The 57,671-nt window shown below is 72.4% G+C and carries 45 protein-coding genes and 1 pseudogene (1 of these 46 running past the window's edge); 32 read left to right on the top strand and 14 right to left on the bottom strand.

The window, feature by feature from the left end:
* From mmsA to AC1C2V_RS05010, 3 genes are all read left to right on the top strand, one after another.
* Positions 1-630 carry the final stretch of a multiple monosaccharide ABC transporter ATP-binding protein gene (gene mmsA / locus AC1C2V_RS05020; protein ID WP_495388498.1) on the top strand. It extends 918 nt beyond the left edge of the window, so 630 of the gene's 1,548 nt are visible here — the last part of the coding sequence; its start codon lies off the left edge, out of view; the stop codon is at positions 628-630.
* A 32-nt stretch (positions 631-662) separates the two neighbouring features.
* Positions 663-1,952: a multiple monosaccharide ABC transporter permease gene (gene mmsB, locus AC1C2V_RS05015; RefSeq protein WP_495388497.1), complete on the top strand. Its 1,290-nt coding sequence runs from the start codon at positions 663-665 to the stop codon at positions 1,950-1,952.
* 106 nt (positions 1,953-2,058) lie between these two features.
* Positions 2,059-3,165, top strand: a complete 1,107-nt coding sequence (locus tag AC1C2V_RS05010) for a substrate-binding domain-containing protein (protein ID WP_495388496.1) — start codon at positions 2,059-2,061, stop codon at positions 3,163-3,165.
* Between the two features lie 94 nt (positions 3,166-3,259).
* Here the strand turns inward: AC1C2V_RS05010 and AC1C2V_RS05005 are convergent, their stop codons facing one another.
* Together AC1C2V_RS05005 and AC1C2V_RS05000 are read right to left on the bottom strand one after the other, a co-directional pair.
* Positions 3,260-3,748 carry a MarR family winged helix-turn-helix transcriptional regulator gene (locus AC1C2V_RS05005; RefSeq protein ID WP_495388495.1) on the bottom strand — a complete coding sequence of 163 codons (489 nt, stop codon included), beginning with the start codon at positions 3,746-3,748 and terminating at the stop codon, positions 3,260-3,262.
* A gap of 30 nt (positions 3,749-3,778) precedes the next feature.
* Positions 3,779-4,906 (bottom strand): FAD-dependent monooxygenase, encoded by a 1,128-nt coding sequence (locus AC1C2V_RS05000; RefSeq protein WP_495388494.1) that lies wholly within the window; start codon positions 4,904-4,906, stop codon positions 3,779-3,781.
* 265 nt (positions 4,907-5,171) lie between these two features.
* Between AC1C2V_RS05000 and AC1C2V_RS04995 the strand changes: the two genes are divergently transcribed.
* The 3 genes from AC1C2V_RS04995 to AC1C2V_RS04985 all read left to right on the top strand — a co-directional run bounded on the left by AC1C2V_RS04995 (position 5,172) and on the right by AC1C2V_RS04985 (position 8,678).
* Positions 5,172-6,653, top strand: a complete 1,482-nt coding sequence (locus AC1C2V_RS04995) for a sugar ABC transporter ATP-binding protein (protein WP_495388493.1) — start codon at positions 5,172-5,174, stop codon at positions 6,651-6,653.
* Complete coding sequence (locus tag AC1C2V_RS04990) at positions 6,634-7,632, top strand: ABC transporter permease (protein WP_495388492.1); 999 nt, start codon at positions 6,634-6,636, stop codon at positions 7,630-7,632. Before AC1C2V_RS04995 ends, AC1C2V_RS04990 begins: the two co-directional genes overlap by 20 nt.
* Before the next feature lie 68 nt (positions 7,633-7,700).
* Positions 7,701-8,678 carry a sugar ABC transporter substrate-binding protein gene (locus tag AC1C2V_RS04985; protein ID WP_495388491.1) on the top strand — a complete coding sequence of 326 codons (978 nt, stop codon included), beginning with the start codon at positions 7,701-7,703 and terminating at the stop codon, positions 8,676-8,678.
* 79 nt (positions 8,679-8,757) lie between these two features.
* On the opposite strand, the gene AC1C2V_RS04980 is transcribed toward AC1C2V_RS04985, so the two are convergent.
* Positions 8,758-9,258, bottom strand: a complete 501-nt coding sequence (locus tag AC1C2V_RS04980; RefSeq protein WP_495388490.1) for a MarR family winged helix-turn-helix transcriptional regulator — start codon at positions 9,256-9,258, stop codon at positions 8,758-8,760.
* Between the two features lie 133 nt (positions 9,259-9,391).
* Here AC1C2V_RS04980 and AC1C2V_RS04975 point away from each other — a divergent pair, with 133 nt between their 5' ends.
* A complete protein-coding gene (locus AC1C2V_RS04975) occupies positions 9,392-10,006 on the top strand; it encodes an NADPH-dependent F420 reductase (RefSeq protein ID WP_495388489.1) in 615 nt (204 codons plus the stop codon).
* A 52-nt stretch (positions 10,007-10,058) separates the two neighbouring features.
* Positions 10,059-10,937, top strand: a complete 879-nt coding sequence (locus AC1C2V_RS04970; RefSeq protein ID WP_495388488.1) for a VOC family protein — start codon at positions 10,059-10,061, stop codon at positions 10,935-10,937.
* A 106-nt stretch (positions 10,938-11,043) separates the two neighbouring features.
* Here AC1C2V_RS04970 and purU read toward each other — a convergent pair whose 3' ends face one another.
* Complete coding sequence (gene purU, locus AC1C2V_RS04965; protein ID WP_495388487.1) at positions 11,044-11,889, bottom strand: formyltetrahydrofolate deformylase; 846 nt, start codon at positions 11,887-11,889, stop codon at positions 11,044-11,046.
* Positions 11,890-12,069: 180 nt separating this feature from the next.
* On the opposite strand from purU, the gene AC1C2V_RS04960 reads away from it, so the two are divergent.
* The 4 genes and pseudogenes from AC1C2V_RS04960 (at position 12,070) to AC1C2V_RS04945 (ending at position 23,226) form a co-directional block, all read left to right on the top strand.
* The gene (locus AC1C2V_RS04960; RefSeq protein ID WP_495388486.1) at positions 12,070-14,973 is read left to right on the top strand and encodes a LamG-like jellyroll fold domain-containing protein; all 2,904 of its coding nucleotides are present in this window, start codon (positions 12,070-12,072) and stop codon (positions 14,971-14,973) included.
* A 179-nt stretch (positions 14,974-15,152) separates the two neighbouring features.
* A complete protein-coding gene (locus tag AC1C2V_RS04955) occupies positions 15,153-21,356 on the top strand; it encodes an RHS repeat-associated core domain-containing protein (protein WP_495388485.1) in 6,204 nt (2,067 codons plus the stop codon).
* On the top strand, positions 21,356-21,727 hold the full coding sequence (locus tag AC1C2V_RS04950; RefSeq protein ID WP_495388484.1) for a hypothetical protein: 372 nt from the start codon (positions 21,356-21,358) through the stop codon (positions 21,725-21,727). The genes AC1C2V_RS04955 and AC1C2V_RS04950 overlap by 1 nt, the downstream gene beginning before the upstream one ends.
* 183 nt (positions 21,728-21,910) lie before the next feature.
* Positions 21,911-23,226 (top strand): annotated as a pseudogene (locus AC1C2V_RS04945) (ISL3 family transposase).
* Here the strand turns inward: AC1C2V_RS04945 and AC1C2V_RS04940 are convergent.
* A complete protein-coding gene (locus AC1C2V_RS04940) occupies positions 23,206-23,565 on the bottom strand; it encodes a helix-turn-helix domain-containing protein (protein WP_495389117.1) in 360 nt (119 codons plus the stop codon). The pseudogene AC1C2V_RS04945 and the gene AC1C2V_RS04940 overlap by 21 nt on opposite strands.
* A 273-nt stretch (positions 23,566-23,838) precedes the next feature.
* Here AC1C2V_RS04940 and AC1C2V_RS04935 point away from each other — a divergent pair, with 273 nt between their 5' ends.
* Genes AC1C2V_RS04935 through mnmA form a run of 4 tightly spaced genes read left to right on the top strand, consistent with a single transcriptional unit; the run spans position 23,839 to position 27,998 of the window.
* A complete protein-coding gene (locus tag AC1C2V_RS04935; RefSeq protein ID WP_495388483.1) occupies positions 23,839-24,393 on the top strand; it encodes a GNAT family N-acetyltransferase in 555 nt (184 codons plus the stop codon).
* Positions 24,390-25,550, top strand: coding sequence for a LacI family DNA-binding transcriptional regulator (locus AC1C2V_RS04930; protein WP_495388482.1), 1,161 nt, complete (start codon positions 24,390-24,392; stop codon positions 25,548-25,550). Before AC1C2V_RS04935 ends, AC1C2V_RS04930 begins: the two co-directional genes overlap by 4 nt.
* Positions 25,551-25,596: 46 nt before the next feature.
* Positions 25,597-26,862, top strand: a complete 1,266-nt coding sequence (locus AC1C2V_RS04925) for a cysteine desulfurase family protein (RefSeq protein WP_495388481.1) — start codon at positions 25,597-25,599, stop codon at positions 26,860-26,862.
* The gene (mnmA, locus tag AC1C2V_RS04920; RefSeq protein ID WP_495388480.1) at positions 26,859-27,998 is read left to right on the top strand and encodes a tRNA 2-thiouridine(34) synthase MnmA; all 1,140 of its coding nucleotides are present in this window, start codon (positions 26,859-26,861) and stop codon (positions 27,996-27,998) included. The genes AC1C2V_RS04925 and mnmA overlap by 4 nt, the downstream gene beginning before the upstream one ends.
* Here the strand turns inward: mnmA and AC1C2V_RS04915 are convergent.
* Complete coding sequence (locus tag AC1C2V_RS04915) at positions 27,965-29,413, bottom strand: dihydrolipoyl dehydrogenase family protein (protein ID WP_495388479.1); 1,449 nt, start codon at positions 29,411-29,413, stop codon at positions 27,965-27,967. The two genes, mnmA and AC1C2V_RS04915, sit on opposite strands and share 34 nt — an antisense overlap.
* Before the next feature lies 1 nt (position 29,414).
* A complete protein-coding gene (locus AC1C2V_RS04910) occupies positions 29,415-29,981 on the bottom strand; it encodes a hypothetical protein (RefSeq protein ID WP_495388478.1) in 567 nt (188 codons plus the stop codon).
* Positions 29,982-30,128: 147 nt separating this feature from the next.
* On the opposite strand from AC1C2V_RS04910, the gene AC1C2V_RS04905 reads away from it, so the two are divergent.
* Positions 30,129-30,695 carry a TetR/AcrR family transcriptional regulator gene (locus AC1C2V_RS04905; RefSeq protein ID WP_495388477.1) on the top strand — a complete coding sequence of 189 codons (567 nt, stop codon included), beginning with the start codon at positions 30,129-30,131 and terminating at the stop codon, positions 30,693-30,695.
* A 27-nt stretch (positions 30,696-30,722) separates the two neighbouring features.
* Here AC1C2V_RS04905 and AC1C2V_RS04900 read toward each other — a convergent pair whose 3' ends face one another.
* Together AC1C2V_RS04900 and AC1C2V_RS04895 are read right to left on the bottom strand one after the other, a co-directional pair.
* Positions 30,723-31,535 (bottom strand): TrmH family RNA methyltransferase, encoded by an 813-nt coding sequence (locus tag AC1C2V_RS04900; protein ID WP_495388476.1) that lies wholly within the window; start codon positions 31,533-31,535, stop codon positions 30,723-30,725.
* A gap of 51 nt (positions 31,536-31,586) precedes the next feature.
* Positions 31,587-32,042, bottom strand: coding sequence for an ester cyclase (locus AC1C2V_RS04895; protein WP_495388475.1), 456 nt, complete (start codon positions 32,040-32,042; stop codon positions 31,587-31,589).
* Positions 32,043-32,216: 174 nt separating this feature from the next.
* Between AC1C2V_RS04895 and AC1C2V_RS04890 the strand changes: the two genes are divergently transcribed.
* From AC1C2V_RS04890 to AC1C2V_RS04880, 3 genes are all read left to right on the top strand, one after another.
* Positions 32,217-33,266 (top strand): uroporphyrinogen decarboxylase/cobalamine-independent methonine synthase family protein, encoded by a 1,050-nt coding sequence (locus AC1C2V_RS04890; protein WP_495388474.1) that lies wholly within the window; start codon positions 32,217-32,219, stop codon positions 33,264-33,266.
* 97 nt (positions 33,267-33,363) lie between these two features.
* Positions 33,364-34,098: an HAD family hydrolase gene (locus tag AC1C2V_RS04885; protein WP_495388473.1), complete on the top strand. Its 735-nt coding sequence runs from the start codon at positions 33,364-33,366 to the stop codon at positions 34,096-34,098.
* Entirely contained in the window at positions 34,095-36,572 is a 2,478-nt protein-coding gene (locus tag AC1C2V_RS04880) for a glycoside hydrolase family 65 protein (protein ID WP_495388472.1), read from the top strand. Before AC1C2V_RS04885 ends, AC1C2V_RS04880 begins: the two co-directional genes overlap by 4 nt.
* A gap of 82 nt (positions 36,573-36,654) precedes the next feature.
* On the opposite strand, the gene AC1C2V_RS04875 is transcribed toward AC1C2V_RS04880, so the two are convergent.
* Positions 36,655-38,859, bottom strand: a complete 2,205-nt coding sequence (locus AC1C2V_RS04875) for a prolyl oligopeptidase family serine peptidase (RefSeq protein ID WP_495388471.1) — start codon at positions 38,857-38,859, stop codon at positions 36,655-36,657.
* 146 nt (positions 38,860-39,005) lie between these two features.
* On the opposite strand from AC1C2V_RS04875, the gene AC1C2V_RS04870 reads away from it, so the two are divergent.
* The 5 genes from AC1C2V_RS04870 to AC1C2V_RS04850 are packed head-to-tail and all read left to right on the top strand — an operon-like array spanning position 39,006 to position 43,052.
* Positions 39,006-40,352: an ATP-binding protein gene (locus AC1C2V_RS04870; RefSeq protein ID WP_495388470.1), complete on the top strand. Its 1,347-nt coding sequence runs from the start codon at positions 39,006-39,008 to the stop codon at positions 40,350-40,352.
* Positions 40,349-40,843, top strand: coding sequence for a roadblock/LC7 domain-containing protein (locus AC1C2V_RS04865; protein WP_495388469.1), 495 nt, complete (start codon positions 40,349-40,351; stop codon positions 40,841-40,843). Before AC1C2V_RS04870 ends, AC1C2V_RS04865 begins: the two co-directional genes overlap by 4 nt.
* 10 nt (positions 40,844-40,853) lie before the next feature.
* Positions 40,854-41,207 carry a DUF742 domain-containing protein gene (locus AC1C2V_RS04860; RefSeq protein ID WP_495388468.1) on the top strand — a complete coding sequence of 118 codons (354 nt, stop codon included), beginning with the start codon at positions 40,854-40,856 and terminating at the stop codon, positions 41,205-41,207.
* Positions 41,188-41,826 (top strand): GTP-binding protein, encoded by a 639-nt coding sequence (locus AC1C2V_RS04855; protein WP_495388467.1) that lies wholly within the window; start codon positions 41,188-41,190, stop codon positions 41,824-41,826. Before AC1C2V_RS04860 ends, AC1C2V_RS04855 begins: the two co-directional genes overlap by 20 nt.
* The gene (locus tag AC1C2V_RS04850) at positions 41,823-43,052 is read left to right on the top strand and encodes a cytochrome P450 family protein (RefSeq protein ID WP_495388466.1); all 1,230 of its coding nucleotides are present in this window, start codon (positions 41,823-41,825) and stop codon (positions 43,050-43,052) included. Before AC1C2V_RS04855 ends, AC1C2V_RS04850 begins: the two co-directional genes overlap by 4 nt.
* Positions 43,053-43,102: 50 nt before the next feature.
* On the opposite strand, the gene AC1C2V_RS04845 is transcribed toward AC1C2V_RS04850, so the two are convergent.
* Positions 43,103-44,599 (bottom strand): flavin-containing monooxygenase, encoded by a 1,497-nt coding sequence (locus AC1C2V_RS04845; RefSeq protein WP_495388465.1) that lies wholly within the window; start codon positions 44,597-44,599, stop codon positions 43,103-43,105.
* A gap of 142 nt (positions 44,600-44,741) precedes the next feature.
* On the opposite strand from AC1C2V_RS04845, the gene ligA reads away from it, so the two are divergent.
* Complete coding sequence (gene ligA, locus AC1C2V_RS04840; protein WP_495388464.1) at positions 44,742-47,183, top strand: NAD-dependent DNA ligase LigA; 2,442 nt, start codon at positions 44,742-44,744, stop codon at positions 47,181-47,183.
* A gap of 89 nt (positions 47,184-47,272) precedes the next feature.
* On the opposite strand, the gene AC1C2V_RS04835 is transcribed toward ligA, so the two are convergent.
* On the bottom strand, positions 47,273-48,175 hold the full coding sequence (locus AC1C2V_RS04835) for a dihydrodipicolinate synthase family protein (protein ID WP_495388463.1): 903 nt from the start codon (positions 48,173-48,175) through the stop codon (positions 47,273-47,275).
* A 31-nt stretch (positions 48,176-48,206) separates the two neighbouring features.
* Positions 48,207-49,394: an ROK family protein gene (locus tag AC1C2V_RS04830; RefSeq protein ID WP_495388462.1), complete on the bottom strand. Its 1,188-nt coding sequence runs from the start codon at positions 49,392-49,394 to the stop codon at positions 48,207-48,209.
* Positions 49,395-49,470: 76 nt separating this feature from the next.
* Here AC1C2V_RS04830 and AC1C2V_RS04825 point away from each other — a divergent pair, with 76 nt between their 5' ends.
* From AC1C2V_RS04825 to AC1C2V_RS04800, 6 genes are all read left to right on the top strand, one after another.
* Positions 49,471-51,021, top strand: a complete 1,551-nt coding sequence (locus AC1C2V_RS04825; protein ID WP_495388461.1) for a sugar ABC transporter ATP-binding protein — start codon at positions 49,471-49,473, stop codon at positions 51,019-51,021.
* Entirely contained in the window at positions 51,018-52,019 is a 1,002-nt protein-coding gene (locus tag AC1C2V_RS04820) for an ABC transporter permease (protein WP_495388460.1), read from the top strand. The genes AC1C2V_RS04825 and AC1C2V_RS04820 overlap by 4 nt, the downstream gene beginning before the upstream one ends.
* A 98-nt stretch (positions 52,020-52,117) precedes the next feature.
* Positions 52,118-53,179, top strand: coding sequence for a substrate-binding domain-containing protein (locus tag AC1C2V_RS04815; protein ID WP_495388459.1), 1,062 nt, complete (start codon positions 52,118-52,120; stop codon positions 53,177-53,179).
* A 103-nt stretch (positions 53,180-53,282) separates the two neighbouring features.
* Positions 53,283-54,476, top strand: a complete 1,194-nt coding sequence (locus AC1C2V_RS04810) for a Gfo/Idh/MocA family protein (RefSeq protein WP_495388458.1) — start codon at positions 53,283-53,285, stop codon at positions 54,474-54,476.
* A gap of 76 nt (positions 54,477-54,552) precedes the next feature.
* Positions 54,553-55,557 (top strand): sugar phosphate isomerase/epimerase family protein, encoded by a 1,005-nt coding sequence (locus tag AC1C2V_RS04805; protein ID WP_495388457.1) that lies wholly within the window; start codon positions 54,553-54,555, stop codon positions 55,555-55,557.
* A gap of 84 nt (positions 55,558-55,641) precedes the next feature.
* A complete protein-coding gene (locus AC1C2V_RS04800) occupies positions 55,642-56,637 on the top strand; it encodes a sugar phosphate isomerase/epimerase family protein (RefSeq protein ID WP_495388456.1) in 996 nt (331 codons plus the stop codon).
* A gap of 47 nt (positions 56,638-56,684) precedes the next feature.
* On the opposite strand, the gene AC1C2V_RS04795 is transcribed toward AC1C2V_RS04800, so the two are convergent.
* Positions 56,685-57,287, bottom strand: a complete 603-nt coding sequence (locus AC1C2V_RS04795; protein WP_495388455.1) for a GNAT family N-acetyltransferase — start codon at positions 57,285-57,287, stop codon at positions 56,685-56,687.
* Positions 57,288-57,671 lie beyond the last annotated feature (384 nt).

The following is a 57,671-nucleotide window of genomic DNA, read 5'->3' as shown; positions in this document are numbered from 1 at the left end:
GAGCTCGCCCGGTCCCTCTTCGGCCGCACCTACGGCCGTTACATCTCCGGGACGATCCGCATGCACGGCAAGGCGATCTCGGTGCCCGACGTGCTGTCCGCCATCCGGCACCGGATCGCCTACGTCTCCGAGGACCGCAAGACGCTGGGCCTCAACCTGCTCGACACGATCCAGCAGACGATCGTCTCGGCGGACCTGCCGAGGGTGTCGAAGGGCCCGGTCATCGACCACGACCGCGCCTTCCTCGCCGCCGAGGAGTACCGCAAGTCGTTGGGGGTCAAGGCGCCCAGCGTGCGCGACGGCGTGTCGACGCTCTCAGGCGGCAACCAGCAGAAGGTGCTGCTCGCCAAGTGGATGTTCACCGAGCCTGAGCTCCTCATCCTCGACGAGCCCACGCGCGGCATCGACGTCGGCGCCAAGTACGAGATCTACGGCCTCGTGCAGCGCCTCGCCGACCAGGGCAAGGGCGTCGTCGTCATCTCCTCCGAGCTCCCCGAGCTCCTCGGCCTCTGCGACCGGATCTACACCGTCTTCGAGGGGCGGGTGACCGGCGAGCTGTCCCGCGAGGACGCCACGCAGGAGGAGCTCATGCGCCTCATGACCGGCGCGCCGACGGCCGCCGCGCGCTGACCAGACCCATCCACCAGAAGGAACTCACGACGATGTCGTCACTCAAGCAGCTGTTCGGCGGGGGGCTCCGCCAGTACGGCATGGTGATCGCGCTTCTCGCGCTCATCGCGTTCTTCCAGTGGCGGACCGGCGGGCTCGTGCTCACGCCGTCCAACGCGCAGAACATCATCATCGGGAACTCCTACATCCTCATCCTCGCGATCGGGATGGTCCTGGTGATCATCGCCGGGCACATCGACCTGTCGGTCGGGTCGGTGGCCGCGGTCACGGGCATCATCGTCGCCATCGCGCTGCGCGACTGGGGGATCCCCTGGTGGGCGGGCATCCTGCTCGGCCTGGCCGTCGGGGCCGCGATCGGCGCGTGGCAAGGGTTCTGGGTCGCGTACGTGGGCATCCCGGGATTCATCACGACGCTCGCCGGCATGATGCTGTTCCGCGGGCTCAACCAGCGCATCGGCCACTCGTCGACGGTGCCGGTGCCGGAAGAGCTCCAGCAGCTCGGCGCGGGCTACATGGGCGAGTGGGGTCCGAACACCGGCCTCAACAACTCCACCCTCGTGCTGGGCGTCCTGGCGATCGCCGCGGTGGTCTGGTCCGAGCTGCGGCGCCGGGCGCGCGCCTCGCGGCTCGGGCTCGAGCAGCCGCCGGTCTGGGTCGCGGCCGTGCGGATCGTCGTCGTCGCCGCCGTGATCGCCTACGTGACCTTCCTGTTCGGCAGCGGCCGGTACGGCACCTCGTTCCCGATCCCCGGTGTCGTGCTCGCCGCGCTCGTCATCCTCTACAACTTCATCGCGTCGCGCACCATCGGCGGGCGCCACGTCTACGCCGTCGGCGGCAACCGGGCCGCCGCGGCGCTCTCCGGGATCAACATCCGTCGCGTGAACTTCTTCGTGATGATGAACATGTCGATCCTCGCCGCGCTCGCCGGGATGGTCTTCGTCGGTCGGGCGACGGCTTCGGGGCCCTCCGACGGCAACATGTGGGAGCTCGACGCCATCGCGGCCGTGTTCATCGGCGGCGCCGCGGTCTCCGGCGGCGTCGGCACCGTGGTCGGGTCCGTCATCGGTGGCCTCGTCATGGCGGTGCTCAACAACGGTCTGCAGCTCATGGGCGTCGGCTCCGACACCACGCAGATCATCAAGGGCCTGGTCCTCCTGGTCGCCGTGGCCTTCGACGTGCACAGCAAGGTCACCGGGCGCCCGTCGATCATCGGGTTGGTGTTCCCGTGGCTCGGGCGGAAGAAGGAGACCGGCGCGACCCCCGGCACCGACGAGACCGCGCCGGAGGTGCCGGTCTCCGGCGGCGCCGGTAGCCGCCCCTGACGCCGGCACCCGCACATCTCGCCGGCGCCCGCCGGCGTCGCTAGTCCAGATCGTCCACACCACACGGCACCCGACGAGGGATGGCGTACAGAGAAAGTTGGACCCCATGAAGACCAAGTTCGCTACGGGGCTCGTGGCCCTGGCGGCGGTGAGCGCTCTGGCGCTGTCCGGCTGCGGCTCCTCCGACCGCGGCGGCGAGACGCCCGCCGAGGGGGGCGAGTCCGCGGCGTCCGGCTTCGAGGACGGCGCCAAGATCGGCGTCGCCCTGCCACAGAAGACGTCGGAGAACTGGGTGCTCGCCGAGAACCTGTTCAACGACGGGCTGACGGAGGCGGGCTACGAGCCGATCGTGCAGTTCGCCAACGGCGGCGTCTCGGAGCAGCAGAACCAGATCCAGGCCATGATCCAGCAGGGCGTCAACGTGCTCGTCGTGGGCGCGATCGACGGCTCCCAGCTCGGCAGCCAGCTCGAGGCCGCCAAGAGCGCGGGTATCCCGGTCATCGCGTACGACCGCCTGCTGCAGAACACGGACGCTGTCGACCTCTACGTGGCGTTCGACAACTTCCACGTCGGCGAGCTCCAGGGTCAGGCGCTGCTCGAGGGCCTCGCCGCGCGCAAGGGCGACGGCCCGTACAACATCGAGCTCATCGCGGGCTCGCCCGACGACGCGAACTCGAAGCCGTTCTTCGAGGGCGCGATGAGCGTGCTCCAGCCGAAGATCGACGACGGCACCCTCGTCGTCAAGTCGGGCCAGACCACCCAGCAGCAGGCCTCCACCCAGGGCTGGGAGGCGGAGAACGCCCAGAACCGCATGGACACGATCCTGTCCGGCAACTACAAGGACGACGACCTCCACGGTGTCCTGTCGCCGAACGACACGCTGGCGCGCGCGGCGCTGACGTCGGCCAAGCAGGCTGGCAAGGACGTCCCGGTCATCACCGGCCAGGACTCCGAGGTCGAGTCCGTGAAGTCGATCATGGCGGGCGAGCAGTACTCCACGATCTACAAGGACACGCGTGAGCTGGTCGGCGCGACGATCGGCGCCGTCGACTCCTACAAGGCGGGGGAGGACCCCGAGGTCACCGACACCGAGTCGTACGACAACGGCGTCAAGGTCGTCCCGGCCAATCTCCTGGAGCCGGTCATCGTGACCAAGGAGAACGCCGAGGAGGTCTACGCCGGCGACCCGACGCTGGAGGACCTCTTCAAGTGATCGACTGAGCCGGCGTCCGCGCCGACACGCACGACGGCGGTGGGGCGTGGTCCCGGACAGGGGCCACGACCCACCGCCGTTCGTTGTTGTGGGGCTATACCTCGCCCGACCATTCCTTGCCCGGAGGCTGCCGGAGCGAGTCGAGGAGGGCGGCCAGCGCCTCGGCGGCGTCGTCCAGCGCGCGCCGATGGTGCGCGGCGAGCGTGTCCACGGCCTCGCCGAGCACCCCGGCCCACGCCGCGGCGATGGCCTCGTGTTCGGCCCGCGCCGCCTCGGTCGGGACGATGCGCGCCACCCGCCGGTCGTCGGGATGCGTCTCGCGCACGACGAAGCCGTGGTGGACGAGCACGCGCAGCGCCGCGCTGGTGTTGGGCTGGCGGAGGCCGAGCGCGCGGGAGAGCTCGCCCACCGTGGCCCCGGGGGTCTCGAGCACCTGCTTGAGCAGGGCGAGCTCGGTGGTGGGGATCGGGCCGACGCCGGCCCGCGCGGGGGCCGTTCGATGCACGGTCCAGGCGAGCTCGCGCAAGGTCTGCACGAGCATGCCCCGGTCGGTGGTTCGCTCGGATGCTCCCGCGTCGCTCACACGGTGAATGCTATCGAGCGGCCGGCGGCGTCAGAGGGGCTGCGCCATGGTGGCGATGACGTGGTTGGTCGCGGCCACGTTGTCGAACTCGGGCAGGCGGCCGGCCTCCCACTCGCCGATGGCGAGCGAGGTCTCGACGACGAGCTTGCACCGGTCGTAGCGCCGGGCCGTGAACGCGGTGAAGGCTGCCTCGACGTCGTCGTCGTGGTTCGCCAGCTCCTCGGCGAGGACGATGCCGTCCTCGATGGCCTGGGCGGCGCCCTGGCCGAGGTGCGGGGTGATCGCGTGCACGGCGTCGCCGAGGAGCACGATGCGCCCACGGTGCCATGGGGCGTCGGCGATGAGCGTCTCCTCGGGCCGGAGCACGACGGCGCCCGGGTCGGTGAGGAACTCGTCCCGCACGCGGGCCGCGAGCCCGCCGAAGGGCGCGAGGTGCGCCTTGAGGTCGGCGAGGACGGACTCGGGTGATGCCGCCGGGTCGGGTCGGTCCATGTTCGCGTTGAAGAACAGGTAGGCCAGGTCGGGGCCGATCGGGACGAAGCCCGCCATCCCGTCGGGCCCCTCCTGGAGCACGATGCGGTCGATCTCGGGCAGACGGGGGATGTTCACGCGGTAGGCCGACTGGCCGATATAGCGAGGCTTGAGCTCGCCGTCCAGCACGTACCTGCGGACCGACGAGCTGACGCCGTCCGCGCCGACCACGACGTCGTACCGGCCGGAGGTCCCGTCGGTGAGGTCGACGTCGACGCCGTCGGCGTCCGGGCGCAGCTCGGTGAACGTCGTCGCGTACCGGATCTCGGCGCCGACGTCCTTGGTCCGTCGGGTGAGGATCTCGTGCAGCTGCGGCCGCGTGAGCCCGTTCATCGGCGGCATGCCGTCGATCGGGATCCCCGGCATCTCGCGCACGGGGTTGCCGTCGACGTCGAGCATCCGGCCCCACCCCTCGGCGGGGTAGCCCACGGCCATGCACTCGGCGGCGCAGCCGATCACGTCCAGCGCCCGCAGGGCGTTCGCCGGCTGGATGATGCCGACGCCGTACACGGACGAGTGCACGTCGGGGTGGCGCTCGACGACGTCCACGTCGTGCCCGACCTGCCGCGCCGCGATGGCGGTGGCGAGGCCGCCGATGCCTCCGCCGACGATCAAGATCCTGCCCATGTCTGTCTCCAACTCCGTCGTGGGATGCGCCCGGGCTCCGATGCCCGAGTGGGTCCGACCTGCGCCGCGGCACCGTCCGTCGTCGGATGGTGGCCAGCAACGTATGTCGAGATATATATTGCACCATAAGTGATGTGAACCACGACCGGGTGCCCACACCGGCCACCCGTTCTGCGATGAAGCAGGAGCACGCGTGAAAGTCGATGACGACGTCTGTGCGAGTCCGGCGGCCGATGCCGCCCGCACTCCAGTACCGGTCCTGTCGATGACCGGGATCAGCAAGTCCTTCGGCGGGGCGCGCGCCCTCGAGGACGTGAGCATCGACCTGGTGAAGGGCCAGGTCCACGCGCTGGTGGGGATGAACGGGGCCGGCAAGTCCACCCTCGTCGGGGTGATGAGCGGGGCCCTCGTGCCCGACGCCGGCACGATCGAGATCGACGGGGCGGCTCACCACGGCCTCACCCCGCGCCGGGCGCGCGAGCTCGGCGTCGCCACGGTTCCGCAGCGCCGCGACCTCGTCGGGAGCCTCAGCGTCGCGGAGAACCTCGTGCTCGGCGACCTGCCGCGGCGCCTCGGCGTCGTGGACCACCGCCGGGTGCGGCGTGACGCGCTCGCCGCGCTCGCCGTCCTGGGTCTGGCGATCGACCCGGACCGGCCGGCCGGCGACCTCTCCACGGCCGAGCAGACGATGGTCGAGATCGCCCGCGAGGTGCGGCGCGGGGGGCGGGTGCTCGTCCTGGACGAGCCGACCGCGACCCTGGGCGGCGAGGCCGCCGCCCAGGTGCGGGCGCTGGTCCGCCGCCTGCGCGACCAGGGGCTCGCGATCGTCTACATCTCCCACCACCTCGAGGAGATCACCGAGCTGGCCGATCGCGTCACCGTCCTGCGCGACGGGCGCCACCAGCTCACGAGCGACGTCGCCGACCTCGACGTCGCCCGCCTCGTGTACGCGATGGCGGGGGAGCACGTGGACACGGAACGGCCGGTGCGCGGGCGCGCGCCGGGGGCAGCGCTTCTGGCCCTCGACGGGCTGCGGGTGGGCAACCGGTTGCGCGACCTCACCCTCGAGGTGCGCGCCGGCGAGGTCGTCGCCGTCCTCGGCCCCGCGGGCGACGGCCAGTCCGCGCTCTTCGGCGCGCTCGCCGGGACGCTGGTGCCCGACGGCGGGACGCTGCGCGCGAGGGGCGGGGCGGTCCGCTGGGGCTCCGTTCGCGCCTCGCTGGCCAGCGGGCTGCGCTGCGTCACGGGCGACCGGCACGCGCTCGGCCTGGTCGGTGCCCTCGGCGTCGACGAGAACGTGCTGCTCGCCCAGAACCGCGCGGCCGGGCGCAGGCTCGTGCGGTGGAGGGCGCTCCGCCGCCGGGCGGCGGACCTGCGCCGCCGGTTCGGCGTCGTCACCCTGACCGCGGACCCGCCCGTCGGGAGCCTGTCCGGCGGCAACCAGCAGAAGGTGCTCCTCGCCAAGTGGCTCGAGAGCGAGCCCGAGATCGTCTTCCTCGAGGAGCCAACCAACGGCGTCGACGTCGCCGCGAAGGCCGAGATCCACCGCGTCGTCGACCGCCTGGTGGATCGCGGGACCGGCGTCCTGCTCGCCTCCAGCGACGTGGCCGAGGTGCTGCGCCTCGCCGACCGCGTCGTCGTGGTCAGCGCCGGCCGCGTGGTGGCCGAGCGCGACGCGACCGCCACCCGTGACGATCTGATCGCCCTGACCGTAGGAGACGCCCACCATGTCCGCACCGACGTCTAGCCCCGAGCGCGCGCACGCCGCCGCGCCCGTTGCCCCCACCGCACTCGTGTCCCTCGGTCGCGGGGTGCGCTCGCACGCCGGCCTGCTCGGGGTGCTCGTGGCCCTGGTCGTGGTCGCGAGCCTCGGTTCCGACGCCTTCCTGGAACCCAACAACCTGCTCAACGTGCTCCGCCAGGTCAGCGTCGTCGCCGTGCTGGCGGCCGGCCTCACCGTGCTCATGATCTCCGGCGGGATCGACTTCTCGATGGGTAGCAACGCTGCCGTGACGATGGCGCTCGTGGCGACCCTCGTGTCCGGCGGCACGGCCGTCGGGGTGGCCGTCGGCGTCGGCGTGGGCTGCGCGGTCCTCGTCGGGCTGGTCAACGGGCTCGTCACGACCTTCACCCGGGCGGCGCCCTTCGTGGTGACGCTCGCCACCGCCACCCTGCTCGACGGCCTGGCGCTCTACGTCGTCGACGGCATGAGCATCTCGGCCGGCGACGCGCTACGCGGCTTCGGCAGCGGCAGCGTGCTCGGCGTGCCGCTGGTGCTGCTCACGGCCGTCGCCGTCTGCCTGGGGCTCGGGTTCGTGCTGCGGCACGTTGCCTACGGGCGGAACGCCTTCGCGATCGGCGGCAACGAGGACGTCGCGCGGCTCGCCGGCATCCCCGTCGCCGCCCAGAAGGTGTCGCTGTACGCGCTCACCGGGGCGCTCGCCGGGCTGGCGGGCGTCATGCTGCTGGCCCGGCTGGGGGCGGCGAGCCCGGGTGGCGCCGGCCTCACGCTCGAGCTGCAGGCCGTCGCGGCGGTGGTCATCGGCGGCACGTCCCTGGCCGGCGGGCGCGGCACCATGACCGGCACCGTCCTCGGCGTCCTCCTCCTGGGCGTGCTGTCCAACGCGCTGAACCTCCTCGGCGTCTCGAGCTACTTCCAGATGATGGCCGTCGGCCTCGTGCTGCTGGTCGCGGCCGTCTCGAGCGCGCTGCGCCGCCGGCACTGACCCCCACGCCGAATCCTCCGAACGACCACGAACACGACGACGACGTCGTGCGACGAAAGGTGAGACAGATGACCGGAACGAACATGCGGCCCGATGCCATCTCGAAGGCAGTCTCGACCGCCGGCCTGGCGGCGGCGTGCGCGCTCGCCCTGGCGGCGTGCAGCACCGCCGGCGGCGCGACGGGCAGCGACGACGGCTACACGATCGGCTTCGTCAACGGCGCGAACAACGAATGGGGCACCTGCCTGGAGAACGGCGTCCAGGCGGGCGCCGTGGAGGCCGGGGTCGAGCTCCTGGTGGCCAACTCCGACACGGATCCCGCCAAGGAGATCTCGAACGTCGAGGACATGATCGCGCGCGGGGTCGACGCGATCGTGCTCAACACGGTCAGCGTGGACACCATGGCCGGCGGTATCACGGCCGCCCGGGACGCGGGCGTGCCGGTGTACCTCTCGGCGATCATGCCGGACAACCTCGACGATGTGCTCGGCGCCAGCGTCGTCGACCTCGCCGAGGTGGGAGAGCTCGCGGCGGGCTGGATCGTCGCCGACGCCGAAAATGCCGGCGGCGGCGATGTCACCGCCGCGGTCGTGGCGGGTGCGCCCGGCGCGTCGTCGGACTACGTGGTCCAGGGCTTCACCGAGGCGCTGCCCGAGACAGTCTCCGTCGTCGCGGAGCAGCCCGGCATGTTCAACCGCGGCAAGGCGCAGGAGGTCACGGAGAACATCGTCCAGGCGAACCCCGACGTGGACTATGTGTTCGTGCTCAACGAGGACATGGCGTTCGGGGTGCGCACCGCGCTCGACGCGGCGGGGAGCACCGCCCAGATCGTCACGACGAACGGCACCGAGCCGGGCCTCATCGCCGTCGAGGCCGGTGACTTCGCGGCCACGGTGGCGGACTCCGCCGCGGACCTCGGCAGCCGCTCGCTGGAGCACGCCGTCGCGCTGCTCGACGACCCCGACGGGGTGAAGGTCTCGCAGAAGCCGGTCTCACTGATCACGGCGATGAACGTCGACGAGGCTCCGTCGTTCTGCGGGTCCTGACGCCCGGCACGACGAGACCCGCAGGTCGAGCTTGTCGAGGCTTCGCCGGTCGAGCTTGTCGAGATCCGTATCGACAGGCTCAGCCGGCGACGTTCTCGTCCTCGAGGCCGAACCGGTCGCGCGGGTCGATGTGGGCGAGGATCTTGCCGAGCGCGCTGGAGAGCGCGGCGACCTCGTGGTCGTCGAGGTCGTCGTAGACGTTCTCCAGCACCGTTCGGGCGTGGCCGGGCGCGCTCGCCGCGACCTTCTGCCAGCCGTCCTCGGTGAGGTGGGAGACGGTCGCCCGTTTGTCGTCGGGGGCCGTGCACCGCTCGAGGTAGCCGCGCGCCTCGAGGCGTCGGGCCACGTGCGAGAGCCGGGGGAGCGTGGCGCTGGTGAGGTGCGCCAGCTCGCTCATGCGCAGCGACCGGTCCGGGGCCTCCGACAGCATCGAGAGCACCATGTACTCGTAGTGGGTCAGGTCGGCGTCGCGGCGCAGCTGCTGGTCGAGGGCCGCGGGCAGCAGCTCGATCACCGCCTGCAGCCGCAGCCAGCTGCGCATCTGCTCGGCGTCGAGCCAGCGGGGCTCCTCCGGTGTCATGTGGTCCTCGTTCTCGGGGCAGAGATCTCGGGGCAAAAGCCTCGGGGGCAAAGGTTGACGCTACAACTATAGCGGCCTATGTTGGTTGTAGCGTCAACCAAATGGGTCGACGCGTGAACGCCAGGAGGACACCATGGCCACGATCTCCATCCTCGGCAGCGGGAACATGGGCACCGCGATCGCCGGGCTCGCGCTCGCCGGCGGCAACGACGTCCAGGTCGTCTCCCGCGACAAGGCCAAGGCCGCGGCCGTCGACGCCGCCGTCACCCCGACCGCCTTCGGCGATCCGCTCACGGGCGAGATCGTCGTGCTCGCGCTCCCGTACCCGGCTCTCGACGACGTCGTCGCGACCTACGGCGACCAGCTCGCCGGGCGCACCGTGGTCGACCTCACCAACCCGCTGGACTTCTCCACCTTCGACTCGCTCGTCGTGCCCGCCGACTCCTCGGCCGCCGCCGGGCTGGCCGCGAAGCTCCCGGGCGCGAACGTCCTCAAGGCGTTCAACACCAACTTCGCCGCCACCCTTGCCAGCGGCACCGTCGGCGACGTGCCGACCACCGTCCTGGTCGCGGGCGACGACGCGGACGCCAAGGAGGCCTTCGCCCAGGCGCTCGACGGGGCCGCCGTCCGGGTCGTCGACGCCGGCTCGCTCAAGCGCGCCCGGGAGCTCGAGTCCCTCGGCTTCCTGCAGCTCACGCTCGCCGCCGGAGAAAAGACGCAGTGGACCACCGGGTTCGCGCTGCTCTGAGCCACCTCGTCGTCGTTCGCGCCGAAGCATCCCAGCACCAGGAGCCGAGACCATGACATCGCCTACCCGCACCGCCGACCTCCTCGCGGCCGAGACCGCGATGGGTGCCGTCACCCTGCACGTGGGGGACCTCGGCGCGATGAGCGCCTACTACCGCGAGGCGATCGCGCTCGAGGAGATCCCCGCCCTCGGTGCCCCGGACCGGGTGGTGCTCGGGCGTGGGGGCGTGCCGGTCGTCGCGCTGCGGCACACGCCCGGCCTGCCGGCGACGGCCCGGAACCAGGCGGGCCTGTTCCACACGGCGATCCTCTTCGACACCGAGGAGGCGCTCGCGGCCGCCGTCGCCCACGCCGCGGCGCACCCGCTGTCGCGGTTCGCCGGCAACGCGGACCACTGGGTGTCGCGGGCGTTCTACTTCACCGACCCCGAGGACAACGGCATCGAGCTGTACTGGGACCGGCCGCGGGACGCCTGGCGGCGCGACGGGAACCGCGTGGCGATGGGCTCCGACTGGTTCGACCCGCAGGAGTTCCTGCAGCGACACCTCACCGAGGACGCGATGGCGGGCACGGCCGGGCAGGGAGCGCAGGTCGGGCACGTGCACCTGCAGGTGGGCGACATCCCGACCGCGCAGAAGTTCTACGTGGACACCCTCGGCTTCGAGATCATGGCCACGTTCCACGGCGCCCTGTTCGTCGCCGCGGGCGGGTACCACCACCACATGGCGATGAACACGTGGAACAGCGCGGGGGCCGGGCCGCGGGCGGCGACGCTCGGGCTCGGGCAGGTGGCGCTCACGGTGCCGACGCGCGACGAGCTGGGCGCGCTCGCCGACCGCCTGCGGCACGCGGGTGTCGACGCGCGCGACGACGGCCGGACCCTCCGGTTCGACGACCCCTGGCGCACCCTCGTCGAGGTCTCGGCGGCCTGACCCGCCCGACCCCGACCTGCCGAACAGGCGGTTGACACCGTTATGGAGGGCTTTCACCACGCATCACGGTGTCAACCGCCTGTTCGGCAGCAGGGCGGGGGCGTGATCAGCGGAAGACGACCGTGCGGTGGCCGTCGAGCAGCACGCGGTGCTCGGCGTGCCACCGCACGGCGCGCGCCAGGGTGCGGCGCTCGACGTCCTCGCCGATCGCGACGAGGTCGGAGACGTCGCGCGAGTGGTCCACGCGCTCCACGTCCTGCTCGATGATCGGGCCCTCGTCCAGGTCGCCCGTGACGTAGTGCGACGTGGCGCCGATGATCTTCACGCCGCGGTCGTGGGCCTGGGCGTACGGGCGGGCGCCCTTGAAGCTCGGCAGGAACGAGTGGTGGATGTTGATCACCTGGCCCTGCAGGTCGCGGCACAGCTCGTCCGAGAGGATCTGCATGTACCGGGCGAGGACGACGAGCTCGACGTCGAGCTCCGCGACGAGCCCCCGCAGCCGGTCCTCGGCCTGCGCCTTCGTGTCCTTCGCGACGGGCACGTGGTGGAACGGCTTGCCGTAGAACTCGGCCATGTCGGCCAGGTCGGGGTGGTTGCCGACCACGCCGACGACGTCGATCGGCATGCTCTGGTACCGCTCGCGGTACAGCAGGTCGACCAGGCAGTGCGGCGCCTTGCTCACCAGCACGAGGGTCCGCAGCCGCCGGCCGACGACGTCGAGGTGCCAGGTCATGGCGAACCGGTCGATCACCGGGGCCAGCGCCGCCTCGAGCTCGTCGCGGCCGGCCGCGGCCTCCACCTGCACGCGCATGAAGAACAGGCCCGACGCCGGGTCCCCGAACTGCTGCGACTCGGTGATGTTGCCGCCGTGCTCCGCGAGCGTCCCCGTGACGGCGTGCACGATGCCGGGGCGGTCGGGGCAGGAGAGAGTCAGCACCCATGCGGTGGTCACCGGTTCATTGTGGCTGATGCCCACGAGCGGTATGTGGTGTGTCCGCCGCCGGAGCACGACGCAGATCCCGCCGTGACCAGAGTGTGACCATTTTTCACCCGCTGCTCGGTGGATCCCAGTGCAATGGCCCCGATAACGTCTGGCGCGTTCACAGCCGAATACCAGGGATGGTGCCTTCAGGTGCGTTCAGCCAGGTTTGTCGCGTCAAGTGCTCTTCTGGCGTTGGTCATGTGGGGTGTACTCCCGGTTTCGGCAGTTGCCGACGAGCCGCCGGTCGAGTGCGTGCCGGCCGCGGACGACCCGGCTACGGCGGTCGAGGTCGCGACGGCCTGCGGCGCTGAGGTAGAGGTCGTGTCCGCTCGCACGCCGTGGGAGACCCTGTGGGCGACTCCGGCGGGTGGCTCGCGTGTCGAGCTGTCCGCGGCTGCGGTGCGCACGGACGTGAACGGGGCGTGGGAGTCGATCGACACGTCGTTGGTCGACGGGCGGGCAGGGATCACGGTGGCGGCTCCGGTGTTGCCGATCACGTTTTCGGACGGGACCGCAGGGATGCCGTTGGCGACGATCGAGTCAGACGGACATGTCCTGGAGTTCCATGCGCCGTTCGAGCTGACGACGCCTTCGGTGTCCGGTGATCGGGTGACGTACCCGCAGGTGCTTCCCGGGGTGGACCTGATCGCGTCGGTGGACGAGGACGGTTCGGGCTTCTCGGAGGTGTTGCGGGTGGCGTCGCCGGAGGCGGCGGCGAACCCGGCGTTGGCCGAGCTCGAGTTTCCCGTGATCGTCTCCGATGGGCTGACGGTCTCGGAGTCCGAAGGTGGGTTCGTGGCCGCCGATGCGGCGGGCGAGGAAGTGTTCTCCAGCCCGATGCCGCTGATGTGGGACTCGGGGACGATGGCGGACGCAGGGAGGGCGTCGGCGTCGGGGATGTCGAGCCCAACGGCCGAGGCGGTTCCGGGCGGTCTAGTGGATCCGGACACTGGTGAGCCGATGGTCGATCCGGAGGAGTCTCCTGCGCTGGACAGCGAGGTGGCGGCGATGCCGGTGCAGGTGTCGGGCGAGTCGGTGTCGTTGACACCGGACGCGGCGATGATCGCGGACCCTGACACGAGCTGGCCGGTCTATATTGATCCGTCCGTGGGGCGGAACCCGGTGGAGTGGACGGCGATCCGCTCGGGCATGTCCTCGGACTGGAAGTTCTCCGGCGACCAGGGACTCGGTCTGTGCGACGTGTCGGTCTCCTCGTCATGTGCGCGGGACTTCAAGAGCCGGTTGGTGTGGGAGTTCCACGACCTCGGGGCGGTGGCGGCGGTCGCAGCGGGCGACATCACGTCCGCGACGTTCCGTGCGTATGGCACACATTCGTACAGCTGCACGAGCTACGCGGTACGGGCGTACCGGGTGGAAAACATCGGCTCGGGTACGACGTGGGACTCGAACTCGGGGTGGACCGACGGCCGGTACCAGTCGAGCCGCGACGTGCACCACAAGTCGGGGTGCTCGTCTCCTCCGGGTTGGGTGACGTGGAACGTGATCGACGCGGCCAAGCACACGGCGACGAACGGCGGCTACCTGTCGATCGGCCTGAAGGACTACGCGGAGTCGTCGATGTCGCGGTGGAAGCGGTACCGGCATGATGCGAAGCTGTCGATCGCGTACAACCGGGCGCCGAATGTTCCGAAGGATCTTGACGTGGCGCCCGCTGGGGGGACACCGGTCGACTGTGGGGCGAACGCGTGGATGCGTGATTCGACTCCGCAGTTGCGGGCGCGGATCAGCGACCCGGACGGCGACCTGCTCACCCACAACTTCAACGTGTACACCTCGGGCGGGACCCTGGTTTACAACGGGCCGCAGAGTACGACGACGTACAAGAGCGGGACCTTGGTGACGCGGACGGTGCCGTCTGCGAATGCCTTGGCGACGGGTGCCTACGAGTTTCGGGTCAATTCTCAGGATCGCGCTGGCCGCACCGGCCCGGCGGCCGCATGCCGGTTCAACATCGACGTGACGCCGCCGACCACACCGACGGTGAAGCCGGTCGCAGGGCAGCCGGCTGTCTACACGACCGGGACGGAGACCGGCGGCATCGGTGTGGTGGGAAAGTTCGCTGTCGCGAGCACGTCCTCCGACGTGACGCATCTCCTGTACTCGTGGGACGACTCCGAGGCGATCACGACGGAGGTCTCGGGCACGGGCAGGTCGGGCACGATCACGCTGCGACCGCACTCGGCGGGGCCGCACACGCTGCGGGTAAAGGCGATCGACCGGGCCGGGAACGCCAGCGGCGTGAAGTCGTACGTGATCGACGTCGCCCCACCGCGCGAGGACGCCGCGTGGGAGTTGAACGAAGGCGCTGGCTTGGTGGGCGCGGACTTCCTCGGCCGGCAGGACCTGACGATCGGGAACAGCACGACGTGGACGCCTGGGCCGTTCCTGGACGTGCGTCCTGGGGACTCGGCCCTGCTGTTCGACGCGGCCGACGACATGTCGGCGACGCTGGGACCGGTGGTACACACCGACGGCAGCTTCGTTGTCGGCGCCCACGTGCGGCTCGACGCGCTGGGCTCGCACTCGGTCGCGGTGAGTCAGGACGCGACGCAGCGGTCCGGATTCAAGCTCGGGTACATGCCTGCGTCGAGGTGCCCGAGCACGGACGGGGACGGGTGCTGGACGTTCACGATGCCGCAGTCCGACGGGGGAGCCCTCGTGGAGGCCCGTTCGGAGTTCCAGGTCGTGGCCGGCAAGTGGGTCTATCTCGTCGGTGCCTATGACGGGCCGAAGAAAACCGCGACCTTGACCGTGTGCAACCCGGAGCCTTCGCTCGCTGAGCCCGAGCGGATGCAGTCGTCGACGGTCTCCTTCACGACGCCCTGGTTCGCAGCGGGCCCGTTGCAGGTCGGGCGGGGGATGAACAACGGGGTTCATAACGACGCCTGGCGCGGCGCGATCGACAACGTGCGGGTGTGGGACGGCGAGGTGCTCGACACGGACAACACCAAGATGTGGCGGGTCTGCACGGGCGCCCCGATGTATTCGAACGTGCCGGGTGAGGACCTGAACGACCCGACGGTGGCCGGCTGATGGGCGCCCGCGCGACGGCCGATGGGCACGAGCGAGGGCAGTTCTCGACGACGAGGGGACGACACATGGCATCCGCGGGACGACGGGTGACCGGCGGTGCGGTCGTGGGGGCGTTGGTAGCGACCTTGCTGACGTCTGCGCCGGCGGGCGCTGCGGACGATGGGCTGACGGCTGAGGACTTGGCCGAGCGCGCGAATTGGAGCCTGGAGGAACGCCGCAAGCACGGTGAGCAGCTGCTGCCGGAGTTCGAGGATCTCGCGCGGGTGCCGTCGACGGCCTCGGCGCAGTCCGCTGCGGAAACCTCGCCGATGCCGACGGTGAGCCCCGCGGCGGTGAGCTGGCCCGACGGCGGATCCGCGGAGCTGGTCGTGGGGGACGAGCCGGCGCGGGGCCGGGCCGGTGGGCTCGCCATAACGGTGCGTCAGGCATCGAGAACGCCGGATCAGGAGCGTACGGCCCACCCGAAGGCGCCCGATGACGCGTCGTCCGGCGTGCGGGTCGAGGTGCTCGACCAGGAGATGACTCGCGCCGCTCGTGTCGATGGCCTGCTGCTCGAGGTGAGCGATTCGGGTACGGCCGCCAATGAGGAGAGCGGGCTGGTGCCGGTGCGCGACGTCGAGGTGACCATCGACTACGCGCAGATCGCTGACGCGTTCGGTGGTGGCTGGTCGGACCGGCTTCGGCTCGTGGAGCTGCCGGAGTGCGCGCTGACCACGCCGCAGGAGGCGGACTGCACCACCGGGGCGCCGGCCGAGGCACAGACGAACGACGTGGTGTCTCAGACCGTGACGGCGACGTTGTCGTCGCCGTCGTCGACGGCGATGGCCTTGTCGGCGGACGTGGCCGGCTCGTCGGGCGACTGGTCGGCGACGTCGTTGTCGCCGTCGGCGTCGTGGGACGTCTCGGGCAGTACGGGGGCGTTCACGTGGTCGTACCCGATGCGGGTGCCGCCGGCGCCCGCGGGCCCGTCGCCGGAGCTGGCTCTGGGGTACTCGTCGGCGTCGTTGGACGGCCGGGTGGCCTCGACGAACAACCAGTCGTCGTGGATCGGCGACGGGTGGGACATGTGGCCGGGGTACGTCGAGCGCCGCTACGTGCCGTGTGTTGACGACGACGGCGCGGTCGGTGGTGCGGCGCCGAACAACGCGTCACATCCGAGCGGGGATCTGTGCTGGGACTCGGACAACGCGACGATGGTGTTCGGCGGGTCGGCGGTCGAGCTGATCAACGACAAGACGACCGGTGAGTGGCGGCCGAAGCACGACGACGCGACGCGAGTCGAGAAGCTCACCGGTGGGTTCAACGGCGACAACGACGGGGAGTACTGGAAGGTCACCAAGACCGACGGCACGCAGTACTTCTTCGGCAGGGGGCAGCGGTCGGCATCGGACACCACGAAGCTGAACTCGGCGTGGACGGTGCCCGTGTTCGGTAACCATGCGGGCGAGCCCTGCCATGCGACGTCGTTCGCGAGCTCGTCGTGTGACCAGGCGTGGCGATGGAATCTCGAGTACGTCGTGGACACGTCGGGCAACACGATGACGTACACCTACGGCGCGGAGACCAACCGGTACGGCCGCAACAACAACACCGCCTCCGTTGCGTACACGCGCGGCGGTTACCTGAAGTCGATCCAGTACGGGCAGCGCAAGGGATCCGAGACGGCGTCGAACGCGGCCGCACGGGTCGACTTCACCGTGTCGGAGCGTTGCCTGACGACCTCGACGCAGACCTGTGGGTCGCTCACGGACTCGTCCGCGTCGGCCTGGCCGGACGTGCCGGCGGACCTGATCTGCACCTCGACCAGCTCCTGCCCGGACGCGATCTCGCCCGCGTTCTTCACCCGCAAGCGTCTGACCACCGTCACGACGAAGGTGCTCAAGGGCGCTGCGTACCAGGCGGTCGACGCGTGGACGCTGACACACACGTTCCCAGACCCCGGTGACGGTGAGGACCCGGTGCTGTGGCTGGACAAGGTGACGCACTCGGGCAAGCCCGGGGGGACCCTTGCGCTGCCCGCGGTGGACTTCGGCGGCACCCAGATGGCGAACCGGGTGTCGAAGACGGCCACGAACCTGCCGATGAACCGGCACCGCCTGACCTCGATCGTGTCGGAGTCGGGCGCGGTGACCGCGGTGACGTATTCGGGACAGGACTGCACGCCGTCCAGCCTTCCGGCGGATCCTGCGACCAACACGCGCCGCTGCTTCCCGGTGCGGTGGACGCCGGAGGGATCCCCCGAGCCGATCACGGAGTACTTCCACAAGTACGTGGTGACGGGGATGGTGGACGACCCGCGCGGGTCACTGCCGGAGCAGGTAGAGACCAGCTACACCTATGTGGGTGGGGCGGCGTGGCGGTACGACGACAACCCGCTGGTGAAGAAGAAGGACCGCACCTGGGGCCAGTTCCGCGGTTACGCGACGGTGGACATCATCGAGGGTGAGATCGGCAGCTCGACGCCGGGGCGCACGCGGTACCGGTACTTCCGCGGCATGGACGGCAACCGCACCGCCTCCGGCGGGGCAGCGTCGGTCGCGGTCGATGGCGTGACGGATCATGACGAGTTCGCCGGGATGGTGCGCCAGGAGACGACGTACAAGGGCACCGGGTCTACGGTGGCGGAGTCGGTGACGAACACGCCGTGGCGGTCCGCGATCAAGGCGACGGATGCGGACGGGCGCAAGTCCTATCAGGCGGCGATCCAGGAGGTCGTGACCAGCACGACGACGCCCAGCCTGACGGGTGGGACGCGCGAGACGTACCTGAAGAACTACTTCGACGCCTATGGGCATGTCAACAAGATCCACGACCTGGGCGATCGGGCCAAGGCCGGGGACGAGCTGTGCACCATCCGGACGCTGAAGAACAACACCTCGGCCCACATCATGGGCGCGGTCGCCCGCGAGGAGGTGCTGTCCGTCGGGTGCTCGAGCGAGATGGCCCGCCCCGCCGACGTCGTCTCGGACACGCGGAATTACTTCGACGGTCAGTCGTACGGTGCCGCGCCGACCAAGGGGCTCATCACCCGCACCGACGAGATGAAGTCGTACAGCGGCACGACTCCCGTGTACATCCCGAGCGCCCGTACGACGTTCGACGCGTTGGGCCGGTCGACGTCGGTGACGGACGCCTTGGGGCGCAACTCGACGACGGCGTACACGCCCGCGTCCGGCGGCCCGGTCACCGCGACGAAGATGACGACCCCGGACCCCGACGGGTCTGGAACGTTGACCGCGCACGCCACCACGACCACGCTCGACCCGGCGTGGGGGGTGCCGACGAAGGTTACTGACCCCAACGGCAAGGTCGCGGAGGCGACCTACGACGCGCTGGGCCGCCTGTCGAAGGTGTGGAAGCCGGGCCGGGCCAAGGGGTCCGAGACGCCGCACGTGCAGTACGCGTACACGGTGCGTAATAACGGGCACAACGCGGTGACGACCAAGACGCTGGACGCGAACAACGCCTACCGCACCTCGGTGGCGATCTACGACGGCCTGCTGCGTCAGCGTCAGACGCAGTCCGACGGTGCGAACCGCGACATAGGTGGCCGGGTCGTGACGGACACGCTGTACGACTCGCGCGGCCTGGTCGCCTACGACGTGGCCGCCTGGGCGACGACGGGCGCTACGGCCACGGTTGCGGTTACCCCGACGTCGGCGGTGCCAACGCGTACCCGCTACGACCGTGACGGGGTGGGCCGGGTCACGGCCGAGGTGTTCGAGGTGAGCGAGCAGGAGAAGTGGCGCACCACGACGAGCTATGGCGGTGATCGGGTTGTCGTGGACCCGCCGACCGGTGGCACGCCGACTACGACGATCAGTGACGCGCGGGGGCGGACGACGACGCTGCGGCAGTACCTGGGTGCGTCGTCATCCGGGTCGTACCAGGACACCACGTACACGTACGACAAGGCCGGCCACCTGGCCAAGGTGACCGACCCCTCGGGGAACGACTGGACCTACTCCTACGACCTGCTCGGGCGGTTGATCTCGTCCAGCGACCCGGACAAGGGCAAGACCTCCTCGACGTTCGACGACGCCGGTCAGACCCTGACGACGACCGACGCCCGGGGCAAGGTTCTGGCCTACTCGTACGACGCCCTGGGGCGCGCGACCGCGCGGCGGTCCGGGTCGGCCACCGGGACGCTGTTGGCGTCGTGGAGCTACGACACGGTCGCCAAGGGCCAGGTCTCGTCCTCGACGAGGCACGTGGGATCGAATCAGTACGTGACCTCGGTGACGGGGTACGACGACGCGTATCACGCGACGGGGCAGAAAGTGACGTTGCCGGAGTCGGAGGGCGCCCTGGCTGGCTCGTACACGACGGCGTTCGCGTACCTGGACTCGGGCGACCTCCTCGGCGTCGGGTTGCCCGCGGTGGGAAACCTGCCAGCTGAAGACGTGATCACCTACTACGACGCGGCCGGCATGCCGCAGTCCCGGGGAGCCGAGAACGTCTACGTCGCGACCACCCGGTACACCTCGACGGGGAAGGTCGAGGCGATGGATCTGGGGAACACGCGCTCGTTCGTGGTGACGAACGACTGGGATCCTGGTACTCGTCGGTTGAACGGGATCAGCCTGGATGAGGAGGGTGTCTCGGGCACGGACCTGGCTGCGAGGTACTTGTATGACGCGGCGGGGAACGTGACGGCGATCGACAACTTGCCGACGAGGGTGGGTGCGCCGGCGCGCGATTCGCAGTGCTTCGACTATGACGGGTTGGGGCGGTTGACGTCGGCGTGGACGCCGTCGTCGGCGTCGTGCGGGACGGCCAAGAGCGTTGCTGCCCTGGGTGGTCCGGCGGAGTACTGGACGGACTACACGTATGACCCGGTGGGTAACCGCACGAATGCGACTGAGCACACGGTGGCGGGGGAATCGACGGCGTCGTACACGTATCCCGCGGCGGGTGGTGCGCGTCCGCATGCGGTGTCGAAGGTGACCGAGGGGTCGCAGGTCAGCAGTTTTGTGTATGACGCGTCGGGCAACACCGTCACCCGCACTGTCGCGGGGCAGGCTGCGCAGACCTTGACCTGGGACGTGGAGGGGGAGCTGGGGGAGGTCACCCAGTCCGGCGAGATGGACGCGTCGTTCGTGTATTCGGCGGACGGTGAGCGGCTGGTCCGTAAGCAGGGCGGCGCGACGACGGTGTACTTGCCGGGTGGGCAGGAGCTGACGTTGACCGCGGCCGGGGTCGAGACGGCGACGCGGTATTACTCGTGGGCGGGACAGACGGTCGCGGTGCGCACCGGGGTGGGGCATGACGACGTCTCGACGCTGGTAAATGATCATCACGGGACGGCGAGCGTGTCGGTCACGAACGTGACGGGGAAGGTGACGCGCCGGTATCAGTCGCCGTTCGGTGAGACCCGCGGCGCGGCGCCTAACGGCTGGTCGGGGGATCACGGGTTCCTGGACAAGCCCGCTGATGCCACGGGCCTGACCGCGATCGGGGCCAGGTACTACGACCCGACCATCGGCCGGTTCGTCAGTGTGGATCCGGTGATGGATCTGGCGGATCCGCAGCAGTGGCACGGGTACGCGTACGCGCACTCCAGCCCGGTGACCTTCTCGGACCCGACCGGGTTGCGCGAGTACGCGGGTAACGGGCGAGATGACACCCAGGAGCAGATCAAGAGCGCGGTCAACCACACGAAGAAGGGCGGCGGCTGGAGCTCCCCACCAGCGGTCAACCCGCCGGTGAAGACGTCGTCGAACGCGGGTGGCGGCGGATCGGGGTCGGGCTCGGCCGGAGGCACGGCGACCTCGGGTGGTTCGTCTGGTGGCTCGTCGGGCAAGTCGTCGATCGTGGGCGGGTCCGAGGCGAGTGTGAAGGACGAGATCGTCTCGTGGGTGCGGGGGTTCGAGCAGGACCACCCGGTACTTGCAGGTGTTCTTGGTGTGAGTGACGCGCTGGGTTGTCTCGCGGACGGCAAGTGGCAGTCCTGTGCGTGGCTGCTTGCCGGTTTCATTCCGGCGGGCAAGCTTGCGAAGCTGGGCAAGGTCGGTTTCGAGGTCGCGGACGCGGGCATCGACGCCGCACGAGCCGCCAGAACCGCTAGAGCGGCCGCACCGGTCAGTATGGTCGAGACGTACTCGTCACGGCCGTTGAAACCTCAGGGCGCAGTGGCCCGCTGGGACGAGTTTCTCGGGCCAGGAGAGCATACAAACATCCATCCACGGACTGGCATGCCGGATGCGGATCGGCTCGTCTCCGCTGACGGATTGCGCAGCATACGCTTCGGCAACCACGAGATGGCGAGTTCGCCGACGAAGTTTCACTATCACGAGGAGACATGGAGTTTCGAGGAAACGGCAGGAGTCTGGGACGTTCAGAACAGTGTGGTGCGGGTTCCGTTCCCGAAGGGAGCATGGTGATGCAAGCGATCGCGCTCAATGGTGCCGACCATACTGATCCGGCGATTGAGTTCGAGACCGAGGCGGGGCGGCTGCGGGGCTACTGGCGCGGATCAGAAGCTATCGGCCGGGGCGAGTCGGTCGATGTGGAACTCGAGTTGCCGCGGTCGCGAGCCTTTAGCGAGATCCGCGTTGACCCCCCCTGTGGCGTTGCCCCAGGGGCGCTGCGTGGAATCGTCGCGGGCGTATTTGAGGATGGCGTGATCGCGCTGCAGGTCGGGAGCGCGGCGCTACAGGTTGAAGTCGAGGGCGGGACGCTTTCGAGTGGCATGGTGGGCGCGACGGTGGTGCTCGTTGCGGACGACCTGGAGTTTTACCCGACTGGAGTCTGAGGGCGTCGTCCTGGGGGAAAATTCGCGAAGGGGAAGGTCACCCAGCCCGGTGAGAAGGATGCGTCGTTCGTGGCTCATCGCAGTTGAGGGTGTAGTTGCGGGGCGTGTGGTGGCGGTCGCGGGGTAGGGGTCGAGGTCCCCCAGGATGGAAGTTCTCACAATGCCCATCTGGAAGACCTCGACGTGCACGACGCTACCTTCTGCCCTCCTGACCTGACGACGTTCTGCCGGCTGGACGAGCTCGGCCTCGTGGTGGTGGGCCAGCACGTGACTGCCCGGCGGGCGCTGCTCGAGTGCCGTGTCGCGGCCCGCGAGGAGGACGCGTTCTGCCGCCGGTGCGGCGCCGAGGGGATCGCGCGGGGCACGGTGACCCGCCGGCTCGCGCACGAGCCGTTCGGCTGGCGGCCGACGGCGCTGCTGATCAGGGTGCGGCGCTACCGGTGCGCCGGCTGCAGACGGGTGTGGCGCCAGGACACCACGCGGCGGCCGAGCCGCGGGCGAAGCTGTCCCGGGCGGCGGTCCGCTGGGCCCTGGCCGGTCTCGTCGTTCAGCACCTGACCGTGGCCAGGGTCGCCGAAGCCCTCGCGGTGTCGTGGCACACCGCGAATGACGCGGTCCTGGCCGAAGGGCACCGGACCCTGATCGATGATCCGGGACGGTTCGACGGCGCGTGTGTGATCGGGGTCGACGAGCACGTGTGGCGCCACACCCGCTCCGGGGAGAAGTACGTGACCGTGATCATCGACCTCACCCCGATCCGGGACGGCACCGGGCCGGCGAGGTTGCTCGACATGGTCGCAGGCCGCTCCAAGCAGGCGTTCAAGACCTGGCTCGCCGCCCGCCCGACGGCCTGGCGCGACGGCGTCGAGGTCGTCGCGATGGACGGCTTCACCGGCTTCAAGACCGCCACCGCCGAGGAACTGCCCGACGCCGTCGCGGTCATGGATCCGTTCCACGTGGTCCGCCTGGCCGGTGACGCCCTCGACCGCTGCCGTCGCCGGGTCCAGCTCGCTCTGAGTGGTCATCGCGGCCTGGCCGGTGATCCGCTCTACCGAGCCCGGCGCACCCTGCACACCGGCGCCGACCTGCTCACCGACCGCCAAGCGGAACGCCTGGAGGCACTGTTCGCCGTCGCCGAGCACGTCGAGGTCGAGGCGACCTGGGGCATCTACCAGCGCATGATCGCCGCTTACCGCCATCCCGACCGCGCCCAGGGCCGCACCCTGATGACCGCGGTCATCGACTCCCTCGCCCGCGCCGTTCCGACAGCCCTGAGCGAGCTCGTCACCCTCGGGCGGACGCTGAAGAAGCGCGCTGCTGACGTGCTGGCGTTCTTCGACCTGCCCGGCACGAGCAACGGGCCAACAGAGGCGATCAACGGCAGGCTCGAACACCTGCGCGGCTCCGCCCTCGGCTTCCGCAACCTGACCCACTACATCGCCAGATCCATCCTCGAGACCGGCGGCTTCAGACGGCAACTACACCCTCAACTGCGATGAGCCGGCAAAGTACAGGCCGACGAGGTCGGTCACCTTGCCCACCAGCTCCGGCTCGGTGGTGAACCGAAACGACTCGGCCCGCCACGGCTGGGCCCCGTAGGACCGCCAAGCCCGGGCCACCGTCGCCGGGGAGACATTCAACCGCACGGCCAGTAGCCGCGACGACCAGCGCGTCATCCCCAGCCGCTTCGGCGGCGGGGTCAACGTCGCGGTCACGATCGCCCGGTGATCGATCGTGCGCGGGCGCCCCGGGCGCGGCGCCTCTCCGAGCCCGGCCAGACCCCGCGACAGGTGCCGGTTGCGCCACAACCGCACCGTCGGCAGCGAGACACCGACCATGTTCGACACGCGTTGGGAGGCGCATCTCGATGAGCGAGCGCGCGTGAGTGCCGGGGAGCTTCGAGCACACAACGCTCGCCGTTGAACAGACACGCCGCCCGCGGGCCCGGTCAACCTCGCCTGCCTGCGCAACACTGCTGTCACCCTGCGCCGACGTCCGGGCCAGCGTCGGATCCGCTTTGCATGGTGAACCTGCTCTGCGAACGACGGGGTGAGACTTTGGGCGGCGCGCAGGGGGCGGCGATCTCACGCCCGGTCTGCGACGATGACCCCATGAGTGAGGCACCCGGCACCGACGCCCAGGATCAAGGGCCCGATCCGGCCCAGGACGCGCTGCGGATCGCGCTCGTCGACGACGCCCAGGCGGGCGAGCTGCTGACGCTGCGCCGGGCGGCGTTCGTCAGCGAGGCGCAGCTCTACGACGACCCGCACATCCCGCCCCTGACGCAGACGCTGCACGAGCTGCGCGACGACATGGCGCGCGACGACGTGGTGACCGTCGGCGCGTGGGAGGGGCACCGGCTCGTCGGGTCGCTGCGGCTCGAGATCGAGGGGGAGCGGGCCACGCTCGGGCGGCTGGCCGTGGCCCCCGACCAGCAGGCCAAGGGCATCGGCACGTCGCTGATGTTCGCGATCCTGCAGTACCTGCCGTCGCAGGTCACGGAGGTCTGGGCGTTCACGGGCAAGGACTCCAAGCACAACCTCGCGATGTACACCAAGCACGGGTACGAGGAGCAGTACGACCGCGCGGCGGGCAAGCTCACGATGACGTACCTGCGCCGGGTGCTCGACGAGGTCGACGCGAGGAACGCGGCCGAGGAGCGATGACCGCCGTCGGCCCGCGGGCCGCGGCGCGCCTCCCTGCACGCCAACCGGCGCGCCACCCCGCGCGGCGGCCGTCGATGGCGGACGTCGCCGCCGTCGCGGGCGTCTCGCACCAGACGGTCTCGCGGGTGCTCAACGACCACCCGAGCGTGCGGGGCGAGACCCGGCAGCGCGTGCTCGACGCGATCGCGAGCCTGGGCTACCGGCGCAACAGCGCCGCGCGCGCCCTCGCCACCGCGCGCTCCACGACCCTGGGCGTCGTCACGACCGGTTCGGCGCTCTTCGGCCCGACCAGCACGCTCATCGCGATCGAGGGCGCCGCCCGGGACGCGGGCTACTTCGTCTCCCTGGCCTCCCTGCGGACGTACGACGCGGAGGCCATGCGCGAGGCCCTGGAGCACTTCATGGACCAGGGCGTGGAGGCCATCGTGGTCATCGCGCCGCAGGACGACGTCGCGGCCGCGGTCGAGTCCTTCCGCGCCCCGGTGCCGGTACTGGTCGTCGCGGCGCTCGAGCGCCCGCCCCAGGACGCGGGCACCACGGCGGCGGGCCCGACGACGCTGTCGCTCGCCGTCGACCAGCGGGCGGGCGCGCGGGCGGCCACCGACCACCTGCTCGACCTGGGGCACCGCGACGTGCTGCACGTGGCCGGGCCGGGGGACTGGTTCGACGCCCGGGAGCGCACCGCCGGATGGCGCGAGGCGCTGGAGGCCCGCGGCATCGCCCCGAGCCGTCCCCGGCAGTGCACGTGGTCGGCCGAGGACGGGTACGCCGCCGGTCGTGACCTCGCGGAGGCGGTGGCGGCGCAGGAGGGGCCGACGGCGGTCTTCGCCGGCAACGACCAGCTGGCGCTCGGCATGCTCCGCGCGTTCTGGGAGCGCGGGGTGTCCGTGCCGGGCGACGTGTCCGTGGTGGGGTTCGACGACGTCGCCGGCGCCGCGTACTTCGTGCCGCCGCTGACCACCGTGCGGCAGCCCTTCGGGGAGCTCGGTGAGCGCAGCGTGGCGATGGTCGTCACGGCGCTCGCGGAACGGCGCGACGCCGCGGCCGGGCTGGTCGCGGTGCCCGCGACGGCCGCGAGGCCCGTCGCCGAGCGCATCCCGCCCGAGCTCGTCATCCGCTCCAGCACGGCCCCGCCCGCGCGCTCGACCGGGCGCTGACCGGGCGCTGACCGGGCACCGGCGCGAGTTCGTAGACTGGGGAACCGTGACCACCCCCTCGCAGGCACCGGACGCCGGTGCGGCCGCGCCCGCGGGCGCCTACCTCGACCACGCCGCCACGACCCCCATGTCGCGCGCGGCGCTCGAGGCGTACGTCGCGGAGGCCGGACACACGGGCAACGCGAGCTCGCTGCACTCGGCCGGTCGCGCGGCCCGGCGCGTCGTGGAGGAGTCACGCGAGTCGGTGGCGGCGGCGCTCGGCGCGCGCCCCAGCGAGGTGATCTTCACCGCCGGCGGCACGGAGGCCGACAACCTCGCGATCAAGGGCATCTTCTGGGGCCGGCGCCGCACCGACCCGCGCCGCACCCGGGTGCTGGTCTCCGCCGTCGAGCACCACGCGGTGCTCGACCCGGCGTTCTGGCTCGCGGGGCACGCGGGCGCGGAGATCGTCCTGCTGCCGGTGGACGGCGACGGGCGCGTGGTCCTCGCCGCCCTGCGCGCGGAGCTCGTGGAGCATGCCGACGAGGTCGCCCTCGTCTCGGTGATGTGGGCCAACAACGAGGTGGGCACCCTGCAGCCGGTGCGCGACGTCGTGCGCCTGGCACACCAGCACGGCGTGCCCGTGCACACGGACGCGGTGCAGGCGGTGGGCCAGGTGGAGGTCGACTTCGCCGCGTCGGGGGCGGACGCGATGACGGTGACCGGGCACAAGCTCGGCGGCCCGCGCGGCGTGGGCGCGCTGCTGGCCCGCCGCGACCTGCCACTCGAGGCGGTGCTGCACGGCGGCGGGCAGGAGCGCGGGGTGCGCTCGGGCACGCTCGACGCCCCCGCGATCCGAGCGTTCGCCGTCGCGCTGGCCGAGACGGTCGCCGCGCGCCCGGAGCGTGCCGCGGCGCTCGCGGCCCTGCGCGACGAGCTGGTCGCCGGCGTCCGGTACGCGGCCCCGGAGGCGGTGCTCCGAGGCCCCGACCCGGCGCTCCACACCGACGGCGTGCCCGCCCGCCTGCCCGGCAACGCGCACTTCACCTTCCCGGGCGCGGAGGGCGACTCCCTGCTGTACCTGCTGGACTCGGCGGGCGTCCAGGCGTCGACGGGCTCGGCCTGCCAGGCGGGGGTGCCGCAGCCGTCGCACGTGCTGCTCGCCATGGGCGTGCCGGAGCTGGAGGCCCGCGGCGCGCTGCGGTTCTCCCTCGGCGCGACGTCGGTGCGCTCGGACATCGAGCGGCTCGTCGCCGCGCTGCCCCAGGTGGTCGAGCGGGCCCGCGCGGCGGGGCTGGTCTCGGGCCCGGTGCGCGCGGGGGGTGCCGCATGAGGGTGCTGGCGGCAATGTCCGGCGGGGTGGACTCGGCCGTCGCCGCGGCGCTCGCGGTGGAGGCCGGGCACGACGTCGTCGGCGTGCACATGGCCCTGAGCCGCAACCGGGACCAGTTCCGCTCGGGCTCGCGCGGCTGCTGCTCCATCGAGGACGCCGGCGACGCGCGCCGGGCCGCGGACGTGCTCGGCATCCCGTACTACGTGTGGGACCTCTCCGAGACGTTCGAGCAGACCGTCGTCGCCGACTTCGTCGCGGAGTACTCGGCCGGGCGCACCCCCAACCCGTGCGTGCGCTGCAACGAGCACATCAAGTTCGAGGCCCTGCTGGACAAGGCGTCCGCGCTCGGGTTCGATGCCGTCGCGACGGGCCACTACGCGCAGGTCGTCACGCACGAGGCCGCCGACGGCGCGATGACCCGCGAGCTGCACCGGTCGCCGAACGCGGAGAAGGACCAGTCGTACGTGCTGGCAGTGATGGGCCCGGACCGCCTGGCCCGGGCGATATTCCCGCTGGGCGGGTTCGCGTCCAAGGCCGAGGTCCGCGCGGAGGCCGAGCGGCGTGGGCTGTCGGTGAGCGCCAAGCCGGACTCCTACGACATCTGCTTCGTGGCCGACGGCGACACGCGCGGCTTCCTGCGCGACCGGCTCGGCTCGCAGCCCGGCTCGGTGGTCGACGTGGAGGGCGCAGTGGTGGGCGAGCACGACGGCGCGTACGCGTTCACGGTCGGCCAGCGCAAGGGCCTGAGCCTGGGGCGCCCGGCCGCCGACGGGCGCGCTCGGTACGTCGTGGACGTGCAGACGTCGACCAACACCGTCGTGGTCGGCCCGGCCGAGCTGTTGTCCGTGGACCGCGTGGTCGCGCGGGACGCCGTCTGGCTCGCGCTGCAGCACGACGGCTGGGTCGACGCCGAGCTGCAGATCCGCGCCCACGGCGCGCCGGTGCCCGTGCAGGTGCAGGCGACGCCCGGCACGCCGGCCCGCGACGGGTCGGTGGCCGACGACGGGGCGCCCGGCATGCGGCTGCGCCTGGTGGGCGCCCCGCTGCGTGGCGTCGCGGCCGGCCAGTCCGCCGTCGTCTACCGCGGTACGCGGGTGCTCGGTCAGGCGACCGTGGCCGACGCCTGGCGCGCCTGACCGGGCCGGCCGTACGTCTCGAGGAGCCGGAGCCAGACCTCGCTGACGGTGGGGTAGGCGGGGACCGCGTGCCACAGCCGGTCGATCGGCACCTCACCGGCGATGGCGATCGTCGCGGCGTGCAGCAGCTCCGCGACGTCGGGGCCGACCACCGTGAACCCGACGAGCACGTGCCTGTCCTCGTCGACGACCATCCCTGCCCGGCCGGTGTACCCGTCGGCGTGCAGGGCGGCGCCGGCGACGGCCCCGAGGTCGTACTCGACGGCGCGGACGTGCAGCCCTGCCGCCTCGGCCGAGGCCGCGGTGTGGCCGACGGTGGCGATCTCCGGGTCGGTGAAGATCACCTGCCCCGCGGCGCGCTCGTCGGCCGTGGCCGCGTGCCGGCCCCAGGGGGCGAGGTCGACGGGGGTGCCGTGGGCGCGCGCGACGAGCGTGTCGCCCAGGGCCCTGGCCTGGTACTTGCCCTGGTGCGTGAGGGGGGCGCGGTGGTTGACGTCGCCGGCGGCATAGAGCCAGTCGTCGACCCGCAGCGAGTCGTCCACGTGCAGCCAGCCGCCGGGCGTGAGCCCGACGTGCTCGAGGCCGATGTCGGCCGTGTTCGGCGTGCGGCCGGTCGCGACCAGCACCTCGTCGACGTGGAGCGTGGTGCCGTCCGCGAGGTCGATGTGCACGACCCCGTTCGCGTCGCGGTGCACGCCCTCAGGCTCGGTCAGCAGGTGCAGTGCCACGCCCTGTGCCTTCAGCGCCTCGGCGACCAGGTCGCTCGCGAACGACTCGACGCGGGGCAGCAGGCCGTCGCGGGCGATCATCGTCACCTTCGCGCCGAGGGCCGCGTACGCGGTGGCCATCTCGGCCCCCACGACGCCGCCGCCGATGACCGCCAGCCGCTCGGGGACGGACCGGGCGGAGGCTGCCTCCCGGCTGGTCCACGGCGCGGCGTCGGCCAGACCGGGGACCGGCGGGACCACGGCGCTGGTGCCGGTGGCGACGACCACCGCCTGTCGCGCCTCGAGCACGGTCACGGCGCCGTCGGCGTCCGTCACCTCGACGGTCCGCGCGCCGCTGAGGCGCCCGACGCCGCGGAACAGGGAGATCCCGGCGCCCTGTAGCCAGGCGACCTGGCCGGCGTCGCCCCAGTGCGAGGCGAAGGCGTCACGGCGCTGCAGGACGGCTGCCGGGTCCAGCTCCCCGGTCACGGCGGCCCTGGCGCCGGGAAGAGCGCGGACGGCGCGCAGCGCCGCCGCATCCCGAAGGAGGGCCTTGGTGGGCATGCAGGCCCAGTACGAGCACTCCCCGCCCACGAGCTCGCTCTCCACGATCGCCGCGGTGAGGCCGCCCCGCACGACCCCGTCGGCGACGTTCTCGCCGACCGGGCCGGCGCCGATGACGACGACGTCGAAGATGTTCTCGGTCATGTCAGTTGCCCTTCTTGGCGACGAAGTGCAGACGCACGGCGGAGGCGAGGAAGAAGATGCCGCCGAGGACGGCGTACCCGGCGACCGTGGCGAGGTTTCCGTCGGGCGCGGCCGACTCGCGGATGAAGTTCGCCCCGGCGAGCACGGAGATGCTGCCGCTGAGGATCATGGGCCACTGGCCCCCGAGCCGGTAGCGGCGGATGGCGACGGCAAGCTGCACGAGCCCGGCGGTGATCGCCCAGGCGCCCCAGACCGTGAGCACCGCGGGGATGCCCGAGGTGAGGGCGACGGCCAGGCCGATGGCGGTCAGCAGGCTGAGCGCCATGTTGACGTACAGGCCGACGGTGGGCCGGGCGGACTTGGCGGAGCGGAAGTCGACGACCGCCGCGGCGACGTCGAAGAGCGGGTACAGCACGATCAGCGTCGCGCTCAGCGGGGCGACGCTCCCGCCGACCATGAACACCAGGACGGCCCAGACGATGGCGAAGCCGAACCGGACGAAGTACAGGTTCCGCAGGGCGGTGGCGGTGGAGGCGACGGAGGTGGGTGGTGCCACGGTGGTGGTCATGAGATTCCCTTCGTTGGAGCCGGAGCGGACGGGGCCCGGATGGACCCGTCGGACGGCGTTCCGCTCGGTAGACTAACTAGTCACTCTACCGAGCGAGACAGTACACAGCACCGTTGTCCGACGCAAGGGGTGGGAGGGGAGCCACGTATGATCACGACCGTGCAGGGGTCCGTGCGAGAACGCCTGATCGAGGCGGCGAACGAGCTGTTCTACGCCCGCGGGATGCGCGCGGTGAGCGTGGACAAGGTCATCGAACGCGCCGGCACCACGAAGGTGACGTTCTACCGCCACTTCAGGACCAAGGACGACCTCGTGGTCGCCTACCTCGAGCGCCGAGCGGCCCTCGAGCGCGAGGGCGTCGCCGCGGCCATCGCCCACGGCGACGGCGACGTGGACGCGGCGCTGCGAGTGCTCGCCGAGCAGACCGGGATCGTCGCGTGCGCCCCCGGGTTCCGGGGATGCCCGTTCATCAATGCCGCCGCGGAGTACCCCGACGCCGACAGCCCGGTCCGACGGCTCGTCGCCGGGCACCGTGCGTGGTGGACGAGCGCGTTCGAACGGCTCGTCGCGCCGCTCGAGCCGGCCGATCCCGACGCGGTCGCCGACGACCTGATGCTGCTCCGCGACGGCGTGATGGTCGCCGGCTACCTGGGGGACGCCACCAAGGTGGGGGCGTCGTTCCTCCGCAGCTGCCGCGCCGTCGTGCGCTCCTGACGCAGGCCCGCCACCCGGAGGTGGGGGTCAGCCCTGCGCCAGCCGCTGCCGGCGCGCCTCGTACAGCACGATCGACGCGGCGTTGGACGCGTTGAGCGAGCTCGCGGAGCCGGCCATAGGGATCGCCACCGTGGCGTCGGCGGCCTCGCGCCACCCCTTCGACAACCCGGCGGTCTCGTTGCCGACGGCCAGCAGCACCGGCCCGGTCAGGTCGACGTCGGCCGGTGCGGCGTCGCCGTCCTCGTCGGTCGCGACGACGGTGACCCCGCGCCCCGCGTCCCGGTGCGCGGCGACCCAGTCCATGACCTCGGCGTGCGAGGCGGAGCGGACCACGGGCAGCGCGAACAGGGATCCCGTCGAGGCGCGCACCGACTTCGGGTCGTAGGGGTCGGCGGCGTGGCCGGTGACGATCAGGCCGTCGGCGCCGAACGCGTCGGCCGACCGCACGACCGCGCCGACGTTGCCCGGCTGGGTGGGCCGGTCGAAGACGACGCCCAGGAATGCCGGCCCCACGGGGACCCGGTCCAGGTCGTCGGGCGCCATCGCCACCACGGCCAGGAGCTCGGTGGCGCCCTCGTCCTTCTCCGACAGCTCGGCGAGTAGCTCCGGCGCCATCGCGATGGTCTCGGCCCGCGTCGACTGCAGCAGGTCCTGCGCCCACGACGACAGCCGCCGGTCCGTCTCGTGCAGCAGGGTGCGCACCTGCCACCCGTGCTCCACGGCCATCGTGATGGGGCGCACGCCCTGGACGAGGAACTCCCCGGCGCGGCCGCGCTTGGTGCGGTTGGTGAGCAACGTCTGCAGCTGCTGGAAACGGGCATTGCGCACGGTGATCCGCATGCCCGCAGTCTCCCACGGCGCCAGGCACGTCATCGGCACGTCAGCGGCACGTCAGCGGCGCAGCTCGTGCTCCCACCAGACCTGGTCGCGCATCACCCAGTGCTCGGCCTCGAGGCCGTCGTGCACGCGGACCAGGTGCATCTCGCGGACGGTGAAGCGCCGGTGCGACGGCGCGACGCCGAGGAAGAACCCCGAGTGCAGGGCGCTGAAGGCGACGTGCAGGGAGACGAGGTCGCCCTCGGTGATCGCGTGCAGCACCTCGACGTGCTGCTCGACGAACGCGTCGTGGAACCAGTGCATGGTCGCGACCAGCGCGTCGGGGCCGCCGGCGCAGCCGGGCAGCACGTCGTGGTTGCGGAAGCCGGGGGCGAGCTGGCGGCGCAGCACCGCCTCCGCGCCGGCCGGCATCGCGTTCGCGTGCACGCGTGTCGCGACGGCTCGGGGGGTGGACGGGTGTGCTGTCGGTGGCGCGGGCTCCGGTCTCGCCGCGTCGAGGATGACGGACATCTGGACTCCTTCGTCGGGCCGTTACCGTGCTCCTACCCTTCGAGAGCAGCGAGCGGCCGCGGCGTGACGCGGTGGGAGAGGTGACATGGTGGTGAAGGTGGTGAAGTCCGTGCCCGACGCCGTGGTAGACAGCCCTGTGCCCGACAACCCACTCGACATCTCAGCGATGAACTCATGACGACGGTCTCCGGGCACGGCCCGTGGCCCGGCGGTGTGCGCGACGAGCTGTCCGCGCAGCAGACCGTCCTCGACGACCTGGCGTCCCTGCCGACGGGGGTCGACGCGCTGCCGTTCCTCACCCAGCTCACGGGCCGGGGGCCGGGCGCCGACGCCGTCGGGCGGACGGCGGCCCTGCTCGCCGAGATGCCCGTCGAGCTCGGCCCGCACGGCTGGAAGCTGGCCGATCACCCCGGCGCGGACCTGCGCCGGGCCGAGACGATGCTGCGCGACGACCTGTCCGCGCTGGCGGTGGCGGCCGTGGGTCACGACGGCCCCCTCGCCGTCGAGCTCGTCGGACCGTGGACCCTCGCCGCGGAGCTCTGGTCGGCACGCGGCGACCGCGTCCTCGCCGACACCGGCGCCCGCCGCGACCTGTCCCACGCGCTGGGTGAGGCGGTCCGCGCCCACGTCGCCGACGTGCGCGCCCAGGTGCCGGGGGCCGAGCCGGTGGTGCAGCTCACCGAGCGGCTGCTCGGTCAGGTGCACGCGGGCGTGCTGCCGAGCTTCTCGGGCTTCTCGCGCCTGCGCGCCGTGCCCGGGCCCGAGATCGTGGAGGGGCTGCAGCCCGTCATCGACGCCGCGCACGCCGCCGGCGCCCGCGTCGTGGTGCACCTCGGCGCGACGTGGGTCGGCGTGCCGCCGGTGGCGCTCGCCGGCGCGGACGCCGTCGGGCTCGACCTCGCCGACGTCGGCAGCGGTCATGAAGGTGCGGGCTGGAACGAGCGGGCCTGGGAGCTCCTGGCCCGCGCGAGCGAGCGGGGCCTCGGCCTGTGGGCGGGCCTGCCGCCCGCGACCGTGTCGCAGTGCTCGGGGCCCCAGCTCGCGGAGCTGGTCCGGCTCGTCGCCGAGCCCTGGCGGCGCATCGGCCTGCCCGCGGCGGGGCTCGCCGACGTCACCCTGCTCGCGGGGTCGCGACGGCGGCCCGGCACCGTCGACGAGCATCGCGCCGAGCTGGCCAACCTCGGCCGGGTGGCCGAGGCGCTCGCGGAACGCGCCGCCGCGTGACGCGGCGGCTGCCGGGAACTGCGTAGGCTGATCTTCGGCGTCGTGCTTGCGTCCGCTCGGCGTGTCCGACTTGTCCCCGACCTGCGAAGGACTCCCCGTGACCTCCCTGCGAGCCGTGCTGTTCGACCTCGACGGCGTGCTCACACCCACCGCCGAGGTGCACATGCGTGCGTGGGAGCGCCTCTTCGCGCCCTGGTGCGATGCCCGCGGCCTGGCGCCGTACACCGCCGCGGACTACTTCGCGCACATCGACGGCAAGCCGCGGTACGACGGCGTGGCGACGTTCCTCGCCTCCCGCGGCGTCGAGCTGCCGCGCGGCTCGTCCGACGACGCACCCGGCGAGGACACCGTGTGCGCGCTGGGCAACCGCAAGGACGAGATCGTCAACCGGATGTTCGCGGACGAGGGCATCGCCCCGTACCCGGGGTCCGTGCGCTTCCTGGACGCCGTCACGGCGGCGGGGGCGCAGGTCGCCGTCGTGTCGTCCTCGCGCAACACTCCCGCCGTGCTTGCCGCGTCGGGCCTTGCGGACCGGTTCGACGTCGTCGTCGACGGCAACGTCGCGGCGCGTGAGCACCTGCCGGGCAAGCCCGCCCCCGACACCTACCTGCGCGCCGCGGCCCTGCTGGGCGTGCCCGCCGCGGAGTCTGTCGTGGTGGAGGACGCGCTGTCGGGCGTGCAGGCGGGCGCCGCCGGCCTGTTCGGCCTCGTGCTCGGCGTCGACCGGGGTGTGGGCGCCCACGCGCTCTCCGCGCACGGCGCCGACCGGGTCGTGTCCGACCTGGGCGAGCTCGACGCGTCCGTCCTCGACCTCCAGGGGGAGTCCGCATGATTCACCGCACCGCAGACGAGCAGCGCGCCGTCGACCGCGTCCGGTTCCCCGCCGAGCCGTGGCGCCTCGTGGAGGCCAAGTTCTCCGCCGAGGACCTGGGCGTCACCGAGTCGCTGTTCGCCGTCGCCAACGGCTACCTCGGGATGCGGGGCAACGTCGAGGAGGGCCGCGAGTCCCACGCGCACGGCACGTTCATCAACGGCTTCCACGAGACCTGGCCGATCCGGCATGCCGAGGATGCGTACGGCTTCGCCAAGGTCGGCCAGACCATCGTCAACGTGCCGGACACCAAGGTGATCCGGCTCTACGTGGACGACGAGCCCCTGCTCCTGCCGGTTGCGGACCTGGTCGACTACGAGCGCTCCCTCGACCTGCGCGACGGCGTGCTGCGCCGCGAGATCCTGTGGCGCAGCCCGTCCGGGAAGCGGGTCAAGATCAGCTCGCAGCGCATGGTCTCGTTCGTCGAGCGGCACCTCGCCCTCATGACGTTCGAGGTCACGCTGCTGGACGCCGACGGCCCCGTCGCGCTCTCCTCGCAGATCCTCAACCGCCAGGACGGGCAGGACGAGTACCACGTGCCGGACGCCTCTCTCGGCGAGGGCTTCGACCCGCGCCGGGCCGAGCAGTTCGCCGGTCGGGTGCTGCGGCCGCAGACCCGGTGGGGCGACGACGAGCGCCTCGTGCTCTCCTACCGCTGCACCAACTCGGGCATGACGCTCGCGGTCGCGGCCGACCACCACCTGGAGACGCAGGACGAGTGGGACGTGCGCACCCAGGTGGACGACGACCTGGCGAAGCACGTCTTCCGCGTCGACGCGAAGGCGGGGCACCCGATCCGCCTCACCAAGGTCGTCACGTACCACACGTCGCGCGGCGTCCCGGCGCGGGAGCTCGTGGACCGCTGCCGCCGCACGCTCGACCGCGTCCGGGACGGCGGCATCGAGGTCCAGCTCCGTCACCAGCGGCGGTGGCTGGACGATTTCTGGGACCGGTCCGACGTGGAGGTGGAGGGCCGCCCGGAGATCCAGCAGGCGGTGCGGTGGAACCTCTTCCAGCTCGCGCAGGCCACCGCGCGGGCGGAGGGCTCCGGCGTCCCCGCCAAGGGGCTCACCGGCAGCGGCTACTCCGGGCACTACTTCTGGGACACCGAGATCTACGTGCTCCCGTTCCTCACGTACACGTCGCCGCGGTTCGCGCGGAACGCGCTGCGGTTCCGCTACCAGATGCTCGACGCGGCGCGCCGCCGGGCGCGCGAGCTGTCGCAGAAGGGCGCCCTCTTCCCGTGGCGCACCATCAATGGCGAGGAGGCGTCCGCCTACTACGCGGCGGGCACGGCGCAGTACCACATCGACGCCGACATCAGCTATGCGCTGGTGCAGTACGTGCGCGCCACCGACGACCGGGACTTCCTGCGTCGCGAGGCGGCGGACATCCTCGTGGAGACCGCCCGCATGTGGCAGGACCTCGGGTTCTGGCGCGCCAACGGCGACGACAACTTCCACGTGCACGGGGTGACCGGGCCGGACGAGTACACGACCGTGGTGAACGACAACCTGTTCACCAACGTCATGGCCAGGTTCAACCTGCGGGCGGCGGCACTCGTCGTGGAGCAGATGCGCGCGGACTTCCCGGAGGACTACGCACGGCTCGCCGAACGACTCTCCCTGGGCGTGCACGAGACCACCGAGTGGAACCGTGCGGCCGACAAGATGTCCATCCCGTACGCCGAGAGCATCGGCATCCACCCGCAGGACTCGCACTTCCTGGAGCGGGAGCTGTGGGACCTGGCGGCGACGCCGGTCACCAAGCGCCCGCTCCTGCTGCACTACCACCCGCTGGTGATCTACCGGTACCAGGTCCTCAAGCAGGCGGACGTCGTCCTCGCGCTGTTCCTGCAGGGCAAGTACTTCACCGCGGAGGAGAAGCTCGCCGACTTCGAGTACTACGACCCGCTGACCACCGGGGACTCCACGCTGTCCGGCGTCGTGCAGTCGATCATCGCGGCCGAGGTGGGCTACCACGAGCTCGCGCTGGAGTACTTCGTGTCCTCGCTGCTCGTGGACCTGGCCAACCTGCACTCGAACGCGGCCGACGGCGTGCACGTCGCCTCGGCCGGGGGCACGTGGACGGCGCTGGCGTTCGGGTTCGGCGGCATGCGCGACCACGACGGCGAGCTCTCCTTCGACCCGCGGCTGCCGCAGGGCTGGGAGGGGCTGACGTTCCGCGTGACGTGGCACGGCTCGCGCCTGCGCATCACCGTGCGGCCCGAGGAGATCGAGCTCGTGGCGGAGACCGGCGACGGCGCGCAGGTCACGGTGCGCGGCGAGCAGGTGAAGGTCACGCCCGGCGACCCCGTGCGCGTCGCCCTCGACGGTCAGGGGGCCGTGCGGCCCGGACGCCCGAGCCTGCGCGCCCTCTCCGGCAACCGTCGCGACGACGGCACCCTCATCACGGCGAGGGTGCCGCACTCCTGACCGTCACCGCTGGTCGAGCCTGTCGAAACCGGGGACTCGACCCTTCGACAGGCTCAGGACGGCGCAGGCTCGACCAGCGACGTCAGGCGAGGCGCTCGCGCAGGAACGTCCAGGCCAGCGCGGACATGTGCGCGGCCTGCGCGTTGTTGGCCGCGCCGCCGTGCCCGCCCTCGATGTTCTCGTACGAGGTGACGTCCTTCCCCGCAGCGAGCATGAGCGCGGCCATCTTGCGCGCGTGGCCGGGGTGCACGCGGTCGTCCTTGGTGGACGTCGTGAACAGCACCGGCGGGTAGTCGCGGTCGGCGTCGAACAGGTGGTACGGCGAGAACGTCCGGACGAACTCCCAGTCCGCGGTGTCCGGGTCGCCGTACTCGGCAACCCAGGACGCGCCGGCGAGCAGGTGCGAGTACCGCTTCATGTCGAGCAGCGGCACCTGCACCACGACGGCCCCGAACAGCTCGGGGTACTGCGTGAGCATGTTGCCGGCAAGCAGCCCGCCGTTGGACCCGCCCTGCGCGCCCAGGTGCGCGGGGGTCGTGATGCCGCGAGCCACGAGGTCGCGGGCCACGGCGGCGAAGTCCTCGTACGCCTTGTGGCGGCGCTCGCGCAGCGCGGCCTGGTGCCACGCGGGGCCGTACTCGCCGCCGCCTCGGATGTTGGCCACCACGTGCACGCCGCCGCGGGCCAGCCACGCGCGGCCGGCCGCGGGGGAGTAGCCGGGCAGCAGCGGGATCTCGAAGCCGCCGTACCCGTAGAGCAGGGTCGGCGCCGCGCCCGGGAGCGTCGGGTCGGCCGGACGCACCAGGTCCTCGCGCCCGACGACGAAGTACGGCACGCGGGTGCCGTCGTCGGAGGTGGCGAAGTGCTGGACGGCGACCATGCCGTCGGCGTCGAAGAACGCGGGGGCGGCCTTCAGCGGCTCGGGCTCGGCCGGCTCGTCCTCGGGGCCGCGGACGGTCGCGAGCGCGAGGGTCGACGGCGTGAGGTAGCCGGTGGTGGTGAGCCAGACGTCGTCGCCGTCCACCGGGTCGACGGCGCGAGCGCCGACGGTGACGAGGTCGCTGCCCACGGGCAGCGTCGAGCGGGTCCAGGGCTCGCCGGGCGCCGTGCCCGCCCCGGCGGGCGGGGTGAGTACGTGCAGGCGGTTCTTCACGTCGTCGAGCACGTTCACCACCAGGTGGTGCCGCGTCCAGGCGGCCCCGACCAGGGAGGTCGACGGCGTGGGCTCGAACAGGACGGTGAGCTCGCGCGAGCCCGCGAGGAACGCGTCCGCGGGGGCAGCGAGCAGCGAGCCGGCGGGGTACGTGGTGCCGGCGGTGGTCCAGTCGTCGCGCAGCTCGACCAGCAGCCACTCGCGGTGGAAGCCGACCTCAGCCGACTCGGGCACGTCGATCTTCACGAGCCGCTGCTCGGGCGTGCCGACCTGCTCGACGAGGTACGTCTCCGAGCGGTAGAAGGCGATCGACCGGCTCACGACGTCGCGCTCGAAGCCCGGCGTCCGGGAGCGCCGTGCCGAGATGTACATGTCGTCGTCGGTGCCCTCGTACACGACGACTGCGGCCTCCAGCGGTGTCCCGCGCCGCCAGAGCTTGGCGACCCGCGGATAGCCCGACGGGGTCATGGTGCCCGGCCCGAAGTCCGTGAAGACGTACACGGCGTCCTCGTCGGCCCAGGCGAGCCCGCCCTTGGCGGTGTGGCCGTCGGCCCGCGCGGTGTCGCGCTCGAACCCGCCCTCGGCCGCCGGCACGAACCGCTTGTCCACGAGGTCGAACTCGCGCGTCACGTCGGCGTCGGACCCGCCGGGGGAGAGGTCCACGAGCGCGCGGCGCCAGGGCTCTCCCGCGGCGAGCTGCTCCGGGGTGGGGCGCAGCAGCGAGGCGCCGTGCCACACCCAGCTCTCGGCCTCCGCCGCGGCGAGGGCGTCGAGGTCGAGCACCGTCTCCCACGCGGGGTCGTCGGTGCGGTACTCCTCGAGGGTGGTGCGACGCCACAGGCCGCGCTCGTGCTCGGCGTCGCGCCAGAAGTTGTACAGGTGGTCGCCGATCCGCGACACGTCGGGGATGCGCTCGTCGGAGTCCAGCACCTCGCGGACCGCCGCCTCCGTGGCCGCGAAGCCCTCGGCCGCGCCGAGGGTGGCGTGCGCGTGGTCGTTGCGCGCGCGCACCCAGGCGAGCGCGTCCGCGCCCTCGACGTCCTCCAGCCACGCGAACGGGTCGGGCGCTCCGGGGTCGAGCGGGGTGGTCGGTGCGGCGGTGGACGGGACGGTCTCGAGACGCTCGGCGGTCATGGTCGGCACGATAACCTCCGGGCCAGGCACTCCGGCGGCAGGTCCTCTTCCAACCGGGGGGCGCCCGTGGTAGAAACTCCTGGTCAGGGGATTGATCCCGCTATGGACGTTCCAGGGGTTTCGCCCCTTTCACCCACGGGGGTGCGGTGAGTACGACGACCTCTGCCGGTCCGGGCGCGAGCGCGCGCGTCATCGGACAGCTCTGCGCCGGGGCCGCGGTGCTCTGCGTCGCGGCCGTGCCGGTGCTCGGGGGTGCCGCGGGGGAACCCGTGGCGCGCGAGACGGGATGGGCCTTGGCCGCCCTGGCGGCCGTCCTCGTCGTGGTCGCGGCGGTAGCGCTGTCGCTGGCCGCCCGGCGGGCCGAGTCCGCCCGTCTCGCGTTCCGCGACGAGCTCGCGGCGGGCCTGGCGGCGAGCGCGCGGTCCCTCGAGGAGGCGACGACGGCGCTGGCGGGCGCCCAGGAGGCGCACGACGACCAGCGGGCCGCGGTCGAGACCGCCGTCGTCGCGCTGGGCCGCAAGGTCCAGGCCTCGGCGCACCGCATCCAGGAGGAGGCCGCGCGCATGGTGCAGCGGCACGCGGCGGACCCGGACGTGCTGCACACCTCCATGCGGATCGACCACGCCGCGGCCCAGCACGCGCGGCAGGCGCAGAACCTCGTCGCCCTCTGCGGCCGCCGGCCCGGCCAGGCCTGGGACGACCCGCTGGCCCTGCCGGACGTCGTCCGGGCGGCCGCCGGGCGCATCACCGCCTTCCAGCGCATCGACGTCTCGGGCGACCCGGGTCTGGCGGTCCTCGGGCGGGCGATCGAGCCGCTCGCGCACGTGGTCGCGGAGCTGCTCGCGAACGCCACCCAGTGCTCCCCGCCGAACACCCAGGTCCTCGTCGCCATCCGGCAGGTGCAGCGAGGCGCCGTCATCGAGGTCGACGACTGCGGCGTGGGGATGGCCCCGCGTGAGCTCGAGCGGGTGCGGGAGGTCGCGTCGGGCAAGCGCCCGGTGGGGATCGCGGACCTCGGCGAGGTCCCGCAGACCGGCCTGGCCGTCGTCGGCGCGTACGCGCGCCTGCTCGGCCTGCGCGTGGACCTGATGGAGTCCGTCTACGGGGGCCTGCGGGCCGTCGTGCTGGTCCCCGGCGAGCTGACCACCACGTCCGCGGTGGCACCGGAGGCGCTGGCCCCGAGCGTCGACGAGGCGTGGGGCGATCGCGCGGTCGTGCCCGAGGCCCGGACGACTGCGGCACTCTCGTTCGCGCCGTCGTCCGTGCCGCCGGAACCGGTGGCGCCGCCGGCGCTCCCGCAGCGGCGCGCGAGGCGCGGCGCCGTCGACCCGGCCGCTCTCGCCCCGGCCCGGACCCCCACTGCCCAGACCGCCGACCAGACCGCTGACCAGACCGCGGAGCAGGCCGGCGAATGGATCGGCGCGTTCTTCGCGACCGATCACCACGCCCAGGAGCCGTCGACCGTGACGGACGGGAACTCGGAGGACAGATGACCACCCAGACCACCGGCACGACGCCGCTCGGGATCGCGCATCCCGACAGCTGGATGCTCGACCTCGTGGCCGGGGTGCGTGGTGTGCGGCACGCCGTCGTGCTCAGCTCCGACGGGCTGGTGAAGGTCCGCACGGACGTCACCGACCCGGACTCCGCCGACAAGGTCGCGGCGGCCTGCGCGGGCCTCATCGCCCTCGGCATGAGCATGGGCCGGGAGTTCGGCGCGGGGGACCGGCTGCGCCAGGTGCTCGTGGAGTTCGAGGGCGGCTTCCTCTTCGTCCGTGGTGCGGGCGACGGGTCGCGGCTCGCGGTCGTGACCGACGCGACCGTGGACCCCGGGCTCGTGGCCCAGCAGATGCAGGCCCAGGTCCTCATGATCGGGGAGCGGACGCTCGGCACCGACCCGGTCGGGCCGTCGGTCGCGCTCCCGCTCGAGACCACGCTCGAGACCATGCCCGGTTCCCCGTCCGAGCCCTCGCTCGAGCACTGAGGGAGACCCGATGCCCACGGACGGCTACCGCGACCATCCGGTGCGCTCGTACGTCCTGACCGGCGGACGCGCGCATCCCTCCCGCAACACGTTGCGGCCCGAGACGCTCCTGCGCACGGTGGACGACGGGCGCGAGCTGCCCGTCGGCGCCGGGCGTCACGAGCGCGCCCTCCTCGAGACCTGCCGGGGCACGCTCGCCCTGGCCGAGCTCGCCGCGTACCTGCACCTGCCCACGAGCCTCGTGGCGGTGCTGGTGTCCGACCTGGTCGACTCCGGCTACCTGGCGATCCGCTCCCACGCGCAGCACGACCTGCCGGGACTCGGCCTGCTGGAGGAGGTGCTCGATGGGCTCCAGCGATTCTGATCGCACGGGTCCGGACCCGACAGGTTCTGATCCCGGCAGCGCCCGGCACCTGGCGTCGACCGTCGAGCGGTCGGTCAAGGTGCTGGTGGTGGGCTCCTACGGCGTCGGCAAGACCACCCTCATCGGCGCCGTGAGCGAGATCCCCGTCCTCAGCACCGAGGAGACCGTCACCGCCGCCAGCGTCGGCGTCGACCCCCTCCTCGGGTCGAAGTCGACGACGACGGTTGCGATGGACTTCGGCCGGGTGACCGTGGGCGGGACCACCGCGCTCTACCTGTTCGGCACGCCGGGGCAGCGGCGCTTCTGGGACCTGTGGGCCGGCCTGGCCGAGGGCGCCGTCGGGGCGCTCGTCCTGGTCGACACGCGCCGGCTGGAGGACAGCTTCGAGGTGCTGGACCAGCTCGAGGAGCAGACGCGGCTGCCGATCGCCGTGGTGGTCAACGAGTTCCCGGACGCGCCGCGCTACGGCGTAGACGCCGTGCGCGGCGCCCTCGACCTGCCGCCGGGCACACCGGTCGTCTCCGGCGACCTGCGCGAACGCCGCCAGGCCGTGGAGGCGCTCAAGGCCCTCGTCGCGCACGCCGTGCGCCGCGCGGGCGGCGGGAGCGCGACCGCGTGAGCCTCACCGGCGCGGTGCGAGTCGTGCGTCTCGAGGACGTCGCCGATCGGCCGCTGCTCGCGGACCTGGCCGGTGCCGTGGACCCGCGGGCGAGCTACGAGGCCCTGCGCTCGCGCTGGGGCGCGCTCGCGCCGGTCGACCTCGAGCCGGGGGTGCCGGCCTGGCTGGCCCTGGGGCACGCCGAGGTCGCCGCCGTGCTGCGCAACGAGGCGCTGTTCTCCCGGGACTCCCGCCACTGGCGGTACGAGGCCGAGCGGCTCGTCGCCTGGCGCTCGCCGACGCGGGCCGTGCTCGCGCAGCGCGACAGCGCCCACGACCGCGACGGAGCCGAGCACCGGCGCCTGCGCGCGCCCCTGGCCGACGCCCTGGACGCGCTCGAGGAGAAGCGCGTCGTGCGGACGGTGGACGTCGCGTGCACCGCCGTGCTCGGCCGGCTCGCCGCCCGCGGCAGCGCGGACATGGTGGCCCAGTACGCCGTCGACGTGCCCGTGCGCGTGCTGGCCGACCTGCTCGGCATGACGCTCGCGGACGCGCGTCGACTGCACGAGCTCACCGTGGCCCAGCGGTCGGGCACCCAGGACGCCTACGCGGCCGCCACCGAGGCCGAGGACCTGCTCGCGGGGTTCGTCGCCGCCCGCCGCGCCGAGCCCAGCGACGACCTCACGTCGGCGCTGCTGGCCCACCCCGGGCACGCGAACGACCTGGAGGTGATGGGCGCCGTCGCGCTGCTCTTCCAGACGGCGCACGACGCCGAGATCGCCTGGATCGCCACCGCCCTGCAGCGCGTGCTCGCGGACCCGGCGTTCGCGGCCCGGCTGTACGGTGGCCGGCTCTCCCTCGACGACGCCCTGGACGAGGTCGCCCGCGACACGCCGCCGCTGCCGCACCTGCGGCCCCGCTACGCCCTCACCGACGGCGAGCTGGGCGGCCAGGCCGTCGCCGCCGGCGACGCGGTCGTGCCGGCCGTCGCCGCCGCCAACGCCGACCGCGCCGTCCAGGCGGTCGACACGTGGGAGCAGGTCGACTCGCGGTTCCACCTCACCTGGGGCACGGGCGCCCACGCGTGCCCCGCGCACCGCACGGCGCCGGTCATCACCCGCACGGTGGTGGGGCACTTCCTCGCCCGGGCCGCCGACATGGAGCTGATGCTCGCGCCCGGCGACGTGCTGCCCGTGCGCTCGGCGTGGGTGCGCCACCCGCGCGAGCTCCCGGTCCGCTTCGTCTGACTGCGACTGATCTCGCGGCTCGTGCGGAGCGGGAGCCCGCGGCGGGCGGGTCACGCGTGCTGCGCGACGCGCTCCCGGATCCGGGTCGACACGTGCCGGAACGCCTTCGGGACCACCGGCAGCAGCCACTGGGCGGCGCGCGTGGGCGCGGGGAGGCGCGCGTCGAGATCGTCCAGCAGCTCGTCGACCTGGCGCAGCGAGAACGGGATGACGTTGGTGCCGCGGGCGTGCTTGCCCTCCGTGCGCTTCTCCATCCAGTCCACGCGACCGGCCACGTGCTCGCGGCGGACCTCGAGCGGGGGCAGCCGCAGGGCGCCGGCCAGGTAGGCGGCCGTCCACACGGCGCCGATCTCGGCCGACAGCGGGCTGAACAGCGACGAGTTGTACCCGGCGAAGGTCAGGTGGGGTACGTCGTGGGGCAGCACCTGCCGGTAGAGCTGGAAGTTCCCCCGGTCGTCGAGCAGGCGGGCCCGCAGGTCGTCGTCGAGGAACGGCACGCGCTGGTGGAAGCCGGTGCCGCAGACCACGAGGTCGGCGCGCGTCGTCGTCCCGTCGTCGAGCACGGCGACGGGGGCGCCGTCGTCGTCCGCCGCCAGGCGCTCGATCTCGGTGTCGCGGTGCACCACGATCGCGCCCGCGTGGACCTGCTCGAAGAAGCCGTCGGTGGCGAGCGACGCCGAGGACCGGGCGATGTCCGCGAACTCGCCGCGGGGCACCAGGCCGAGCTCCTTCAGGCGCAGCTGCCTGGTGGAGACCGAGCTGACGCCGGAGAGCATCGACCGGCGGACGCCGTCGCCGGGCCCGTGCAGGAACCGCTCCATCCCGCCCTCAAGGGTCTGGTAACGGAACAGGCCCTCGCCGAGGCGGGTGAGCAGGAGGTACTTGTAGTTCAGCGCGTTGCCCAGCTTCTTGGGCAGCTTCCACAGCAGGTGTCGCGCCACCACGTGGGTGCTGACCGCGACCTGGCCCAGCTCCGCGGCGACGTCGCAGGCGGACTTGCCGTAGCCCACGACGACGACATGCTTGTCGCGCGCGTCCTCGAGCGAGGTGAGCTGGCTCGCGGCGACGACCTTGCCGCCCGCCCGCAGGAGCTGCGCGAGCCCCTCGAACCGGGGGATGACGGGGTCGGAGAAGATGCCGTTCGCGACCACGAGGTGGTCGAACGGCTCGGGATCGCCCACCGCCTCGCCGGCCCGGCGCGCGGTGACGAGCCAGCCGTCCTCGGCCGGGGTGAGCTCGGCCTGCACGACCTCGGTCGACAGGCGCAGCGTGCCGCCCAGGTCGTGCAGCTCGACGTACTGCTCCAGGTAGGCCTGCACCTGCTCGCCGCTGGGCCACTCGGGGAAGTCTTTGGGCATCGGCAGGTCGGAGAAGGAGTACGAGCCCTTGTTGTTCTGGGTCGTGAGCCCGGAGTAGCGGCGGCTGGCGCTCCACACGCCGCCGACGTCGGGGGTCTTGTCGAACACGGTCACGTCGTGCCCGAACTCGCGGAGCACCTTGGCACTGGCCAGGCCGGCGAAGCCGGCGCCGACGACGGCGATCTTCATGGTCGTCCTTGCTGTCGGTCGATAAGGGCCGAATCGCCAGAATCGTAGCGGTCCGGACAGTCCGCGCGATAGGTCCCGTGGCGGGGCCGACGGCCCCGGCGTCGGTACGGCCGGTGTCGGCGGGACGCGGCAAGATGGGCCCGTGACCGACATCGAACCCACTGCGCTCGACGAGACTGCGCTCGACGAGACTGCGCTCGACGAGACCGTGCGCGACGAGGCCGGCGCCCAGCGCCGCTGGGCGGAGCTGGTCGCGCTGGTCGAGGAGGACCAGCGCGCGTACTACGAGGACGACGCGCCGAAGGTCTCGGACGCCGAGTACGACGGGCGCATGCGCGAGCTGCAGGACCTGGAGGCGGCGCACCCGGCGCTCGTCACACCGGAGTCTCCGACGCAGCGGGTGGGCGGCCGCGCGGCGGCGGGCTTCGCGACGGTCCAGCACCTGGAGCAGATGCTGTCCCTCGACAACGCGTTCAGCGCCGAGGACATCGCCGCGTGGGCCACGCGCGTGCACCGCGACCTGGGCCTCGGGCCCGACGACCGCGTCGGGTACCTGTGCGAGGTCAAGATCGACGGCCTCGCGATCGCGCTGCTCTACGAGAAGGGCCGGTTGGTGCGTGCGGCCACGCGCGGCGACGGTCGCACGGGCGAGGACGTGACCGCCAACGTGCGCACCATCGCGACCATCCCGCAGCGCCTGGGCGGCGACCCGGCCACGCACCCGGACGTCATCGAGGTCCGGGGCGAGGTCTTCATGGGCGTCGACGACTTCGCGGCGCTCAACGAGAAGCTCGTCGCCGCGGGTCTGGACCCGTACGCCAACCCGCGGAACACCGCGGCGGGCTCGCTGCGGCAGAAGGACCCGCAGGTCACCGAGAGCCGCAACCTGCGCATGTACGCGCACGGGGTGGGCGCCCTGCAGTGGACCCAGGGCGAGCACGCCGAGCTCGGGCGCCAGTCGGACGCGTACGCGCTCTTCGAGCAGTGGGGCGTCCCGGTCTCGCCGCACAACCGGGTGGTCGAGGGCCTCGACGGCGTGCAGCAGATGATCGACTACTACGGCGAGCACCGGCACTCCATCGAGCACGAGCTGGACGGCATCGTCGTCAAGGTGGACGCGCTCGCCGACCAGCGCCGCCTGGGCGCCACCAGCCGCGCGCCGCGCTGGGCCATCGCGTACAAGTACCCGCCGGAGGAGGTCAACACCCGCCTCCTGGCCATCCAGGTGGGGGTGGGGCGCACGGGCCGGGCGACGCCGTACGCGGTGATGGAGCCGGTCAAGGTCGCGGGCTCCACCGTGCGGCAGGCCACGTTGCACAACCAGGACGTGGTGCGGGCCAAGGGCGTGCGCATCGGCGACATGGTGGTGCTGCGCAAGGCCGGCGACGTGATCCCCGAGATCCTCGGCCCGGTCGCGGCGCTCGCGGACGACGGCTACCCCCGCGAGGACTTCGTCATGCCCGCCCGGTGCCCCGAGTGCGGCACGCCGCTGCGCCCGATGAAGGAGGGCGACGTCGACCTGCGCTGCCCCAACGCCGAGACCTGCCCGGCGCAGGTGCGCGGGCGCGTGGAGCACATCGGCTCGCGGGGCGGGCTCGACGTCGACGCGCTGGGCGAGGTGACGGCCGCCGCGCTCACGCAGCCGCTGGAGCCGAAGGAGCCGCCCCTGCGCACGGAGAAGGACCTCTTCGACCTCACGATCGAGCAGCTCGCCCCCATCCGCGTGGTCGTCCGGGACCCGGAGACCGGGCTGCCGCGGCCGAGCGACGGCCGGGGGGAGTCGGCCGACGTCACCATGTCGGACGGCTCGATCACCAGCGCCAAGGTGGTCCGGCCGTTCCAGAAGGTCGTCAGCCGCACCTACCCGCCGGGGTACGAGGACGCGACGCCGGCGGAGCGCCGCGCGGCCGGGGTCCGCAAGGACTTCCCGGTCTACGGGCCCTCCACCACCGCCGAGACACTCGTCTTCGAGCTGGACCGCGCCAAGACGAAGGACCTGTGGCGCATCCTGGTCAGCCTCAACATCCGGCACGTCGGGCCCGTCGCGGCCCGGGCGCTCGCGGACTGGTTCGGCTCGCTCGACGCGATCCGTGCGGCCTCGCGCGAGGAGCTGGCCGCGGTCGACGGCGTGGGCCCGATCATCGCCGACGCGCTGCTGGACTGGTTCGAGGTGGACTGGCACCGGGAGATCGTCGCGGCGTGGGAGCGCGCCGGGGTCCGCTTCGCCACGCCCGGGCACCCCGGCCCGGAGGCCATGGCGGCGCAGGCCGACCAGGGCCCGACCGGACCGCTCGCCGGCCTGACGGTCGTGGTCACCGGCTCGCTCGAGGGCTACAGCCGCGACGGGGCGAAGGAGGCGATCCTCGCCGCGGGTGGCAAGTCTGCCGGGTCGGTCTCGAAGAAGACCGACTACGTCGTCGTGGGCGAGAACGCCGGGACGAAGGCGGCCAAGGCGGAGGAGCTCGGCCTGCCGGTCCTCGACGAGGACGGGTTCACGCGCCTGCTCGAGGCCGGCCCGGCGGCGCTGGACGGCGGCCTGGACGGCACGGTGGGCGACGCTCCGGACGGCGACGAGGGCGACTGACGCCCGCGGCTACGCTGCGCGGGTGCTCGACGCTCCGACCACCTCGCTCCCGGCCCTCCGCGGCGCGGCCCCTGCGCTCGGCGGGCCCGTCAGGCGTCAGGGCGCCGGGCGACGACGTCCCGGAGGGGCCCCTCGTCGGCGGCGGCGAGCGGGACCAGCGCGTCGCGCGGCGGCGCGGTGGGCGCGCCCAGCAGGTTCGCCAGCGCGTGGAACGCCGCGATCGGCCGCCTCGTCGCGGCGACCGCGTGCGCGACCTCGAGCAGCCACGCCCGCGCCGCCGAGTCGTCGTCCCGGCCCGCCACCCTGGCACGCCGGACGGCGACGTACTCGGCCGGCGCGAGGGCCGCGAGCCCGGTGTGCCAGGCGTCGGCCGGCTCGGCCGCCCCGACCAGCGCGTCGTCCCCGCTGAGCCCCACCGCGACGCCCGGGCCGGCGGCGCGGAGCGCGGCCACCCGGCCCGCCGGCCGGGCCGCCGTCGACGCCGGGTCCTTGACCGCGGCCACCACGCCCTCGGCGGCGAGGCGCCCGAGGAGCTCCACCGAGACGTCGTACCCGAGCTGCACGGGCTTGTTGTAGAAGCACACGGGGGTACCCGGCACGGCGGCGGAGACCCGCGCGAAGAGCGCGCCCACGTCGGCGTCGTCGAGCGGCAGGTAGGAGAACGGGGGGAGGACGAGCCCCGCGGCGCCGGACCGGACGGCGGCCCGGGCGTGCGCGACGACGCGGTGAGCGGACGCGTCCGCCGCGCCCGCGTACACCGGGGCCAGCGAGCCAGCGGCGTCGACGGCGGCGCGCACCACGGCGTCCCGCTCGTCGCCGTCGAACGACACCCCGGCGCCGGAGGTCGCCAGCACCGTGACGCCGTCCACCCCGGCTGCGACGGCGCGGTCGACGAGACCGGCGAGCGCATCGAGGTCGGGCGTCCCGTCGTCGTGCAACGGTGTGATCGGGTACGCGAGCAGCCCGGTGAACGGTGCGGTCGTGGTGGTCATGCCGCGCATCGTACGGCGGTGCCCGCGGTGGTCAGGCGCTCGCGGTGAGCGCCTCCACCGCCTCGGTGGAGAGCGCGTGGTCGGAGGCCATCGCGGCGGCCCCGAGCACGCCGGCCTGCGCACCGGTGCGGGCCACGGCGATGCGCAGGTGCTGGGTGGCCAGCGGCAGCGACCGTCGATACACGACCTCCCGGATCCCGGCGATCAGGTGCTCGCCGGCCTCGGCGAGGATGCCCCCGAGCACGATCACCGACGGGTTGAGCAGGCTGACGGTGGAGGCCAGCACGGCGCCGATCTCGCGGCCCGCCTGCCGCACGGCCCGCCCGGCGCTGACGTCGCCGCCGCGCACCAGGGCGACGACGTCGGCCGGGCCGGCGACGTCGAGGCCCTCCTGCCGGAGGTGGGAGGCCAGCGCCTGCGCGCTCGCGATCGCCTCGAGGCAGCCCACGTTGCCGCAGCGGCACACGATGTCCTCGGCCCCGGGGACGGCGATGTGCCCGATGTCGCCCGCCGCGCCCTGCGCGCCGCGCCGCAGCGCGCCGTCGGCGATGATGCCGGCGCCGATGCCCGTGGCGACCTTGACGAGGATGAGGTCCGGGACGTCCGCCCAGGCGATGCGGTGCTCGCCGAGCGCCATGATGTTGACGTCGTTGTCCACGAGCACGGGTGCGTCGAAGCGGGCCCGGAGGATCCCTGGCACGTCCGCGTCGTCCCAGCCGGGCATGATCGGGGGGTTGTTCGGGTGGCCGGTGGCGTGCTCGACGGGCCCGGGCAGCCCGACGCCCACCCCGGCGAGGTCCGCGAGGTCGCGGCCGGCGGTCTCGAGGAGCTTGCGCCCCGTCTCGGCGACCCACTCGAGCACGGGCCCCGGCCCGTCCGCGATGGCGAGCGGGGCGTCCAGCTCGGCGAGCACGGTCGAGGCGAGGTCCGTCACGGCGAGCCGCGCATGGGTCGCGCCGAGGTCGACGCCCAGCACCACCTGCGACGACGGGTGGAACGCGAAGGTCGCAGGCGGGCGTCCCCCGGTGGAGGTCGCCTCGCCGGCCGGGGCGATGAGCCCGGTGGCCATGAGCGCGTCGATGCGCCCGGCGACCGTGGATCTCGCCTGCCCCGTGAGGGTGGCGAGCTCGGCCCGCGTCCGGGCGCGCCCGTCGCGCAGAAGCTGGAACATCTCGCCCGCCCCGGACGTCCGCGGGCCGGCGCCTGCACCTTCCGTCATGGCCGTAGTCAATCACGACCGGTTCACCCGCATCTTTTGCTTGACGCTCGACAGAAGGGGTCCTAGGTTCAGACCCATGGTCGACGTGGACCGCGACGACGCGGCAACGCCCGAGGACAGAGACGCCCCGGTCCCTCTGCTGCGCATGGAGGGGATCGTCAAGCACTTCCCGGGCGCCAAGGCGCTCGACGGGGTGGACCTCGACGTGCTGCCGGGCGAGGTGCACTGCCTGCTCGGTCAGAACGGCGCCGGCAAGTCGACCCTCATCAAGGTGCTGGCGGGCGCGCACCAGCCCACCGCCGGTCGGGTGCTGGTCGACGGCGCCGAGGTCGTCGTCCCGCACCCGGTCGCGGCGCTGCGGCACGGCATCGCCACCATCTATCAGGAGCTCGACGTGGTCGACGGGCTCACCGTCGCGGAGAACGTTTTCCTCGGCCACGAGCTCGACCGCGGCGGGTTCACGCAGCGGCGCGACGCGACCCGGCGCACGCGCGAGCTGCTGGCGCGGCTCGGCCACCCCGAGATCTCTCCGCACCGCGAGGTCGGCCGCCTGTCGGCCGCGGGCAAGCAGGTGGTGTCGATGGCGCGGGCGCTCTCCCACGACGCGCGCGTCATCGTCATGGACGAGCCGTCCGCCGTGCTCGACGCGGGCGAGGTGCAGAACCTCTTCCGGGTGGTCCGCGAGCTCACCGCGCAGGGGGTGGCCGTCGTCTACATCTCCCACCGCATGGAGGAGATCCGCCAGATCGGCGATCGCATCACCGTGCTCAAGGACGGGCGGACGGTGGGCCGCGACCTGCCGGCCACGACGCCGACCGTCGAGCTGATCCGCCTCATGACCGGGCGGACCGTCGAGTACGCCTTCCCGGCGCGGCCGGGCGTCCCCCAGGACGCGCCCGTCGTGCTCGATGTCGAAGGGCTTGCTCTCGCCGGGACGTTCGAGGACGTGTCCTTCCAGGTCCGGGCCGGCGAGATCGTCGGCCTGGCGGGCCTGGTCGGCGCCGGGCGCTCGGAGATCCTCGAGACGCTCTACGGCGCCCGGCGGCGCACCGCGGGCAGCGTGACGGTCAAGGGCCGGCGCCTGCGTGCGGGCTCGGTGGACGCCGCGGTGGGCGCCGGCATCGGGCTGTGCCCCGAGGAGCGCAAGAGCCAGGGCCTCGTCCTCGACGAGCCCGTCTACAAGAACATCACCCTGTCCACCTTCGCCCGGATCGCCCGGGGCGGCTGGCTCGACGAGCGCGCGGAGCGCGCGGCGGCGCGCGAGCAGGTCTCTGCCCTCGACCTGCGGCCCGCCGACGTCGACCGCACCGCCCGCACCCTGTCGGGCGGCAACCAGCAGAAGGCGCTGCTCGGCCGGTGGCTCGTGCACGGCTGCGACGTGCTGCTCCTGGACGAGCCCACCCGTGGCGTCGACGTCGGCGCCCGGTCCGAGCTCTACGCCCTGGTGCGCCGGCTCGCCGACGCCGGGACAGCGGTCGTCGTCGTCTCCAGCGAGATCCCGGAGGTCCTGGGGCTCGCCGACCACGTGCTCGTGGTCTCCGAAGGACGCGTCGTGCACCGTGCACCCGCGCAGGACATCGACGAGCACCGCGTGCTCGACCTCGTCATGGAAGGAACCGCCGCATGAGCACCCAGGTCGACGCACCACCCGCGGCCGAGTCGCGGTCCTCGTGGCTGTCCGGCCCCGCCGGGCGCACCGTCGGGCTCGTCGTGGCCCTGGCCCTCGTCGCCGTCGTCGGCGTGATCACGGGCGGCGAGCGCTTCGCCAGCATCGACAACATCATGACCATCCTCCGGCTCGCGTCGGTGACCGGCGTGCTGGCCATCGGGATGACGTACGTCATCACCGCGGGCGGCATCGACCTGTCGGTGGGCTCCCTGGTGGGCCTCACCTCCGTGTGGGCCAGCACGCTCGCCACCCAGACGATGGCCGAGGACGTGCACTGGACGGTCATGGTGCTCACGGCGCTCGCGGTGGGCACCGCGGCGGGCCTCATCAACGGCCTGATCATCGCCTACGGCAGGGTCGTGGCGTTCATCGCCACCCTCGCGATGATGATCGCCGCCCGCGGCCTCGCGGAGATGATCTCCGGCCGGCAGACGCAGGTCGTCGGCGTGGACGGGTTCCTGGACTTCTTCCGCGCCGACTTCATCGGCGTCCCGGTGCTCGTGTGGATCTTCGCCGTGGTCGCCGTGGCCGGCTGGTTCCTGTTCAACCGCACCACCTTCGGACGGCGCACGGTGGCCGTGGGCGGCAACATCGAGGCGTCGCGCCTCGCGGGCATCAAGGTGCAGCGCCACCTGCTGTACGTCTACGCGCTGTCCGGGCTCACGTCGGGCATCGCGGGCGTGATGATGCTCGGCCGCACCACGGCCGGAAGCTCCACGCACGGCATGTATCTCGAGCTCGAGGTGATCGCCGCCGTGGTCGTCGGCGGCACGCTGCTCATCGGCGGGCGCGGCACCATCGTCGGCACCGTGATCGGCGTCGTCATCTTCGCGATGCTCACCAACGTCTTCACGATCAACAACCTGTCGATCTCCGCCCAGAACGTCGCCAAGGGCGTGATCATCGTGGCCGCCGTGCTGATCCAGCAGCGGTTCGCCAAACGATCGTCCACCTGACGCCGCCGCACCTCCCTGCATCTCCCCGCACCACCCCGCACCGCACCACCCCGCACCGGGCCACCCGCCCGGCGGGGCCGGACCGAATCGAGGATCACATGTCCGCACGTACCGAACGCTTCAACCGTGGCCGGCGCACCGCCGCGCTGGCCGCCGTGGCCACCACCGCCGTCCTGCTCGCCGCCGGCTGCACCAGCAACGAGGCCCCCGAGGACGAGGGCTCGGCCGCACCGCAGGTCGCGGCCGAGGGCAACGACGAGCCGGGGGAAGAGATGGTCATCGGCTTCTCCGCCCCCGCAGCCGACCACGGCTGGATGGGCGCCATCACCCAGTCCGCCGTCGACACCGCCGAGCAGTACTCGGACGTCGAGCTCCGGCAGGCGGAGGCCACCAACGACGTCAACGTCCAGATCAGCCAGATCGAGCAGTTCATCAACGACGGCGTCGACGCCATCGTGCTGCTCCCGTTCGACGGTGCGGCGCTCACCGAGGTCGCCACCAAGGCGATGGACGCGGGGATCCCCGTCATCAACGTGGACCGCGAGTTCTCCAGCCCGTTCGCGGCACGCGCCACGGTGCTCGGCGACAACTACGGGATGGGCGTGAGCGCCGGCACGTACATCTGCGAGCAGCTCGGGGACAACCCCGACGCCGTCGTCGCCGAGATCGCGGGCATCGACTCGCTGCCGCTCACCCAGGACCGCAGCAAGGGCTTCAAGGACGCGCTGTCCGACTGCGGCCTGGACGTCGACGCCCGGGTCGCCGCGGACTTCACCGTCCAGGGCGGCGAGACGGCCACGTCGAACCTCCTGCAGGCGGAGCCGAAGATCGACGCCATCTGGAACCACGACGACGACCAGGGCGTCGGCGTCCTGGCCGCCATCGAGAACGCCGGCCGGGACGAGTTCTTCATGGTCGGCGGCGCCGGTTCCCTCGACGTGATGGAGCACATCAAGGCCGACGACTCCGTGCTGCAGGCCACCGTCGTCTACCCGTCGACGCAGGCCGCCGACGGCATCAAGCTGGCCCGGCTCGTGGTGCACGACAAGAACATGGGGGACCTCGTCTCGGCGGGCGTCCCGCGCACCACGCAGCTCTACGCACCGGTCGTCACGGCCGACAACGTCGACCAGTACCTGCCGATCGGCTTCCGGTCCTGACCGGGCCGATCGACGACGACTGACGACCACCGGGAACACGACGGACGGCACCGGCCGGCTCCCAGGGCCGGCCGGTGCGCCACCGCAGGACAGGGAGGGCAGCATGGCCGAGCACGCTCCAGCAGGGGGGACTCCGACGCTGGGCGTCGGGATGGTCGGATACGCGTTCATGGGTGCGGCGCACTCGCAGGCCTGGCGGACCGCGCCGCGGTTCTTCGACCTGCCGCTCGCCCCCCGGATGCGGGTCGTCGCGGGCCGCGACCCTCAGGCGGTCCGCGCGGCGGCGGACCGGCTCGGCTGGGAGGACGCCGTGACGGACTGGCGGGAGCTGCTCACGCGCGACGACGTCGACCTCGTGGACGTGTGCACCCCGGGCGACACGCACGCCGAGATCGCGGTCGCGGCGCTCGAGGCGGGCAAGCACGTGCTGTGCGAGAAGCCGCTCGCGAACTCGGTGGCCGAGGCCGAGACGATGGTGGCGGCCGCCGACGCGGCGGCCCGGCGCGGGGTGACGGCGACGGTGGGCTTCACGTACCGCCGCGTCCCCGCGATCCAGCTCGCGCGTCGCCTGGTCGAGCAGGGGCGGATCGGCGAGGTGCGGCACGTGCGGGCCCAGTACCTGCAGGACTGGCTCACGGACCCCGACGCGCCGCTGTCGTGGCGGCTCGACAAGGAGAAGGCGGGCTCCGGCGCGCTGGGCGACATCGGCGCCCACGTGGTCGACCTCGCGCAGTTCGTCACCGGCGAACGGCTGGTCGGCGTGGCCGGGATGCTCGAGACCTTCGTGCACGAGCGCCCGGTGCCGGCGTCGTTCTCCGGCCTGTCCGGCGAGGCGGGGGAGGGCACCGGCCCGGTGACGGTCGACGACGCGGCCGTCTTCTTCGGGCGGCTGGCGGGCGGGGGGCTCGCCAGCTTCGAGGCCACCCGGTACGCCGGGGGTCGCAAGAACGCGATCCGGCTCGAGGTCAACGGGACCCGGGGCTCGGTCGCCTTCGACTTCGAGGACATGAACCTGCTGCACTTCTTCGACGCGAGCGACGACGCCCAGGTCGCGGGGTTCCGTCGCATCGTCGTGACGGAGCCGGAGCACCCCTACGGCGGGCACTGGTGGCCGGCCGGCCACGGCCTGGGTTACGAGCACGCCTTCACCCATCAGGTCGTCGACCTCGTCGGCGACCTGGCGGCCGGCAAGCAGCCGACGCCGTCCTTCGCCGACGGCCTCGCCGTGCAGCGGGTGCTCGACGCCGTCGAGCGCAGCTCCACCGGCGGCAGCGGTTGGGTCGACCTCGCCGGTTGAGCCTGTCGAAACCGAGCCTGTCGCAACCCACGTCGCTGGTTGAACCTGTCGAAACCCGCTGAGAAGGAGCATCTCGATGTCACGACCGATCACCCTGTTCACGGGCCAGTGGGCCGACCTACCCCTGGAGGAGGTGGCCCGGCTCGCGTCCGGCTGGGGGTACGACGGGCTGGAGCTCGCCTGCTGGGGCGACCACCTCGACCCGTGGCGATGGGACGACGACGCCTACGTGCAGTCCCGGCTGGACCTGCTGGAGCGGCACGGGCTCACGGTGCACGCGATCTCCAACCACCTCAAGGGCCAGGCGGTGTGCGACGACCCCATCGACGCGCGGCACCGCGACATCCTGCCCGACGTCGTATGGGGCGACGGCGACCCGGAGGGGGTGCGGCAGCGCGCGGCCGAGGAGATGAAGCACACCGCGCGGCTGGCGGCCCGGCTGGGGGTCGACACGGTCGTGGGGTTCACGGGGTCGTCGATCTGGAAGTACGTGGCCATGTTCCCGCCCGCGTCCGAGGCGATGGTCGAAGCCGGCTACCAGGACTTCGCGGACCGCTGGAACCCGATCCTCGACGTCTTCGACGAGGTCGGGGTGCGGTTCGCGCACGAGGTGCACCCGAGCGAGATCGCGTACGACTACTGGACGACGGTGCGCACCCTCGAGGCGATCGGGCACCGCGAGGCCTTCGGCCTCAACTGGGACCCGTCGCACATGGTGTGGCAGGACCTGGACCCGGTGAGCTTCCTGTGGGACTTCCGCGACCGCATCTTCCACGTGGACTGCAAGGACTCCAAGAAGCGCATGACGAACGGCCGCAACGGGCGGCTGGCGTCCCACCTGCCGTGGGCGGACCCGCGACGCGGCTGGGACTTCATCTCCACCGGGCGCGGGGACGTGCCCTGGGAGGACGCGTTCCGGATGCTCAACACGATCGGGTACGCGGGGCCGATCTCGATCGAGTGGGAAGACGCCGGAATGGACCGCCTGGTCGGCGCGCGCCAGGCTCTGGAGTTCGTGCGCGGGCTCGCGTTCGACCCGCCGGCGGCGGCGTTCGACGCCGCGTTCTCCCAGCGCCGCTGACCCACGCGGCGACGCGGCCGACCCAGCCTGGACGACGACAGCGTGGCGCCGGGTGGTCCGGCGTCCTGATCAAAGGAGATCAGCATGACCAGTCGTACCGAGCTCGACCGCCGGACGTTCCTGCGTCTGGCGGGGTCCACCGTCGCGGTCGGAGCCGCGACCGTCACCGGGGCGGGGGCCGCTGCGGCGTTTCCCGCGGCGGCGGCCGGGGCCGGCGGGGGAGGTCGCCGGCTCGTGCCCCCGGGCAAGCTGGGCATCCAACTGTACTCGATCCGCGACAAGGTCTCCTCCCTGGGTTTCCGCGCCGTGTTCGAGCGCCTCGCGCAGATCGGGTACGCCGAGGTGGAGTTCGCCGGCTACACGCAGGGGACCGTCGGTGCGATCACGCCGGCGCAGATCCGCACGCTGCTGGACGACAACGGCCTGGCCGCGGTCGGCTCGCACCGCGGGATCGGCGACTTCGCCGCGAACCTGGAGGCGGAGCTCGACATCGCCGAGACGCTGGGGATGCGGCACGTCGGCACGGCGAACGCGCCCACCAACGTGCGGACGGTCGCCGGGTACCTGGCCGCCGCCGAGCAGTTCAACGGCTTCGGCGCGGCGGCCGCCGCGCGCGGGCTGAAGTTCTACCAGCACAACCACCAGCACGAGTTCGGGTTCGCGACCGACGACCCGTCCGTGCGGCTGTACGACGTGTTCCTCGAGAACACCGACCCGCGCGCCGTGTTCCTCGAGATGGACGTGTATTGGGCCTTCGTGGGGCGGTACCTCTACCCAGGCTTCGAGCCGGTCGAGTACGTGCTGGCGAACCGGAAGCGGTATCCGATGTTCCACCTCAAGGACGGCCGGGTGAACCCGACGTCGGCCAACGGCTACGACATCGTCGAGTTCGGGGTGGGCGACCTCGACTACCGGTCGTTCCTCAGCGCCCTGCACGGCTCGGGGCAGCAGCACGGGATCTGGGAGCAGGACAACGCGGCCACCGTCGCCGAGCCTCCGCACCCGGTGGACTCCCTGGGCAACGCCGAGCGCAGCGCGGACGCGATCCTCGCGCTGCGCGCCCGTCCCGGCCGGCACTGACGGGAGGCGGCGGCCGGTCTCCGGGGAGCGGACCGGGACCGGCGCCGTCAGGCGTCGCGACGCTGAATCATCACGACGTCGTCGTGCTCCACGCCGCCGACGTCGTAGGTACGCGTCCCCGCCACCTCGAAACCGTGCTTGCGGTAGAAGGCCTGGGCGCGCAGGTTCTGGCCGTTCGTCCCGAGCCACAGGTGCGGGGCAGCGCCGGGGTCGGGGGCGAGGCGCCCGGCCGCGCGGACCACGTCGTCGAGGAGAAGCCCCGCGACACCGGATCCCGTCGCGTCGGGATGGACGTAGATCTTGGAGAGCTCGGCGTACGGCCCCGGGCCGGCCGCGTCGCCGAGCACGTCGCGCTCTGCCTGCCCGTCCGGCTCGCCGAACGCCACGAGCGCGTAGCCGAGCAGCCGGCCGGAGCCCGGTCCGACGGCGACCGGGAGCGCGTGGCGGTCCGAGGCGATCCACGCCCGGAAGCACTCGGGGCTCAGGTGCGCCGCGATGTGCGCGGCGATCGTGGCTACCCGTGTCGCGGGCGGGCACGCGAGGGGGAACGTCAGCGCGGCGAGCCAGGCGACGTCCGCAGCCTCCTCGGCACGGGCGGGGCGCACGAGCACGTGGCCGGGCGACGGAACGAGGGGCGAAGAGGCCGTCACCGCGCGAATCTAGCCCTGCCTCCGGGGGTGTGTGCCCCGCGTCACCGCCGGCGGAGTTGGTCCGGGCCCGAGGAGCGTGTAAGTTCTACGAAGTCAGCCCGACAGGGAGACGGACACGAAGAGCACAGCCCGGGAGACCGGTGCTCGAGTGGCCGACCGGGGCTGGAACTCCATTCGAGGATCGGGTCGCTTCGTGTGCCCCGAGACGCGATCTGGGGGCTTCCCGACGTCGAGTCGGACGAGCCGTTGCCCGGGAACGGGCGGTTGGATCGGCCGGAAAGAGTCTGGTAAGTTTGAGGAGTTGCCCCCGGCGGGGTCAGGACGAAGGTCCTGGTCTTGTGGGTGTGCGTCGGTTGTTTGAGAACTCAACAGTGTGTTTGATAG

It is taken from the genome of Isoptericola sp. Y541, from assembly GCF_059445465.1.
This window is presented reverse-complemented; position numbering and strand designations above follow the sequence as displayed.

Excerpts from the sequence above, each read along its gene's own strand:
- mmsB (WP_495388497.1), top strand. The coding sequence starts at position 663 with ATGTCGTCACTCAAGCAGCTGTTCGGCGGGGGGCTCCGCCAGTACGGC.
- AC1C2V_RS05010 (WP_495388496.1), top strand. The coding sequence starts at position 2,059 with ATGAAGACCAAGTTCGCTACGGGGCTCGTGGCCCTGGCGGCGGTGAGC.
- AC1C2V_RS05000 (WP_495388494.1), bottom strand. The coding sequence starts at position 4,906 with ATGGGCAGGATCTTGATCGTCGGCGGAGGCATCGGCGGCCTCGCCACC.
- AC1C2V_RS04995 (WP_495388493.1), top strand. The coding sequence starts at position 5,172 with ATGACCGGGATCAGCAAGTCCTTCGGCGGGGCGCGCGCCCTCGAGGAC.
- AC1C2V_RS04990 (WP_495388492.1), top strand. The coding sequence starts at position 6,634 with ATGTCCGCACCGACGTCTAGCCCCGAGCGCGCGCACGCCGCCGCGCCC.
- AC1C2V_RS04985 (WP_495388491.1), top strand. The coding sequence starts at position 7,701 with ATGACCGGAACGAACATGCGGCCCGATGCCATCTCGAAGGCAGTCTCG.
- AC1C2V_RS04980 (WP_495388490.1), bottom strand. The coding sequence starts at position 9,258 with ATGACACCGGAGGAGCCCCGCTGGCTCGACGCCGAGCAGATGCGCAGC.
- AC1C2V_RS04975 (WP_495388489.1), top strand. The coding sequence starts at position 9,392 with ATGGCCACGATCTCCATCCTCGGCAGCGGGAACATGGGCACCGCGATC.
- AC1C2V_RS04970 (WP_495388488.1), top strand. The coding sequence starts at position 10,059 with ATGACATCGCCTACCCGCACCGCCGACCTCCTCGCGGCCGAGACCGCG.
- AC1C2V_RS04950 (WP_495388484.1), top strand. The coding sequence starts at position 21,356 with ATGCAAGCGATCGCGCTCAATGGTGCCGACCATACTGATCCGGCGATT.
- AC1C2V_RS04940 (WP_495389117.1), bottom strand. The coding sequence starts at position 23,565 with ATGGTCGGTGTCTCGCTGCCGACGGTGCGGTTGTGGCGCAACCGGCAC.
- AC1C2V_RS04935 (WP_495388483.1), top strand. The coding sequence starts at position 23,839 with ATGAGTGAGGCACCCGGCACCGACGCCCAGGATCAAGGGCCCGATCCG.
- AC1C2V_RS04930 (WP_495388482.1), top strand. The coding sequence starts at position 24,390 with ATGACCGCCGTCGGCCCGCGGGCCGCGGCGCGCCTCCCTGCACGCCAA.
- mnmA (WP_495388480.1), top strand. The coding sequence starts at position 26,859 with ATGAGGGTGCTGGCGGCAATGTCCGGCGGGGTGGACTCGGCCGTCGCC.
- AC1C2V_RS04915 (WP_495388479.1), bottom strand. The coding sequence starts at position 29,413 with ATGACCGAGAACATCTTCGACGTCGTCGTCATCGGCGCCGGCCCGGTC.
- AC1C2V_RS04910 (WP_495388478.1), bottom strand. The coding sequence starts at position 29,981 with ATGACCACCACCGTGGCACCACCCACCTCCGTCGCCTCCACCGCCACC.
- AC1C2V_RS04905 (WP_495388477.1), top strand. The coding sequence starts at position 30,129 with ATGATCACGACCGTGCAGGGGTCCGTGCGAGAACGCCTGATCGAGGCG.
- AC1C2V_RS04900 (WP_495388476.1), bottom strand. The coding sequence starts at position 31,535 with ATGCGGATCACCGTGCGCAATGCCCGTTTCCAGCAGCTGCAGACGTTG.
- AC1C2V_RS04895 (WP_495388475.1), bottom strand. The coding sequence starts at position 32,042 with ATGTCCGTCATCCTCGACGCGGCGAGACCGGAGCCCGCGCCACCGACA.
- AC1C2V_RS04890 (WP_495388474.1), top strand. The coding sequence starts at position 32,217 with ATGACGACGGTCTCCGGGCACGGCCCGTGGCCCGGCGGTGTGCGCGAC.
- AC1C2V_RS04880 (WP_495388472.1), top strand. The coding sequence starts at position 34,095 with ATGATTCACCGCACCGCAGACGAGCAGCGCGCCGTCGACCGCGTCCGG.
- AC1C2V_RS04875 (WP_495388471.1), bottom strand. The coding sequence starts at position 38,859 with ATGACCGCCGAGCGTCTCGAGACCGTCCCGTCCACCGCCGCACCGACC.
- AC1C2V_RS04865 (WP_495388469.1), top strand. The coding sequence starts at position 40,349 with ATGACCACCCAGACCACCGGCACGACGCCGCTCGGGATCGCGCATCCC.
- AC1C2V_RS04860 (WP_495388468.1), top strand. The coding sequence starts at position 40,854 with ATGCCCACGGACGGCTACCGCGACCATCCGGTGCGCTCGTACGTCCTG.
- AC1C2V_RS04855 (WP_495388467.1), top strand. The coding sequence starts at position 41,188 with ATGGGCTCCAGCGATTCTGATCGCACGGGTCCGGACCCGACAGGTTCT.
- AC1C2V_RS04845 (WP_495388465.1), bottom strand. The coding sequence starts at position 44,599 with ATGAAGATCGCCGTCGTCGGCGCCGGCTTCGCCGGCCTGGCCAGTGCC.
- AC1C2V_RS04835 (WP_495388463.1), bottom strand. The coding sequence starts at position 48,175 with ATGACCACCACGACCGCACCGTTCACCGGGCTGCTCGCGTACCCGATC.
- AC1C2V_RS04830 (WP_495388462.1), bottom strand. The coding sequence starts at position 49,394 with ATGACGGAAGGTGCAGGCGCCGGCCCGCGGACGTCCGGGGCGGGCGAG.
- AC1C2V_RS04825 (WP_495388461.1), top strand. The coding sequence starts at position 49,471 with ATGGTCGACGTGGACCGCGACGACGCGGCAACGCCCGAGGACAGAGAC.
- AC1C2V_RS04820 (WP_495388460.1), top strand. The coding sequence starts at position 51,018 with ATGAGCACCCAGGTCGACGCACCACCCGCGGCCGAGTCGCGGTCCTCG.
- AC1C2V_RS04815 (WP_495388459.1), top strand. The coding sequence starts at position 52,118 with ATGTCCGCACGTACCGAACGCTTCAACCGTGGCCGGCGCACCGCCGCG.
- AC1C2V_RS04810 (WP_495388458.1), top strand. The coding sequence starts at position 53,283 with ATGGCCGAGCACGCTCCAGCAGGGGGGACTCCGACGCTGGGCGTCGGG.
- AC1C2V_RS04805 (WP_495388457.1), top strand. The coding sequence starts at position 54,553 with ATGTCACGACCGATCACCCTGTTCACGGGCCAGTGGGCCGACCTACCC.
- AC1C2V_RS04800 (WP_495388456.1), top strand. The coding sequence starts at position 55,642 with ATGACCAGTCGTACCGAGCTCGACCGCCGGACGTTCCTGCGTCTGGCG.